Here is a 56,553-nt window from a genome sequence, read left to right as displayed (position 1 = left end):
AAAACCTTGCTCGGCAACCCCAAGAAAGCCATTATTAAACTCTCCATCCCGATGATCGTCGCAATGTCGGTGCAGACCATCTACAGTTTCGTGGACGCTATATGGGTATCTGGCCTCGGGCCGGACGCCCTTTCAGCAGTCGGATTCTTCTTCCCGTTCTTCTTCATGATAATAGCATTGGCGACCGGACTCGGCGTCGGCGGCGCTGCCGCTGTTTCCCGGCGAATAGGAGCTCAGGACAAACCCGGCGCCGACAGTGTGGCGGCGCACTCGATGGTATTACTGCTCGTCACTTCAATATCCGTTACCCTTCCTTTCTACTTACTCACTGGAGATATCTTCATACGCATGGGCGCCGGCAGGGTCGCACCGCTGGCAACCGCCTACGCTCAAGTGATGTTCCTCGGCACGGTCATCATCTTTTTCGCCCATGTTGCCAGTGCTCTACTCCGGGCCGAGGGTGATGTGCGACGAGCGATGTACGCCATGATAGGCGGCGCAGGTCTGAATATCATACTCGACCCGATATTCATCTACACGCTGCGTCTGGGCGTGGCCGGTGCAGCCTGGGCATCGATCATCTCTATGGCAATATCCTCATCGCTACTATTCTACTGGGTATGCATCAAACAGGATACATACATAGCGATCAGATTAAAAGGGTTTCGCTTCAAGAGAAATGTTTTGTATGATATACTGCGTGTGGGATTGCCATCATCGATAATGCAGATCACCATGTCCTTCTCAGTTTTACTTCTTAACCTGATCGCGGTCAGGGTCGCCGGAACCGACGGGGTAGCGGTCTTCACGACCGGTTGGCGCGTAGCAATGTTCGCTTCGCTCCCGCTCCTCGGCATGGCAACCGCCGTAGTATCCGTAACCGGTGCGGCATTCGGCGCCCGCGAGTATGGTAAACTCGACATTGTCCATACATACGCACTCAAAACCGGGATCATCATCGAGATGTTTGTAGCATCGCTCACTTTCATCTTCGCCGTGCCAATTACTTCGCTGTTCACGATGAGCGAAGAAGCGGCGCGCATATCTCACGATCTAATTGTCTTTCTAAGAACGATGTGCATATATTACCCGGCCACCGCCCTGGGCATTCTTTCTTCCGCAGTCTTCCAGGGGATCGGGAAGGGTCTATATTCTCTTGTCGTCACCATGGTGCGAACCATTATCCTGGTCGCACCGCTGGCATACCTGCTGTCGGTACAAATGAATTTTAGACTACCGGGCATCTGGTGGGGGATCGTTACCGGTAATACGATCGGCGGCATCATTGCTTATACCTGGGCCCGTTACACAATAAGAAGAATTAAAGAGAACAACAATCAGTAAGCAATCAGAAAGAGAAGAAGCAGGCGAACCGAATGCGGCGCGCGGATCTAAGCTAAATGCCTCCCAGCATAAGTATTCTGTGCAACTCAAGCGGGATCGATCCATGGCTCAGCAGCTCGTCGTGGAAGTTCTTCAAGTCAAAATCATCACCCCGCAATTCCTTGCACTCTTCGATGAGATCAATAATCAGCAATTTACCAACGAGATAACTCGATGGCTGTATCGGGTTACTGATATATCGCTTCACCTCCCGGGCGTAATAGGCCTCGCTGCCGCCGAAAGTTTCAGCTAGGAAGCGCAAGGCATCTTCATAACTGAAAACACCGGTCTGTAGACTAACATCGACGATGATACGTGCCGCACGGTACCTCACTCCCTCCAGGGCGTTGATGAGTGCACCGATCGTATCTTCATAAAGACCGCTTGTCGCCATAATCTCTTCGCAGTAAAGCGCCCAGCCTTCAACAAAGAAATACGTACGAAATCCCCTGCGCACGATCGAAGGATGATTATTCGCGATTGACAGCTGAAGATGATGACCCGGATATGCCTCATGAACAGCCGCGCCGCGGAACCAGCGATTGTATATGTAGTTGTAGAAGTATTCTGCATCCGCCAGTTCAAATCTTCTTGGAAGGCGTGGGTTGTAGAAATAACTCTTTCGGGATTTGTCAAAGGGACCGGGCGGCATCATTGCAGCGCCCGGAACCAGCCCCGCAAGAAAACCTGGGGTCTCGACGATCTCTATCTCACCAACAAATTCCGGTATCGTCACCATTTCCGACCCGGTCACGAAATCGCGCAGCCGGCTCAATTCCATTATGCGATATTCGACAACAGAGTGTGGACCGAAATCGGAAGGCAAGACGACCTTCTCCTGGCGTGCTGGTTTGAGGATACGATCCAGGCTGTCAATCATTGAGGCGGTCAATTCGAGATAGTACTCACCGATCTTCAGTATGCTGTCCGCGGTCATGTCGACCAGATGTACATTACGCAATTTATAGTTATAGTTGTCCTCACCAAGGATGAACATCCCATGCGGGTTTTGATTCTGCTCAAGCCAGTAGGCAAAGGACATCATCGACGCGACCGCCTGCAGCTTTGCCTGCTGTAATTTGAGTCTCTCTTCCTGTACGAGTGAATCCTTGTAGTATTCAAATATCTCCTCAATGAACTTCTCACCCTCAGTCAACTGATTGATTGCCGCGTCGCACAAGACGTAAGATGGTTTTTTCAGATTTTGCCTGGCGACTTCAAGGAATTTCGGTATCTGATCGAGACGGGCAGTGACGGCAACCATCTTGCCCCTCACAGATTCGGCGTGCCTGATCATGATCGTGTAAACACCATTAATGCATGCCTGCGAATACAACAGAGGGTCGTTGTCATAGATTTTGCTTTTTTCGAGGTCGAATATTTCATCGCAGAGAGAAGCTCTAAGCAGGTGGTAGTCCACCCGTTCATCGATCGAAAGAACCAGAGTATCCAGTTCATCGAGTTTCTCTCGAAGTGTTTTGAACCTATTCAGCCTAAAATTCAACTCCTTTCTGGAATAATCCGGCATACGGCTGTCATATTTGTGGATGCCTAAATTTGTTGAGCCAATTGGATGAAAACTCCATATTTCTTCCATGATCTCTGTTGCCAGCGGCTCAAGATCTGAGGAAACACTCATGGAGATAAGACAGAGAAATAGTGTTATAGCAGCTATTGAAGAAATTTTCATGTATTGATATTAAGCTGGAGACTGTGCTATGTCAAGTGTAAACAGTAGATTGCTATATGAGATCGACCGGGCAGATCTAAAAAGCACACGGTCTTTGGATTTTTGTTGTCAGGTTATATTAGCTCTCGGCAGCGGCGCCGACGCGCACGTCACGAAGTCTGTGTGTAACCACGTAGATACGTTCGTTATTACTGCTCGGGTCAACCGGTATGACGAAAAACCCTTTACGTGCTCTGCTGTACCCAAAGCTCGTCCCACGGATCACTTCACCATCAGGGAACTCCACCCTGACCTTCAACCCTCTGAGCCCGACCGCATCAACATCACTGAAACTTTTCTTCTCGATGTAATCCTTATTACCTTTGAGTGATTTCACGAAGAATACGGCTTTGAGCTCCGAACAATTGACTTCGTAAACATTACCCCTATCTGACTCCTCCTCCGAAATCAGATGGAACTTCTCTCTAAGTGGGGTAAAATCGTGCGTGTAGCCCCTAAGCAACCTGTTGTCCTTAAAATGCAAAACTATACGGTTCCTCACAAACTCAGGAATCTCTTCCATCTGGCCTCCTTTACAGAATAGTGCACCGATGCTGCCTGGATAGCACGATTAAGTAATTATATGAAACCGGCAGTCAGCGTCAAGGTGTGTAATATAGGCTTAATTCTCGTAATCGTCAATTTTTAATTTGCGTATCATCCACGGAATTTTCAGCCACAACCCCGGACTATTGACTTGACAGATATGCATCGTATAATTGCTGCATATGGATAAATTCGTGCTGGTGACCGGCATCGTCGGGTTGATACTGCTCTCCTTGTCTTTGGTTTTGTTGATATATATGTTAGTAAATTTAATAAAGGGCAGAGCAAAGATCAAAAGATCTATTTACGGAATCTTGATCTTTGTGATCACATTTGCCTTTGCATCATCCCTGATATATCTCTCCCTTTTCCTGCAAACATTTGCCCGGTACACACACGAGGAAAAAATCGGCTGGGTATACACCGAATCTATCAGCGACAGCACAAGGATAACCTTTTATGATGAAAAAGAAAACCGCATGCATTTCTTCACGACAGCTGGCGAGCAGTGGATGGTAGAAGGTTATTTCTTGAGATGGGGCACTGTCTTGCGCTGGCTGGGCGCCGGCGCTTACTATCGGATCACGCGTCTTTCCGGCCGGTGGGATAATGCCGAGCCGAGGACTATCTCAATTTATCAAATGCATCCGGAAGAGGGCCTCTGGGAATTTCTCCTCAAAAATGCCGAAAGAATTCCGGGTGTTGATGCCGCTTACGGTATTGCGGCGTTTCAATACCCCAGTTCGGATACCTTTTATCTTTACATCAACGACACCGGCTTTATTCTAAGAAAACACTGATTCTTAACGCCCCGAGTACCAAGACAGAATCTCATCACTCGGCAAGTCTGTGGAACCTTATTTCACCATTCGAAGTGCTTACGTTTATCGATCTGCCTCCCTCGCCGATCTCGCCCACAAGGACAGACGAAGTCTGAGAAGTAGCCGTGAACCTTGATTGTAACTCAACATCCTTTATGTGTACTTTACCTATCGATGTTGCAGCCCTCAGGCCCGCGTTCAACTCATCACTGATATAAACTTGAATCGAACCATTGCTAGAGGAAATGTTTGTACCGTCTTCGGGCATATTGTAGATCTCGACACTAACCTCGCCATTTGAAGTATTTGCTTCGAGTACCGCAGTTGTTCTCTTGATCTCTATTTCACCGTTGGAAGTCTGCACGCTTACGGTTCCATTGACATCGGTCACGTAAATTTCCCCGTTGGAAGTCATCAACCTGGTATCACCGTTTGTGCCCTTGATTTCTATTTCGCCGTTTGAGGTCTTGATTTCCTGAACAACTACATCTTTAGGAACCTTGATGTCATATTTCACCGACACGCGGGCGTCCTTCTCCAGGTATTTTGTGCGGACTTTCATCATATCATCGACAACGACCTCGATGTCGACCTTTGCTAGCTCTTCCTCGCCGTGGCTGGTCTTCTTCTTTGCGTAGACCTCAACATAATCCTCGCCCCACTGGCTTATCTTAATGTCTCCGTTGGCATTATGAACCTGCAACTTCGTTCCCGAGGGAACCTCGTAGGTTTCGCGGAATTCTTCGGTTTTCTCGAAAAACCCGAATAAGGCATTCGGCACCATGATAGATACTGATGGATTCACAACTTGTGCCGTTATCAAAAGCGTGGCAATTACGCTCATCATATGACCTCCTTTCATAAATCCAAACTCAGATTGCCTTTGGAATTCTATATGCTGTTATACGCCTGCGGACGGAAAATGTTTCAGTCTAGGCAAATAAATCAACATTTATCCCTATTTTTCAACAAAATTGCCGGAACCTGATGAAAAAGTGTTCACTGATGAACGAGTATCAGGAGATAGCTGTAAGGACCAACATCGCGCGTCTTTTCCGCAACAAAATCATATCGTTTGAACATATCCTCTACTTCATGCGGAGCCAGTCTGATCGCCACCGGTGGTCCCGCGCTGCTAGCTGTTTTCTTAAAATCGACCACAACGACCCATCCGTGCTTCCTAACGATACGCGATATTTCGTGCATCACTCCGGGAATCTCCCCGTTCGCGGCAAAACCATGGAGGACATTGACCATAAGACATACATCAATGACGCTATCGCCCAGCGGAATGTGTTTTCTTGCATCCGCCACAAAAGCCGAAATATTGCATATTCCTTCGGATGATATTCTACCCCTCAGGATATTGATCGAAGGTTCATGGAGGTCGATTGCATAAACCGTTCCGGAATCGCCGATTATTCTGGATGCGGCAAGTGCAAATTGACCCTCACCGCATCCGACATCAAGAACGCTGTCCCCTTTTTTGAGCTGGGCAGCACAAAGTATTTTCTCCGGCTCAAGAAAATCCTTGCTCGATAATCCGCAATGTACGTGCTTCTGCGCATCATCCATAGCAGAGATACGGATTCAATGGATCGCAAGAGCGGTGCTATTTCTTCTTGGTCGAAACACCGAAGATCACATACAGGGGACAAAAGCCAAACATGCTGGTAACAAAAAAGATGATCGCGACAATACCCAATATGACAGCCAGAGCCCCTTTCAGTGCTCCAGCAACGAGCAGGATCACGATTACCAGGGTGATCAGCAACCTGATGATACGGTCTAACGAACCCATATTGAGTTTCATCTTAACCTCCCGTATTGTACAAAAGCGCGGAAAAATCACCGCCTGGAGCTAATTTAGAAATTTTCTGCAAGTACCTCGTAGTATGATTGCGGATGTTTGCAGGCTGGACACTCCTTAGGCGCTTCAGGGCCCTCGTGGATATACCCGCAGTTCCTGCAGTGCCATTTTACCGGCGTTTTCTTCTTGAACACTTCGCTATCCGCAATGTTGTTGATGAGTTTTCTGTAACGCGATTCATGGAACTTTTCGACTTTGGCGATCTGTTCGAAAGAAACTGCCACATCACTGAATCCTTCTTCCTTCGCGACTTTTGCAGAATCAGCATAGATCGACGACCATTCCATTTTCTCACCGGCAGCGGCTTCCTCGAGATTCGTCCTGGTGTCAGCAATGACACCGGCCGGATAACCGGCAGTGATCTCAACGTCACCACCTTCGAGATACTTGAAAAAAACCTTGGCATGCTCTTTTTCATTTTCGGCTGTTTCCAGGAATATCGCGCTGATCTGCTCGAACCCCTCTTTACGGGCCTTTGAAGCGAAGTAAGTGTACCGGTTCCTGGCTTGCGATTCACCGGCAAAAGCAGCCAGCAAATTCTTCTCGGTCTTTGTACCTTTTATTGATTTACCCATGTTAATACCTCCTTGATTTTTTATCTCGGGATTGTCTCATCAATAATCAAATCGTAGAAAAAAAACTCTATGACGCTCACTCAGAAATACTGAAGTGCCAACGTGTTATAATAATAGCCGATTTTTAGATACTGTCAATAACCTAAAAAGTATTCATATCATTATCCATCATAAACTATTGCTTCTATACTATCCATGTATTATATTCATACCGTTATGCCTGAGAAGAAGATAAAAATCCGCGTAAAGAGAACTATCAAACAGCGCTCACCACATGGACCAACCCGGGTCCACAGAGATAAATCAAAATACACGCGCAAGGGACGCAAGGCGAATGAAAAACGCAAGGAGCTCATCCGGGAGCAGCAGGTCGAGGACGAGTGAAAACAGGCAGGACAGAAGAAGTATTCTCACTTTGGCTCATGCCAGCGGGAGAAATCGCCGATCAGCTGCTTTCCCTGATCGTAAGATTAAGCCACGAACACTCAACCCAAAAATTCGAACCACACATTACATTGATTGGAGAACTTAGCCTCCCCAAAGCCACGGCCATAGCCATGACAAGAGAAATAGCTTTGCAGATAGAGCCTTTCGATGTCAAGCTCAATGAAGTCGAACATGATGACCGCTACTTCAGATGCGTTTTCATCAAAGCCGACAAGACACCGGAACTAATGCGAGCCAATTCAGTGGCGCGTGCGGTCTTTGGACAAGAGGAGAATGAAGAATACATGCCCCATCTGAGTCTGGTATATGGAAATTTCGATTCTCAGATGAGAAAGAGAGTCATCCGAAGCACAGGGAATAAGATGAAGATCGTATTCCCCGCACGGGAAATTTGTCTGTATTACACGGGTGGTAGACCGGCGGGTTGGTATTGCCTCTCAAGAATTCCGTGCGGTCGAAACAATCTGTAGATTATATGAGTTCTCAGTTCAGCTTATTGTCTTGCCGGTCCAGCAATATGTGCACAGGCTCTCGGCAGGCAGACCGGTCGCCGTCAGCATATCTTCAAGAGTCTGATACCTCAACGATGTGACGTTCAGATCCTTTTCCATTGCAGCTATCATCTTTTTGTATTCACGTGAATCAATATCGAGGTAGGGTTCAACATTGTCGATATGTTTCCCGTGGAATTGCTTTATGACCCGGCGCGCGAACAATTCATCGAGGTGGCGTGTTGAATATAGAAATTTGCAGGGAAACATCAAGGCCGGACAAGCAGGTCGAACATGCACCTCTTTTGCTCCGGCATTCCAAAGTTTCACAAGCAAATAATTTTTCAGTTGAGTACCACGCACAATTGAATCTTCGGTTACCACCATTCTCTGACCCTTTATGAGAACGTCAGCCGTGATCTGCTTCATCAGGGCAATAAGATCTCTGGTTTCCTGCGCGGGTGGTACATAGCTTCTCGCCCAGCCAGGAGTGTACTTAAGAAGGGGGATCTTAACCGGTACGCCCGACTCATGCGAATAACCGTGCGCGTATGCCGTTCCTGAATCAGCAATACCGGCAACGAAATCGACCTCGATGCTGTCGTTACTGGCGATTATCCTGCCAGATTTCTCTCTAAAATCTTCGACATTCTTACCTTCATATTCAGACGCGGGGAATCCTGCGTAGACGAACAAAAAAGTGCACAACTGCAGGACCTCATTCGGCTTTCTCAATCGGGTACATCCGTTGGTGTCCAGCAGGACAATCTCGCCGGAGCCCAGATCCCTCTCGGTTATGAAACCAAGGTTCTTATACGAACAAGTCTCGGTAGCAACAGCCCAGGCACCGTCTCTCTTTGCCACGACAAGGGGCGTGCGTCCGTATTTATCGCGAGCGGCATAAATGCCTTCCCTCCCCAACAGCAACAAAGACATGGACCCGTCGATCTGCTCATGCATGTATTCGATCCCCTCAACAAGAGTCTTGCCTTTGTTAATAATTTTTGCAGCGAGCTCTATCTGATTCACATTACCGCCAGGCATTTCGGAAAAGACAACTCCTTCTTCTATCAACGCGGCGGCCAACTCATCCTGGTTGTTTATGTAGCCGGTACCGCATAATGCATATTCTCCAAACTTCAATCTCATAATGAGCGGCTGTGTATCCCGGTCGCTGATCACGCCAACGCCTGCATTCCCTCGCATGTTGATAAAATCAATATCCTCGCTGAATCGAGACTTGAATTGAGCCCTCGCAATACTATGTATCTTTTTTACGAGTGTTGCGCCGTCGGAGATAGCAATACCGCCGAATGATGTACCTAGGTGTGAATGATAATCGGTTGCATAAAAAAGGTCATCCCGACAATCTGTATTTGAAATAATCCCGACAATGCCACTCACTGAGATACCCCCTTTCTAAGATTCCCTGCGTACGCTGAACCGTACGTGAATATCACGGTGTCTGTCCCTCTCATTTGAAACGACGACCGTAGTAATGTACAATATTATACCTGTGATATTCTAAGGGTCAAGTGGAAAGAGTGTGAAAGAAAGACAAAAAATTCGCAGCGGTTATTCATGCTGGAATACGCTCACATCATCATAGTATACTATGCCAGGGGCCCCGTATTCAGTGGCGATCGCGAACGTATCCGTCCACTCACGAGGAACAGCCGGAAGGTCAGAGACGATCTGTTCATCATCGAGCCACACACTCATGCTGAGTCCAACGTAATCCAGCGATACCCTCACCGAATACCAAGTATCACGCAGCCAAAGATGGCCGGTGCTGTCCTCGATCGCGCCGTGGGCATATATCAAACCGTCACTGTGCTCGAAGAGCACCCCGTTGTATATCATCCCGGACGTAGGATTGATAAGCGCGAAAAATCCAAACAGGGCACCAGCCGAGTCCTGGGACGGAACCATTACGTTCAATTCATAAGTGAGTTGCTGGATACCGGAGAGGTCAAGTTCAACTCCGTCGGTCCTCACCCAATCACCGAGCCCGCGCAGGCGAAAACTCTGCACTCCGCTGTACGAAACCTGATCATCGACGTAAGTGTGATTACTACCGGCGCCGGCCCATATTTCAAACCACCCGGCATAAGGATAGCTATTAGGAGAATACGCTTCAAAATCATCGGCGAAAATCATGTTCCCGTTGTAGACGAGAACGAGCACAGAATCAGAACATAGCTCATCACCCTTCCTGTCCTGGCCAATTGCATAAAGATAGTGAGATGAGCTGTCGGCATGAGCGAATGTGTTCCAACAACATACAAAAGGCGCCGCACGGCAGGTATCAATACATACATCATCCGCATAAAATACAACACTGACCGTATTATTACTCGTCTGGGCTTCGATCCTGACAATGCCGCTGACCTCGGCACCATCGACCGGCTGCGTAATAGCTACATCGAGGGTTTCCTCGCCACACTGCAGTATCAACAAGGATGAGAATACTACTGTTATTGCAGCATTTCTCATTAAGATCATTTCATCCCCTCCTGCATCATTATACCATGTAAATTCTACATGTCAGAAGGTCGTTGTCAACTGCAACACTTCAGCGAGAATCAACCTTGACAAATAATTGCCCGTGCATATTCTAATTTGTACATTGTTTGATCGCATGAGTAGCACGTTCATCGACGCACAACGCAGGAGGCAACATGTCAAGATTTGCTGATTTCGTTGAAGAGTATCTGGGGTTCAGCTGGAGAACATCACCGCTCAGCGCGACCTACGCCGGGATTCACAAGTACGACCATGAACTCGACAACGTTAAGTATGATTTCATTCGCGATATCAACGAACACAGAAAACGGTATCTCACCGAAATATCCAAAATCCCAAAACAGGAATTGACCGACGAAGAACAAATCGACTGGCAACTATTGAAAAACGAAATCGAATCCACAATAAAAGATTATGAAGAGATACAATTCTGGAAAACGCGCGCCGCAGTTTACCCGGAACTATGTGCGCATTCGATGTTCATCCTTTTCGTAAGAGAATTCGCACCGCTCGAGGAGCGCGCCTCGGCAATTGTTTCAAGGATGCGCGAGGTCCCACGGGTGCTGGAGGACGGCGCAAGAAATTTAGAGAATTGCCCGCAACTTTTCGTGAACCTGGGCATAGAAATGACAGACGGCTGCACTTCCTTCATTCAAGATCTCATGCCGAAACTCGGCGCGAACGTTCCCAAAATAAAACAGCAACTCGAAGCTGCAGGAAAAAAGGCCTTATCCGCGCTGCAGCAGTACCGCCAGTATTTGGAGAAGGAATTATTGAATAAATCAAAAGGAGATTTTGCCATCGGAAGCAAGCTCTTCGATTTCAAACTGAAAAACAACCACATGCTTTCTTATGACGCGCAGGCTATTCTCGAAATAGGGCAAGAAATAAAAGCAAGAACTGAAGAAACCCTTAGGCAGGCGGCGCTCCGAATAGATTCTGACAAAGAGTGGCACGAGGTCGTCAGCGACATAAAAAAAATGCACCCGCAGCCCTCGGAACTGCTTCAAACCTACAAAAAAGAGATGGAATCAGCCAGGGATTTTGTGCTGCATAATAACCTGATCACCATACCTGGTGATGAGCGCCTCGATGTCATACCAACGCCCTCGTTCAGCCGACCCATCATTCCGTACGCTGCATACATGAACCCGGCACAATTTGAAAAACAACAAACGGGTCATTTCTATGTTACCCTGATCGACGAGAAGCTTTCTCCAGAAGAAAAGGAAGAAATCCTCAGGGGTCATCCGAGTCTCGGGATACCCGTCATAGCCCTGCATGAAGGATATCCCGGACACCACCTGCAGCTCGTGATAGCCAATAAACTCAAGAACAGATTAAGGCGTCTGTTGGAAACCACAGTTTTCATCGAGGGATGGGCACTCTATTGCGAAGAAATGATGTACGAAGCAGGATTCTATTCTGACCCCCGTTCGAGGCTGCTGCAGCTAAAAGACCAATTATGGCGCGCATGTCGCGTCATCATCGACGTGGGGCTGCATACAAAGACGATGAGCTATCAGCAGGCCGTCGATCTGCTCGTCAATGATGCAAAACTGGAGCGCGTGCATGCTCAAAAGGAAGTAACGCGTTACACGTACACTCCGACCCAGCCCATGAGCTACCTGATAGGTAAGAAACAGATTGTTGAGTTAAGGGATGATTATCAGAAAAAACATGGCGATGACTTTAACTTGAAAGAATTCCACGATAAGTTGCTCGGTTTCGGCTCGATACCGGTGTGCCTGATCCGCAAAGCGCTTGGGTTGTAGCGAAGATCAGGAAGATCTCATACCGTTCAGAGGTGGAAAAATTCCTTGATGCTGTTCAGCATCTGGCGGAAAAATTCGATCGCCTCGGGATCTTTGACCGCTTGACTCCATATGTACTTCGCATAACCGGCCTGGGCAAGGGCGTAATAGCCCAGCGCAAATTGGCCGATCGCAATATATCCTGCTGCGAACTGACCGACGCCGAACAGACCAGTGATGGCGAACTGTGCAATTCCAGTTAGCCCAATAATGAACTGACCGAAACCGAAAAGCACTCCAACGCCGAACTGGGCAAATGTAACAAGGCCAATGCCAAACTGGCCGATCGCGATCACGCCTTTTGCTACACGGATCCTGTTATTCTTGTCGCGTCCGAAGGCAATGTGCACCAACGGATAGCCGTAAAACGTCCGTTCGGATTTCCACTCAAAACCTCGTCCACCCCACTTCCTTTTGGCTGGAAACGGCGCGCCACAGTGCGGGCAATTGATTGCCTCGCTACTTATCTCCTTATGACACTCGCGGCATCGCGTGAGCGGCATAGAAATACTCCGGTATTACTCGATCCCGACGAGCGATTTAACGTATTGAAGCCGCTCGTAAAGTTCGGGCATCTCGCTCTCTTTTTGACTTAGCCTTCCTCGAAACTGCGATACGGATTCGAACTGGTGCTTCTTCATCCAGGATTCCAGGTTGCTGAGGATATTTGCGAGATGTCCGATCCCATGTTTGTAAAGGGTGGAGCAAATCTGAACGGTCGTTGCGCCAGCAAGCAGCTGTTTGACAACGCCTGCAGCATCATGCACGCCCGTGGTAGCGGAGAGATCGCAATCAATACGACCGGCAAGCAATGTGATCCAGCGCAGCGACAAGGTTATTTCTTCCGGTGTACTGAAATGGTATCCCGGAACCAACGTGAGCTTGTCAACGTTGATATCGAGTTGATAGAACCTGTTGAAGAGCACAAGCGCTGAAGCTCCCCTGCTGCAGAGTTGTCTGCCGACACTGGCGAGCGAGGTGAAATAGGGACCGATCTTAACGGCGATTGGTATGTTCACGTTCTTCTTAACACCTTCCAGGATGTCATAGTATAGTTTCTCGATCTCATTACTACTGTGCTGCGGGTCGCTCGGCAGGATAGCCGTGTTAAGCTCAATGCCATCGGCGCCCGAAGTCTCAAGCCTCTTGGCATAGTCTGTCCACCATTCCGGCGTAATACAGTTAAGGCTGGCGATCACGGGGATCGAAACGGCTTTTTTCGCCCTCTCCACAAGATTGAGATAGTCTTGTTCACCCATTTGGATTCCTATCTGTCTTACATAATCATATGCCTCGGTGTGTCCTGCGAGCCACACGTGTTTCTGAATCTCCTTCGTGTCCGCCTCGATCTGCTCTTCAAACAGTGACTTGAGCACCACCGCTCCGGCCCCGGCATCAGCACAACGCTGAACGCCTTCCACGGAATTCACCAAACTGCAACTCGCAACGATCAGTGGATTTCGTAATTCAATTCCCATGTAACTTGTTTTCAAATCTGCCATTAAGGACCTCCTTGCCTAAATAGAAAATAACAACGCAACATTATACACGTAAATCTGATGTTATCAATATGCTACGAAAACGCCGGCCGGTCATTTCATCTCCAATTCATTGATCCTTTGTCTTGCATTACCGTTTCCCGGATTCAATTCAAGGGATTTTCGATAGTGTGTTTTTGCCTGTTCGGTTTCGCCTGCTGCCAGGTATGCTTCTGCAAGGCTGTCGTGTGCATTCCAAGAGTCGGGGAAGAGTGCGACGCAAATCCTGAAGATACCAATGGATCGTGCAAAATCACCTGCCTGCAGCAACTGATACCCTTTCTGATTCAGCAGAAATTCATCGAGGTCAACATACTTCGCAAGTTCGTTTTTCATAACGTAATATCGTGCGCATGCAGATTCGAGTCCATGGGCGAAGAGCGTCTGCAGCAATGCCTCCGATATATCAAGGTCGGCCTTCTTCAGATAATCGATCAGTTCAGTTTTCACCCAGTAGATTCCATACCCCTTGCCAAGGAAGAAAAGATATTTTCCGTCTGCTGATAAACTTGCCCAGGAAGCATTTAGCATGTTGATATGATCTCCAATGCTCTTTGGCTCACTCCACGACTGATCACTCGGTTTATAGGAAACGTAAAGACCTGCATTCGCCTCTCTGGATGCGTCATAACGGTGCAGTATCAGAAAATTGAGGTCCGGCGCTGCGCATAGAACACGTTCATCCGCTTCCGTATTAACAATTTCACCAAGGTTGACTGGTTCAGTATAATTACCATTAACACCTCTGGTCAAGTAGATATCAAAGCCTCCCTCACCACCGGGCCGGTTTGAGCTGAAGAGAAGCACTCCATTTTCCGTTACTGCTCCGGACACTTCATCAAAGACTGTATTGACCGGATGACCAATTCTTTGTGGTTCAGATAGACCAGTTTCATTCTTTTTCACGTACCAGATATCAGCGTCTTTGGGAGATCCCTTTCCCAATAGAGGCCGCGTCGAGGAAAAGTAGATAACACCACCATCTTCCGAAAGAAACACTCCCCAATCACTGTAATCGCTCGAGAAAGGTGTGACCTCTGGCTCGGTCCACGCATCATCGACTCGGAGCATGGACCATATCGATCCGCTGCGTCCCTTTACAATAGGGTACGACTGGTCTGCAAAATAGAGATCTTCCCCGCCAGAAGAAAAACTCAAGCTGCTCTGCAGGTGAAAACCGTAGTTGTTCCATGCAGAGAATAGATCCGGCGCAAAAGGTTCAGGTTTGTAACCAGGCAACATCTGACCCAGATACTGCCCGTGATATTCAGATGTTTCATGGGTCGGGTATGCCTCCAGTACCGTTATCAACGTACAACACATCGCGAAAAGAAACAAGCGGCTATTCATTTCAATTATCCTTTATCCCCCCGCTACTGCGTTCGCCATACTATCCGGGAATCTCTTCCTGCAAACATGCATGATGAAATGTAATTAGATTATCCTTGCTGTCAAGATATCGCCGAAAAATATTCCTTTACTTTTCCGGGGCAAGTGTTATAATAGTGGGGTGACCGGTGATACGTAATATTTCTTTTTTATCAATTTTGATAGTACTTTTATCGGTTCAGTCAGGTCGTTCGCAAATTTCAGAACAAGACACGATTCAAACTGTCAGCTATGAGCTCATGGCGGGCAAGAAATTGTTCTATACGTCGCGATCGAAATTCGTTTATTCCCAGGGGCTTCTCGAAGCAAAAGCGATTCTGGAAATCTGGGTCATGAGCAAAAAGGACGATGGAAGCTGGCAACTACTATTGCGCAATACCGAAACTACAGCCAGAACCGACGAGCGCAGCACACGTGTAGAATCAACCAAGGACACCAGCTGGGCGGCCTGTGATTTCTTCCCGAACGGATACTATAAGCGTAACCGAACGATGGATAGAATTTCACAATTGGACCTTTACCTCCCCAACATATTCATACCGCTACCTGATGACTTTTCCAAGGAAACCATAACGTGGGAATCCGGCGATCATCCATATAACGAGCAGGGACGATATTCAGCGGACAAACCCGATACTACAAACCGGTCCTGGATCATCCATGTTACACATGAAACGCCGCTCGACGCCATCTATTTGATCGAACAAAAAGCTGAAGTCTACATTGACCTTGTCAAAATGATCCCTGTATATAAAAAAGGCGAAAGCACACGGGGTTACGGACAATATGCAGGACGGGCAACATATACGGTACTACTGGATTCGATCGTTGACTTCGATACCCTCCAGGCGAAGCATTACAGGGATGAACTCATGGTTCTCTTTACGGCAGACTCGCAATACAATGATATCATCAGTAGGGTCGAGGATAACCCGGGACAACTCTTGCCGCTACGCAAAGAAGCCGAAAATTTGCTCAACCGGGTGAAACCCAGGATAACCGTAGCAGAGGTTAAAGCACTTTTGGCAAGGATTGTTGATGACCTTCCCGAGGATTTCGAATACCTCACCGGCCAAATACGCAAGCGCGCAAAATTCGTCAATAAAGCCTCGCCCCGCTGGGAAGCAAGGGATTTCTCCGGCAAGAAACATTCTCTGGATGATTACCGTGGCAAGGTAGTGCTGCTCGATTTCTGGTATCGCGGCTGTCCGTGGTGTATCCGGGCAATGCCCATGATCAAGAGATTGGCCGAACACTTCAGAAACAAGGATTTCAGCATCCTCGGCGTCAATACCGACAAGGAGCGCTCGGATGCTATCTTTGTGCTCGAAAAAATGAACCTACCCTACATCAACCTCGAGGGCCGTGACCTCATCAAGCATTATGAAGTCACGAGTTACCCTACGTTCATTATCATAGATAAACAAGGCTTGGTCCGGAGAATACTCATTGGCTACGAACCATTCCTTACTGAAAAGCTGATCGAAATCATCGCACCCCTTCTGTAGTAACTGCCAAAGCGGATCATTTCACAAATAGGTAAAACGGTCCACTATGACATTGAGGATTTAGTGCTCATTTCCTCGCCTTCAGCATTTCCATCGAGCGCTTGGGATTCATCAATAGCAAACCTTCGGGATTCGCATCAGCGCCATTCTTTATCAAATTGATGACATCCGGCGGTGACAACGAAGGTTCCACAGCAAGAAGTTTCGCAGCAAGATTTGCCACGTTTGGCGATGAAGCGGACGTACCCGATGCAGCCAGGCGCTCGCCGCCAGGCAAGTAGCTTTCCACTTCATACCCGTTTGCGTAAACATCTACCGTGGGACCGAAGCTCGTAAAAGATGTAACGTCACCGGCTTTATCCACGGCGCCGACAACCAGCAGGTTAGCCAGATCAAAGGACGCGGGATAATAATCTTCGAAGGAAACATTGTCATTATCATTGCCTGCCGCGTTCACGAACAATATGCCGGGGGCACTTTTCATGGCATTGAACAGGGCTTCTTTTTCTATATCGAACATCTCCCGCGCAAGCCGTGCCCGCTCTTCGGCCGTCTCGCCAATTCCATTGGCTTCCAGATCACTCTCGGTACCCCTCACCGTGCCGCCCCAGCTCATGTTCACGACGCGCACGCCATTCGATTTCATGTATTCAATGGTCTCGATGTAATTTTGCGCCATCTTACGTGAAAGTTCAATGGTTGGCATCTTGGGTATTGTGTGGTAATCCGTTGTGAAACGCGCTGTCAGAATCCGGGCATATGGATTGCCGTCCACGGCGATTCCCGCAACGTGCGTACCATGCGCATGCAATGCAAGCTTCATGAGTTCTTCGAAGAAGTCATTGAAATCCTCAGGCTGCATCTTGCTCATTTCCTGTCGTAAGAGCGAAGCCTCATCACTATCAATGGACGACTGCACATCAAAGAAACCTTTGATCAAAATCACCTTTTTCTTCAATTGCGCCTCAGTGAGTCCTGTTGGATACAATATCTCGGGTGTCCTCTCTTCCTCTATGTCATAGGCAATGCCGTGTATATCATCAACAAACCCGTTACCATCATTGTCCAGTCCATCGGCAATTTCCTTCTCATTCACAAACAACATATCCGGGAAAACATCAATATCCAGACCAGTGTCCCAAATACCAATAACAACCGGCGTGAGACCATCAGATCCATCCAGCACCACGTTGCGTTCCTGCCATATGTCGGGTTTTTCGAACCGGTTCGCAGTGATGTGTCTATCAAGAGTCGACACGATTATTTCTTTTACGGGCAGGATCACATCCATCGCATAACGTAGGTTGACGATCCGGTACGCGATTTCGGTACTGACTTTTCCGGTCTGTTCAACGACCGGCCCGAACTGTCCTTCCATAATGCTCATGATCAGATTCTCACTCAATATCTCAGTATTACCCTTTATTTCCTCAATACTCTCTTGCACGACATCCCAGGGTAATTTTTCGAGAACCTCAGTCAAAAGGTTTGAAAGAACTGCTTCTGACCCTTGTCTGTCTGAGGCCTTCACCTGCATATACCATGATATCATCGCTCCCTTTAAAAAGCCCGTGGTATATCGCTGCGCCTCCTTATCCTGTAGTACTCGTATTTTCTCTATGGACTCAAGCGCATGGTCATATTTGCCCTCAAGCATATCGAGGTTCAACAATACGCCGTAGAAACTTCTCAGCGTGGTCCGGTCTTCTATCTCGTAGGTCTCAAGGTCTGACTCGACGTCGGCGCGGACTTTTGCCGCGAACACCGCGAATGCACTATCATCCCTCATCAAATCTGTAACGGCACCAGACACCTCATAACTGCGCCGGGGTAGATCATCGATGCCAGTGATCTTCTTTCTGGATGGTTCAGTTCCCTGAGACGCAGAAACCTTAACCAGCATCAATACACAAAGGATTAAGACTAACAACCCTCTTTTCATCTTATTACTCCCTTCGCTATCAGCATAAGCCTATAATGTATAAATTGACCAAAATCCGCACCAAAGCTTCCCTATATATTTATACGCAGAATAACGGCGTTGGTTACACAAAAAATATCTGATGAATATTGAATGATGGCATTATTAGCCAATGAAGTTTTAATAGCGCATAAATTTCAATACAGCAAGGTCTCCCTTATTTTGCGGGGAATCTCAATTCGGAGCTTTGAACCCTTGTCCTTCCTGCTGCTCGTCGTGAACCGGCTCAATACAATCTGGCTCATTATAGGATGGCGAATTGACTTTCTTCGAAACCGCATGGGCCTCCATTTCTGCTGAACTGTACGGTTCGAGCAAAGGCAATAACACATCAGTGTCCTGCACGCTCATGTCCAGCCAGAGTTTACGCTCATCCGGGGCAATGATGACCGGCATCCGGTTGTGAATCGGCGCCATCAAATCATTTGCGCGTGTGGTGATGATGGTGCAGGTCTGGAGAACTGTGCCGTCCTTCGATTTCCAATTTTCGTACAAGCCGGCAAACCCGAAAGGACGCTCCTCACGCAAGTGTACATACATCGGTATTTTTCTCTTGCCATCGGCAAGCTTTCGCCATTCATAAAAACCGTCAGCGACCACCAAACAGCGATGGTTCTTAAAAGCACGCGCGAAACTCTTTTTCTGGGATACCGTCTCGGCACGCGCGTTGATCATCTTGTATCCGATCGACGGGTCATCAGCCCAGAACGGCACCAAGCCCCACCGGAACTTGACCAGACGGTTCCCTTCGTTTCCGATCACACAGGCAATATCCTGGCTCGGTGCGATATTATAACTCGGTTCAAAAGCCCATTGAACTTCATAAATATCGAACTCGTCTTCAACGACTGTGATCGTACTCTTTCTGACAAATCTTCCGCACATACGGCTCCTTTGATCATTATATTTATTAAGGACCTATGTCAAGTTGACCTAACCTTACTTCACAACGACTATTTTCTCTGAATGTATTTCATTATTGTCTTCGAAAACGATGAAATAAATGCCGGTAGTGAGTCTATATGATCCGCCATACCCAGAAGCGACGACTCTACCGCTGGCGTCGACTATCTTCAGCATTCTTTCGGTGTCGACTGTAATCAATCCAATGCTGGGATTGGGCGATATCCTGCACGGATATGCTGCGACTATGTCACCGTGTTCTGCAACACCAACATTCGTCACCGTCACGAGCATGCTGTCCCGCTGAGTATTCCCGGCCGCATCGCAAGCCGACACAATTACCCAGTAATCGCCGTTCGAGAAATCATTAGTTTCCCAGGCACAAGTTGCATCCGTACTTTCAATGATGCTGTCGCCATCGGTATTTGAGACGATGAAAAAATATTTGCGCCAACTGTAATTCCCCTGGGTATTGCACACAGAGTCATACTTGTAGATGACATCGACATTTTGCGTGTAATCGAGAACGCCGCAGAAGATAAACGATAACGTGTTAGGCAGAGAATCGGCACCGCGTATTTCGTAGGCAATTCTATAGGGGATAAGGCGTTCCCAAACAGGATCGTACAGAGGAAGCCCCACATCATCATAAATCTTGGCGACTATATCTACATCCCCGTGAAGATTATCGGGCTGCAGATAACTACTCGTGTTATTCTCGCAGAATGCGAACTTGTGATCTAAATAAGCGTCTTCAAAAACTGGCTTTGTCGTATCGTCGTACGGCTGAGTGATAAGCAATGGGTTCTGAACGAAAGCCCAGTCTCCGTATTGCCAGACCGCCCCAGCATCTTTTATGCGGGCAAAATGTAAATGGTCAAAACCAGTGATCGGCCACTCAACAAGATACCCGATGAGTTCACGTTCCACGATGTATTCACCGACGTCCTTGTGATACTGATAAGGGTCAATATGCGCGTAGAGCCATGCTTCCACCGAATCGTTGGTCTCGTAATCGGCAATCGCCAGCCGCCAATGATAATCCCCGGAAGTGGTAAGCCAGCCCTTAACAATCCCGGATTGTACAGCATATACCGGACGGTGAATCGTATCGGCCATAACATCGATGCCAGGATGCAGGTAAGGGGACCCACCATAATACTGGTATTCACCCCAGTTATTACCCAAAGGATGCGTCGAGTCTGTCGGCGCAAGCGGCCAGCCCGCAGCAACAATGAAAAGAAGAATCATTTCTGCTTCACCCATGCCCGGGTCCGTGTGTCGTATATTTCGTTTCCGTTCCGGTACTGAACCCAAATCTGTTTTTCATCCGCTGAAAAGAACATGCCATGTGCATAAGGAGAAGAAAGGAATTCAGTATCTCTCAGGGTACCGTTCTCATATACGAAAAGAGTATCGGCCGAAATGACCGCAACACAATCACCATGTCCCGTGCTCGCGAAAAGCCGTCCCGGATGGTAAACATGCACCAGATCACCATCGTGCGAGTAAGCATAAAGTCCGTCTCTATCCGACGCGAAGAAGAGAGAATTATCCGGCGAGAAACTAAACCCGTTCGGATATACAAGTTCCCTGAGCATAATTTCGCTGCCATCACGTTGATATAAATATAGACAATGCTCGTTCAGTGCAAAAACACTCCCCGTGTTGTTTATGAAGAAGGTGTTCACCGGGATATCTCTTTTTGTATACATAACATCACCGTATCGGTCATACAGTGCAAAGGATTCGGTGATGAGCTCTGCGCCACCACCGTATTGGACCGATGCACGGAAAAGTCCATTGTCCGACTCGACACTTGTTGAAAAGAAAACTAACAGCGTAATGATCAAAACATTCATATCATGTTCGGTACAAGAAATGCCGCGACCAGCAACTTGACGAAAGGGCATATCTTCATCGGCAAGATCGACGTTCTCGTGTCAGTGAAGAATGAGAGAATAGACAGCGTGACCAGCATACCGAAACAGAGTCTGTAAACCACCCTGGCACCTGCAGTTCCGGGCCCGGCGATAAGGGTCATGAAAAAGATGAGGAAGCCGATAAAGATCAGGGTCAGCCCTTCGGCGATCCAGTCCATTGTTATTACTAATCTATTGTCACGCGATATCACTCCGAAGCCGCGCACAATCGACACCGTGGGTATGAGATGCGCGATACCCCAGAGTGCTATTATACCTGAACCAAGGTACAATAAAACGATATAAAGCATACGTGCCTCCTCTTCTATCAAGACGTGAGGTCAACTCTCATGATTTCACTGAGTGCTTTCAAAGTTTTTTCTATGTCGTCGGCTTCGATACCGTAATGCGTGACCATCCGAAAGCGTCCCGGACCCGTGGACAGTGTCAGTATGCCTTTTTCAGAAAGTTTTGCTACCAGTTCATCCGCGGTCATTTTGTCTTGCTCAATTTCAAAATACACAATATTCGTATAAACCTTATCCGGTTCTATCGATAGGCCGGGAATGCGGGCAATGCCCTCAGCCAGGCGCCGGGCATTTTTGTGGTCCTCGGCAAGCCGGGCGACCATTCCGTCCAAAGCAACGATCCCGGGCGCTGCGATAATGCCTGCCTGCCGCATCCCGCCGCCCAGGAGTTTGCGATTTCTCCTTGCTTCGGCAATGAAATCACGCGTGCCGCATACCACTGAACCAACCGGCGCTGACAGCCCTTTTGACAAGCAGAAAGACAGCGAATCCACATCGCGCACCAGGTCCTTGATGTCAACATTGAGTGCCGCCACCGCGTTGAATACCCGGGCGCCGTCAAGATGCACCTTAAGTCCTCGGTTGTGCGCCAATTCACAGACCGACACCACATAATCAGGATGAAGCGGCGCACCGTAGCACCTGTTATGTGTGTTCTCCAGACATATCAACCTGGTACGCGGCCAGTGATCGTTATCGCCCCTTATTGCCCCCTCAATATCCTCAAGACGCATGGTACCGTCAGGCTGGTTCGCAATCGTGTGCGGGTGCACACCGCCTACTGCCGACATGCTGCCGCACTCATTGAGAAACATATGGGACTTGTCGCCGATTATCACTTCTTCACCGCGCTCGCAATGGGTTAGGACACAAACCAGATTGCCCATTGTACCACTGCTCACCAGAAGAGAGGCTTCCTTTCCCATCAACTCTGCAGAAATTTCCTGCAGTTTGTTTATCGTCGGGTCTTCTCTAAAGACATCATCACCCAGTTCCGCGTTACGCATCGCATCAAGCATTTCCTCTGTCGGCAGCGTGACCGTATCACTCCGCAGATCAATCATTTTCATCATAAACCTCCAGCATTAGACCAACGCCGTCCATCATCAAATTCCAAACCATCAATTCACCGGTTATTTACAGAACCCGGCAATAAGCATGCTAACCCAACTCTTCTATTCTGAAAATAACCTTGGACAACGGGTCCGGGCATTGCCATTCCTGTAGCACATCGAGCATGCCCTCATCCTTTATGTTTCTTATGATGGCTCCTGACAAAACAGGCAGAATACTGCCCAGGGCGAATATACAGACACTCTTCCCTTCCGGTATTTCGAGTTTAGCATTCCGAACATAGAATTCCACTCCTTCTCTCATCCGGCTGCACGGCCCTTCTGCCTTTACAACGGTGATCTTCAAGTCTTTGAATGCCATTGAAACCTCACTTTTCTGCAGGGCAAAAATTCACCTGAACGTCATATTCACTTCGCGAAATATCGCACCAGCCACTGTTCAATGCCGGTCTTCTTCATTTCCCGTAACGTCTCCACTGCCTTTGCATGATGCTCGTATTCCCGCCCCCAGTCCTCCAGGGAGCGGCATGGAAAATCAGGGCACTGCGCGCAGAATTCCAGGTTCCTTTCGTAAACGCAACACTGCAGGATCTTGCATTTCGGGGCCCAGTGATTCCCGGTGCGGTCCGAGCGGCAACCGTCACATCTTATCTTGTCAGTATCAACATTCTGACTCTTCCAGTATGCCAATTCTTCATCGGTTCGCAGGCGGATCGAACAACCATGACAATCCAGACCACACGGAGTAAGAAACCAGCGTCTATCTTCTTTCATTAACGCGTGCCGTAGACCAACTGGCGGGACGTACTACCGAATATGGAACCATTTCTCGACGGTCGCGCTTTTGTTCGAATATGCATCCTTTACGTGTGTCATAACCTTATACTTACCTGCGCCGAAGCCGGTAAAAGTGTAAGTAAAGGTCAACGATATTTCCGTGTTGTGATTCCAAGAACTGAAATCAAGGTTGGCAAATCCTTTTTGGCCACCAAGAACGTTACCTTTATCATCCTCAAGCGTAAAATCAGCGATGAACCCAAATTCGTAGTAACCACTCGGATTTTTCTTGAAAGTATATCCAACAGGTTCAAGGTAAAGGAATATTGGCTCACCCAGCGCAAAGCTGTCGTTCTCCTTGGGTTCGTAAATGCCATATGTATTATCATCATCCTTGACAAATCTGACATTACGCAACAGCAGGGGCACTTTCGCCCAAAATAGTTCCATCATATGGTGTAGTTCAGAATGAGCCGAATAATAATCACCTTCGGAGAAGTCACCCTTGAATTGTGAGAATGATTCCTCAAAGACAGATATGGCTTCTTTCCCAGGGCTCTGAGCTAATGATACTACTACGCTCAAACAAAGAACTACGATCACTTTCATGCATCCTCCTTATCCGATAAAGTAGAAGTATAAGGCGTTTCTCCATCAAACCTTGCACCGCAAGATGGCTGATGACAACTGGAGATCTACATCATGTCTTTCAGAACCGGCCCGAGCTTACCCTTTACCGCCTCTGAAAGCTCTTCTACCTTCATGAGAGACAGGCAGCAAAATTCTTTATCGCGTGACATATTGATAACTACGAACTTATCGCCGGGTTTAATTTTCGCCGCATCCCTGATTTCTTTAGGCAATACCATCTGCCCCCGTTCGTCGATCGTGACAATGGCCTTGACCTCACAACAACTGGATTCCTTCTCACCTGTACCGGCCTTTGCCTTGTCGCTATTCTTTTTCATCTAACACCTCCAATTGGGTAGCGCTAAATAATCCAAAATATCAGAATATACTGAATATTGTAGCGGCTTCTCAGTGATTGTCAATAACGGGTTATCTCATTAACACTGTCTTTAGCGTATGCTCGGATTCACCGATCCTGAATCTGACAAAATACACGCCAGAAGCAAAGCCTTCAGACCGCGGGTTCCAGATAACCTCATGCGGACCAGCACCAAAATGGCCGTCCACCAATTCCCGCACACGCCGACCCGTGGCATCAAACACCGACACCTCAACAGGGGCCGAGTTGTCGAGTTCGAACTCAACCGATATACTGCGAGACGACACAGATGGTGAGATACGGACATTCAGAGCGTGCTGGATTTCTGAACGAAACCCCTCGTCAACGCCTGTCGCCGGATAGCCAATGAATGTCACATATCTCGTTTCGCCGGCTGACAGCCTCTGGTCACCCTGTTTCCAGCAGTACATCAGAACAAAGTTGTCCGTGATCACCGCACCGTAACAGCTGCTGTCTATCACGACCGCGCTGTCATAACGACCGGGCAAGAAAGCGAAGGGATGGCGCCGTCCAGACGTTCCGCTGAACCCGGGGTCAACACTGTCGTAATTTGCCTCAACCCAGAAAGTGATCGTATCTACTCCAGCGCCCGGGGCCACATCCAATCCCTGATCCCACCAGGGATCGCGCCACGCAAACATTCTTATATCGGCAGCCGGATCGCCGTAGTAACAGCAGGCGTCACGATCATAATCCAGTCCGGTCGGATCCGTTCCCGGAGTATTGTTTATTTCATCGAACAGGAGTTCCTGATTACTAACATAGAACGCTTCTGCATACGTGTATCGGTCCTGAGCCATCTGAAGCAGACTGCCAAGACCCCAGAGCATATAACCGTACACAGTTGTCGGCATGTAACCGGTCATGGCTATCGCGCCGCCCGAACCCAGCCACCCGTAGGGCATGTAATTCGGATTACTTGGATTACCAACGAGACAGTTGCCCATTGCATTGTAGACCTTGGGATTGACCGAGTTGATATAACGATTCACGCCAACATGCGGGTCTCCATATACCTGTCCTGCCTCGGACCTGAAATATCCCTCTAGATCCGGTGTCGGATAGTGCAGCTGCCACACGTCCACATTCCCGTGTCCGCTCGTTATGAAATAATCGACCGGACCCTGTAAATCATACCCCAGTATGGTATCGTTAATACCATCATTTATATAATTGACGAGCAGTGTACACCGGTCATCCGGACAGCGGGGTGGACATACGGTATCAATGATCAAGGATGTATCAGGCATCTTGAATCTTATCCTGTTATACTCGGCCTCGAAAGTGGAAACACCCTGATAGAACCAGCTGTCCCAGGTACAATTCGTGCCGCCGAGCACGGTACGCAGCTGTAATGTCTGATTCTGCACGATCCTCATTGCGTCTGGATAGTCATTCCCGGTCACCAGTCCCCAGAGCGCATCTCCATAAGGGTCGGCGTCGAGTTCGCGCGTCATCTCCCAGATGTCTTCCACGAAAGGCGTCTGGATCTCGTACCAACTGCGTCCAACAAAAGCGACATAGTCGGGTTTATATGACGTCAATGCATCCTTCACCTCCTGGAGTGAATCCTGCCAGACAAACACCTGACCGTTGTGACGGCTAGCCAGCGAATCGACGACTTCACTCCAGCCGGTCATGCTGTTTGTCGCAACACTCACCACGATCGCATATCGCTGCGCAAATGCCGACGCCAAAAGCCCGATACAAAGAAAAATCATAACACTCTTTCTAACCATGATTGGATACCCTCCTTTGCTCATTCCACCAGCATAGTATCTATTCAGGTGAAACCAGCCGCTTCTTCACCTCATCCCAGTCCATAGTCTTTACCACATCCCAGAACCAGGTCTCCGCTTCTTCACGGCATTTCTTCAGTGTCTTTTCATCATTCACGAAATACAGTCGATGAAGCCGATCCACGATCTCGGCAGGCATCTCATAGTAGACATAAGTAGTGAAAAAACGGTAGTGCCACGGCGAGTGCTTCATTCTTAAGACCTCGACCAGAGGGCGAAGAATATAGCTCAAGTAGTAGCTCAGAGCTTCCATTGCATTACCGCGGTTTAGCTCCTTAAGCACAAGCACCTGGAACATCTCAAAAGTCGTCTTGTGTGACTCAACGCGTGTCTTCATATCTTGAAAGTATTTTTCGATATCCACCGGGTCGTCTTTGATCACCCCGGTTTTGTCAAAATGCACAAGCGGTTTGCCGTGTATGCTGTACTGCAAGAACTTTTCCTTGCTCGATTCTTTCATTATGGCGGCATCAACGAACAGAAACGGGCTTGATTCCTTGAGACGCCAGAAGACCTGCGAATTCCCGTGCCAAGTCGGCTCGGGTACGCGGAATTTCAGATCGACCTGTCCCATATTATGGAGCGTCTGCTCGATAAGCGTGATGACATTCTCGATACGGTCTTCATCACAAACTACATACAGATCGATGTCTGACCATTCGTCGACCCGGCCAAAACTTGCCGCCCCAGCCTCCCAGACAGCATGCACGAAGTCAGCCTGTCTGAGCTTCTCAACCATTGCGCTGACCATATCATCACGTTTATATGCATTCTTTTCCATGAACAGTCCTCCCATCGTCTGACAATTGGCTACATGTATGGATTGGTTTTCTTCTCTTTGCCAACGGAGGTATGCCTGCCGTGTCCAGGGTAAACGACCGTCTTCCCGGGCAGGCTGCCTAACCTTTTTAACGAACCGATCATTTCCTCTTCAGAAGATCCGGGCAAATCTGTTCTCCCCCACGAACCTTCAAAAAGAGTATCACCGGTAAAGACCACATCTTTCTTTTCGCAATACAGGGATATGCCTCCCCTGGTGTGGCCTGGTGTGTGTAGAACCGCCAGCGCGAGCCCGCCGAATTCAATGTGATCCGACTCATGAAGCATGCGATCTGCTGGAGGTGATATCTCCGCATTTATCAAAACCGCCCCACAATCTGCTATCATCCGCGCTTTGTTCCCCTTAACCTCGAGCCGCAACAATTCCTCACGGCCGCAAACCGGACACCGATGCGGCTTCTGCAAAGCCTGCAGTTCCCTGGTTCCGAGCCACGGCTCGATCAAAAGCGGCGCATCATATTCGTGTACCAGTATCTGCGCGCGAGTATGCTCCTTGACTGCGTGGTTCCCCGATGTATGGTCTGGATGGCCGTGCGTGTTCAATATGAATTTCAAGGTTACTTTCAATTCATCAATGACGTGAATAATGCGATCCTCTTCGCCAACCAATGTTCCGGGATCAATGATTACCCCTTCCATGGTTTTGCTGCACGCAAGGATGTAGCAGTTCGTCGGCAAGTAACCGACTTGCAGGCATTTCACTATTGTGTCAGTCATATTTTTATGCGTGACTTTTTGCAGTATAATCAAGAATCAGCGGCTTGTCAACGAATGCTGGTGTCTAGCCCTTTTGATATGCGATCAGCATGAATGATAAAGGGGACGGCAAAGCCGTCCCCTTTTGCGTCTTCCAGTTCAGAAATTAGTCTTCAAATAGTTTCTTATACTCGCTGTATCCTTCTTTGTCGAGGTCTTCTCTGGGAATGAAACGCAGAGAAGCTGAATTAATACAGTACCGGAGGCCGGTCGGTGCCGGGCCATCATCGAACAAGTGACCAAGGTGCGAATCGCCCGTCTTACTGCGTACCTCAGTGCGAACCATGCCGTGGCTGGAATCGGTTTTTTCGACAATATTGTCCTTTTCGATCGGCCTGAAGAAACTCGGCCAACCTGTACCAGAATCGTACTTATCATTTGAACTAAAAAGCGGTTCACCCGATACAACATCAACGTAGATGCCTTCGCGTTTATTATTCCAATACTCGTTTTTGAATGGCGGCTCGGTCCCGCATTGCTGCGTCACCTCGTACTGCATGGGAGTCAAATTTTCACGAATTTCCTCCTGGGATGGTTTCTCATGTGTCTTTTCTTTTTCAGCCGGCTCAACTTTCCTATCTTCACCCCAGATCTCTTTCAGGTACTGCTCGCGGCCGGAGCCGAATTTGTAAGTCTTGTAGCGTGCAGGGCTCTTCTTGTAGAAATCTTTATGATAATCCTCTGCTTCGTAGAATACTACATACTTTCGTATCTCGGTGATTATTGGTTTACTGTATCTACCCGATTTCTCCAGCTTGGCTCTCGATTCCTCAGCTGTCCTCTTCTGTTCATCATCGTGATAGAAGATCGCCGTCTTGTACTGAGACCCGCGGTCAACAAACTGACCACCCTGGTCTGTGGGGTCGATCTGCGTCCAGAAGACGTCAACTAATTTTTGATAGCTGATCTTCGACGGGTCATAAGTTATCTGGACTGCTTCGAGATGATCTGTACTGCCTCTTGAAACCTGCTCGTAGGTCGGGTTTTCTGTTTGCCCGCCAGAGTATCCCGGCACAACATCGATCACGCCCTCCAAATTCTCAAATGGCGGTTCCATGCACCAGAAACAACCGCCTGCAAATGTTGCCTTTTCATATTTGTCATTATTTTTCATCACACTACTCCCTTTGTCCTTGTCCGCCCCCTCACTCTTACAAACGCTTACGAAAAACAGCGCAAGCATCGTAGCCAATGATAACCATTTCATCTTATTGTCCTCCTATGCGTAATTTAGACACTTCTGGCCAGCAGATGGTTCACCGCCAGATGGGGTCAGGTCTTGACTATTGACAAATTACACCAAACAACTAGACTGCTCATATGGCCAGACCGCTGAGAATTCAATTCCCCGGAGCTTATTATCACGTAATGTGTCGTGGCAACGGCAAACAGCAGATATTTCATTCTGACTACGATCGAAAGAAATTCGTTTCTCTACTTGCCGAGTCCTTGGAAATGTACTCTGTAAGACTCCACGCATATATTCTTATGAGTAATCACTACCATGTCCTGATCCAGACACTGAAACCCAATTGCGCAGAGTTCATGCACCGCCTTAACGTGTATTACGCGGGGTGGTTCAATCATCGCCATAATAGATGCGGACATCTCTACCAGGGACGATACAAAGCGATTATTATTGAAGCAGACAGTTATCTACTGGAAGTTTCCAGATATTTACACTTGAATAGCATACGCTCTTCTCCACGTTCCGGCAAAGGCTTCCAGAGTAGATGGCTATATGCATCATCATTTCAATGGAGCAGTTTGCCTGGGTACATAAAAAAGACGCGAATGCAAAAATTCATTTATTATGATCAAATACTATCGATGATCGGAAACCGTAGGTACTATGCACAATTTATCGCCGACGGAATCAAAACAGACATCAGAAATCCTTTCAAAGAAGTTAAGTACGGCTTACTTCTAGGTGACGAAAGTTTCGTTAAAATAATGCGGGCAGAGTGTATAGAAGAAGGTTCCAAACAGGAACAACCATCTTACCGCGAACTGGTTGTTGAGAAAATTGAACCGCAACGAGTGATAGAATGCATTGCTGAAGTATGTAGGGTAGAGAAAAAAACGATTTTGGATTATTATGGCAATAGCGAAGTTAGAGGCATTGCCAGTGAATTGCTTTATCGCTTTTCCGATGTGACCCAAGCAGAAATCGGAGAACTGCTAGGAGGAATAAGTTACTCTGGTGTCAGCAGGCTAAGACACCGACTTCAGCATAAATTGAAGACAAACCAACATACTCTTGCGAAATACAACGAAGCAGAAAAACGCCTGCAAAAATTGTCAATAGTCAAGACCTGACCCCATTCACTTCTCCCCCTCCTTCATTTCTCTGACTTCACTAATTTCACCACCACGCTTGTCAGCGGTGTGGCGAGAAAGTATACGCCCACCGGCAGCCTGCTGCCGCTATCATCGGTACCGTCCCATCTAACAGATAACTGATTACCAATAATCGATATCCGATCTGATAGATCCCTTAACAAACGGCCTGCAGAGTCGTATATCTTAATACTGACTCCCGAGTACTGCCTGCTATCTATTCCCGCCGGCAACGTATATCGTATGTGTGTAGTATTCGAGAAAGGATTAGGGTAGACTTCAATACCGTGCGGTTCGATGTCCACTTGACCGGCAGAAACTATCCCCACCTGACTAACATCGTACACGTATATCGAGTCTCGGTCGTAACAGGAAACCCATAGGCGTTCGGTTACCGAATCGTAGGCTAGCCCTGACGGATAGGTCAGGGGGTCTGATGCCCACTGTTCAACCCAGGCACTCGTGTAGAAATTCCAGGAATTGACAAGATTAGAGCCGTAATTACCGTCACAGGTCAATAACTGGGGTACATTCCGGGATAAAAAAGTCAGCCCAAAGGGACGGACATTGGCAGATGAATAGGTTGCGGCAATTGAATCTATTTCCAGTCCGCTGCTCGTGTCGATCACGGAAATGAATGGCTGATTGCCTTTCACCGCATAGAGATAGGTGCCGTCCCACGCCAGATCAAATGGATGTGTGGTCGGCGCCGCAAAACTCTTTACTACACTCAACGAGGCCGTATCAAGCTGGTAGATATAGCCGATAATATATTCTGAATACCACAGATATTCACCATCCCATGCCAGTCCGCACGAAAAGTCGTTTATCGCGTTGAATGTGTCGATCGCCACACCGCTGTCCGGAAGAAGCTTATAGATCCTTGGACCGTACATGCTATTGCCGTCGCCGCTATTAGCCGCCCACAGGAATTGACCGTCATATGCCAGGCCGCGCATGGCGCTGTCCGGTGCCGGAAATGCGCCGATCAACGGTGGCGTCTGGTCACGCACATCGATTATCTGTAAAGTCTTGTTTCCTTCGAAGCAGGGATCCGGCAAAGACATATCACGCTCAGCATAAGCAATTCCCGCAGAGCAGACGACAAAGATGATCATAGAACTAAGGATCTTACAGAAAGCACTCATAAATACCCCTTGAGCGTCCCTTGCATATCTCATCCAGAAACTAGTACCACTCTGAAAATCCCTGGGCCAGGCGCCAGGCCGGCGGTTCAGTGATCTCCCCCCAGTACTCCGTGATCTCGGCTATCAAATCCTCTTTGAATCTAAAGAACGAAGTCGCGTAGAAGCTTTCCTTCTGCTCTTTTGAGTACACGCGCACAACCGATATCACCAATTCGTCCTGTGCAATAACATCTATGACCTCGACGTGCCATCTGCCTGGATAGTACTTGTTCACATCGATGAGCTTTTTACTCCCTCTGAACAATTCGCGCGTGTTGGGCCAGCAAACAGGACAATCAGGATGCAGCAACGGTGCCACATCGTCATAGCGGGCCTCGTCAAAGATCCGCCAGAAATCCCTGACTACCTTTTCATGTTTGTCCATATCAATTCTACCTCACGTAACTTGCAGCATTTATGTCGATGCTACAGCCCGTTGCGTGGTCCATCAGCCCACTTGCGAGAAAGACGACGGTCGGCGCAACATCTTCCGGCCTGGTTAATTCATTCAGCGACAATTCTTTCATTATTATGTCATCTCCGTGTTCCTTAATGTATTCATCGATTATCGGCGTTCTAACGAAACCAGGTGCAACAACAAATGACTTGATATTGTGCTTTCCGTATGCCCGGGCAATCGTCTTGCTCAGAGCAACCATGCCGCCCTTCGATGAGGCATAAGCAAAATAGTCTTCATAATCCCCCCGGAATGCTGCCCTCGAGGCAATGTGTATGATCCTGCCTCCGCCGGACTTCTTAAAATAGTTCACCGCTTCGCGGCAGAGCACACCCACCGAGGTCAGGTTTATGGCGATCGTTGTATTCCATTTTGCAAGCCACTCGTCGATATTCTCTTCATTTGGTGACTTCAGATATACGCCGGCATTGTTGACGAGCACATCGACCCTTCCGTAAGCCTTGAGCACATCGTTGAACAGTTTTACACCATTTACCGGCTCAGACAAATCGGCGCAAAAAGACGTTGCTTCATTCCTGACCTCATCAGCGAGTCTCTTTGCTTTCTTTGCATTCTTGTTGTAGTGAATTGCCACCGTTGCACCGGACTCGGCGAGCTGGCGTACTACAGCATCTCCAATGCCGCCGGGACCGCCAGTCACCAAAATCACTTTTCCACTCAGATCAACTTTCACCCTTGCCTCAGCCCATCAAAATGAAATCGGAATTCAACGCAAAGCATGACATTATGCGAGAATTCTACCCGCCTAACTTTCTTTCGGCGGTGAAACCTTCTTTCCCGTAAACTTGGCGAGTATGAAACCAATGGCGAAACCGATGACGAGCAATAACAGGATCAAAATTATCCGGGACATCAGCAATTGCCAGAAGAGAATTTGTATCGGCACCACCTCAGTGTTCTGTATGATGAGTATCAGGGCAAGGACTGCGAGAATGAGAATGACTATGGTCTTCACTTTCATTATTTCCTCCTTATTGACCTTTCAAGTACACAATCGAGGACCAAGAACAATTTTCTTAGTATTATAAACAACGGCAAGCAGATGTCAATCAAAGGGAAATATGTTCCGAAAAGGTGATTCTCTGGCGCAATTATTGCCAGCGTCTTGTACGTGCTAATGTGTATATTGAACTGGCGATCAGCAGGACATAACCAAAGCCAACTGCCACAAAAATGGGATTGACCTGCGGCAGGCCGTCGAGCAAACCATCCAATCCGGAGGCAAGTTGACTTATCTCAAAAAATGATTTGAGCGGAAATTTCAGCAGGAAAGGCATTAAAACGAAAGTTACAACGGCCGCTGTTAGTCCAAGCACGATTACCCGGTAGATATACAGCCACAAAGATCGTAATCCCTGTTCACGCCGCAAGCGCAAATGAACCATGACTCTGTCTTCGATGAAACCGGGTTTCAACTCAACTGCAAGTTCTCCCTCGATCGCAAGTTCAATCGCCATTTCCTGCCGGCAAACCGCGCATGACTCCAGATGCGCCTCGAATTCTTTCTCTTGCTTACCAGTCAACCTATGTAACCGATAATCGATTACTTTATCCACGTGCTCACACGAGTTCATTTTCATACCCCTCTAACTGCTTTCTCAACCTCTTCCTGGCTCTATGAATGCATACTTTTACATTACTCTCGGTCATCTTCATGACATCAGCAACTTCACGGAGGGTCAATCCTTGGTAATACGTGAGGGTCAACATCATCCGGTCCCTCTCCGCCAATTTAGCCAGGGCATCCTGGATGACCACGCGCTTCCTTATTGAATCATCCCAGTGCCCGTGGAATTCCTTAACCTGATCAAAGGATACTGCAGCACTATTCTTTGCCCGGCGATGGTAGTCACGCGCGACGTTACGTGCAATCGTACAGATCCACGGGCGAAAGTGCTCTCCGCTCTTAACCCTCTTGATATTCATAAAGGCCTTGATAAAAGTATCTTGCGTGAGATCCTCGCTCGTATGGTAATCATTGGTCATTCGCATAATGATCGTAAACACCAATCCTTTGTGAATGGTGATGAGCCTTGTCATCGCTTGCTCATCACCATTCCTTGACCTTTCTATCAAACATCCAACATCATCTGTTTTTGACACCAAAGATTATTCGCTCTTGTCTTTCTTCGTGGTGAATACATACGCAAGAACCAAAGAAAGTCCAAGCACTACCACGAAAACGGCAGACGCAAGTAATCCACCCATGGCACCCTCGGGGAGAAAGATACCCATCATCGCCAGGCCCACACCGATGCCTATGGTAATGATGCCGCTCTTGACCAGACCTTTACCGTTCTTCACTCGCGGGACCTTCTCGCTCCCGAAGAGTTCCTTCACTTCATCGGGATTCTTCCCCAGTTCGAGCGCCTTGACCACCGCCTCGTAGTGCTTTTTCCTCTTCATATATTGAAACCAAATAGCCCCGAAGATAATCGCTCCGACAACGAAGAAATTGAAGACTAATGCAATTGATTCGCCCGCACTCATCATGCCTCCTTTATGATTACACGCAACAAACTACCATTTGGTTACACCCCTTTGGGGACAGGCTCACACATTCATTAATATGTCATCGCTGTGATCAAATTCTTTCATCATTGTAATCTATCTGCGAAGCAGAAAAAGTACCGATATTACAACATCAAATCTATGAATGTTTGTATGCATCGACGACCTTTCTGATCGCCCTAATGTGCTCCGGCGTTGTCCCACAACAGCCGCCAATGATATTTACGCCGGCTCTCAATAGATCCTCCACCTTTTCCGCCATGAAATCCGGAGTCTCCGGATAGACTGCCGTGTCACCTATCAATTCAGGGATACCGGCGTTTGACTGGATGAGAACCGGGAGCTCAGTGAGTTTTCTGAATTCCCGGGCAATCAGCACCATGTTCTCAATGCCATTGCCGCAATTCGAACCTACAATGTCAGCACCTGCGGCTTCGAGCCCTTTCACTGCTTCTTCAATCGTTACGCCCATAATAGTGTAGAAACCTTTGGGTGTATGATCGAAGGTCATCGTCGCCATCACGGGAATTGAGCTGAATTCTTTTGCCGCCTTCACGGCACACGTCGCCTCCCGCAGGTCACTCATGGTCTCGATGCAAATCAAATCGACACCGGCGCTGACAAGTGCACCTATCTGTTCCCTGAACACATCGAGCATCTGGGCCGGTTCAACATCGCCATACGGTTTGAGAAACTGGCCGGTAGGTCCGCAGGAACCCGAGATGTAAGCATGTCTTTCCACAACTCTCCTGACTGCTAGGACCGCAATGTTATTTATCTGATCGACCATGTCGCCCAAAGAATACTGTGCTAGTTTGAGACGCGAGGCGCCGAAGGTGTTTGTCTGTATTATGTCGGCACCAGCATCCAGATATTCTCGCGCAACTTCCTCAAGCGCATCGGGGCGCTCCATGTTGAATGATTCGGGAGGGTTTCCTGCCTTAAGCCCGCGTTCCATCAGCATCGTACCCATGGCACCGTCAGCGACCAACACTTCACCGGCAGCCAGGCGATCGTGAAATTGCCTCATCTCAGGATGCGGAAATGAGTCTCTTTATGCAGTCCACCGCTTGCACGCTGTCGTACCCGTAACCATCAGCGCCGATATGGTCGGCGAATTCCTCTGAAACCGGAGCACCTCCGATGACCGTCTTGATCCTTCCGCTGAGCCCTTTTTCCTTTAGCTCCCCGATCACCTTTTTCATTACGGGCATGGTTGTCGTAAGGAGGGCGGACATGCCGATGACCTTGGCATTTTGCTCAACTGCGGTCTCGATAAACTTCTTCGGTGGCACATCCTTACCCAGATCGATAACCTCAAAACCGGCGCCGGACAACATTATCGCAACAAGATTCTTCCCGATGTCATGGATATCACCCTGCACCGTACCGATAACCACGCGCCCGCGAGACGGCACTTCATCTTTAAGAAAAAGTGGTTTCAATTTGTCCATGCCCACGTGCATCGCCTTGGCCGCAAGCAACACCTCAGGCAAAAAGATCTCATGCTTTTTGTATCTGTCCCCGACAACGTTCATACCTGCAATCAAACCATCATCCAGTATCTCTCTTGGCCCAAGTTTGTTGTCTAAAGCCTGCTGCAGGAGTTCATTGATCCCACTGCTGTCGCCACGCTGAAGCACCAGCGCAATTTGCCTTAAGATATCCATCTCACTCCTTTCGACGTTTATCAATTGATGCAGGTTGCTCGCCGGGTTCTGAAGCATTGATTGAATGTTCGATTCTGTACATCCTCTCACGGCACGAATGGGTCTCGCATTGACTGCAGAAGGAATAAGTATCTGCAAAGAAGTGTATATCAACCCCGCCGGCAATAAATACTCCAGAAGCAGATTTAAGAGGTTCCATGAGATAGCTGGCTCGCAGGGTTATGCCTATTTCTTCGGGCTTCAGATATTCAAACAACTTCCGCTGACCGCTGACATGCCAGCCGCAATATCCCGGACTGTAGCGCATTACCGCAATATTTTTGTCATCTTCGATTCCACGCGTCACGGTACTACCAAAAAACGCCTCAAGCACGTCTGCCGCCTTTTCGACACCGGCCGATGCGACCGAGTCCAGCATGCTGCCCAGTGCAAAGTCCTTGTTGACGAAAAGTTCGTTGATCTTATCATGCAGACCCTGGCCCACGGTTGTGGCAAATAGGGCAAGGCGATCTGCTTTCTGGAAAATTTCGGCAACGGGCGTATCGGTCTCGTTACGTCCTTCTCCTGCATAAATAATTCCAAAATCATTCTTGCTTATCTCCGCAATTATTCCAACCGGTTGTGCATGCTCTGCAAAAATCTTTACCGCCTGGTCAAAGAGCAAGATGATATTAGAAGATACTTTGCTACCCGAGGAAATCCCCTGCAGCGCAAATGCATCTTCCTGGCTTGGGATTATTTCCTGCTTTCTGATTTCGATCACATCCCTCATATGATGATCTCGGGCAAGTTTTCCATACCGTAGCGTCGTGCTTCATTTAACATTATGTCAGTCAATTCTTTCTTCACGTTCTCAGGAAGACGCGAAGGTTCATATTTGTTGAGCAATTCATCGACTTCACGTCGCGCGCGTTCCAGTAAAGTCAAACTACCCTCTTCCTGCCATCGCGTTCGATTAGCCCGATCGATCACTCTACCGGGCAGGCATATCTCCTCCCTGAGATATTTCTGTGTATGTTCCGAGATGAGCAAATGCTTTTCTCTGAGCAATTCCTCGAACCTGGGCAGGGCAGGAAAATCCTCCTTTGGTTGAATGCCTTTGATCAGACGGAGTGTCATTCCACAGATCTCATTATCGAGCACCAGCTTCTCCAGACTCTGGCAGCTCTCGAAATCGAGCATACCCGGACCCGATATGCTGTTAATGCCGGCGAGCGCGGCCAGTGTCGCACCCATCGAGGATTCGAGTCCGGCCTGTGCATCCAGCTGCTTAGCATCGCTCAATGATATGTAAGCCTGGGTCGGAATCCCCAGGTACTTACCGATCTCATTATAGGCACAATCGATCATCTGGGTACTGATGGCACCCATCGGTGTCGTCTCGTAACGGACGTCGAATACTGCGGGCGAACCGCCATAAAGTACTGGTACACCAGGATTCGTGAGTTGACTGATCACAATTCCGCTGAGCGTCTCCGCGGTATGCTGTACCAGCGTCCCGATGAGCGTCACCGGTGCCATGAACCCGGATAAAGGCATTGAAATGAATTCCACCGGTATCGATGACCGGGCGCAATCTACAACATTCTGAGATGTCACATCACTCCATTTCAGGGGCGATGTCGGACAACATGAAAAGACAGTGAGTGGTTTAGCAGCCAGTTCTTCGGCGCTACCTCGTACCGTAATCTGGAGGTCCCTCATCACATTGAACGCATCGATCGTGAATGCACCCGTCACGACCGGCTTCTCGCAATACACTAGACTGAGATAGAGACGGTAGCTATCAGAAATCAATTCATGAACGTCGGCAGGAATGAATGCGGTCGATTGCGATGCAATATTACCCAGCAGGCTCATCAATTTGGCATAATTCACATAGTCTTCAGTCACCGGCTTCCTTATCTTCTGCGTTTTCCCGTCAAGCAAGTTCAATGCTGCCGAACCCGGTGTGAAATACACGTTGTATCCGGACATATCATGCGTCTCATTACCCAGGACATCATAGAGTTTGAACGAACCGGGTGTCGTCTTCAGCGCAGTATCGATGACACCGTCGGTAAGAAACACGTGATTTGCGCTCTTATCGACCTTTGCGCCGTGCTCCTGCAACATGGAAAGGATAACCTGATTATGAATCTCGATACCTAATTTGCATAGAACATCACGAGCTTCAGAGATGATCCTTTCGATCGTAGCGTCGCTAAGGAATCTCAGGACCGGTCTGGGATTGATCAAATCATCATTATTTGACATGACAAATCTTATTCAGATTATGCTGGATTTCAAGACCGGGTGAACTTCAAACCACAGGAAATACTACTCGCCGATTATCTTTACCAGAACTCTCTTCTTACGACGGCCATCAAATTCACCGTAGAAAACCTGTTCCCACGGACCGAAATCCAACTTGCCGTCGGTTACGGCAATAACGACACCGCGACCCATGAATTGCCTTTTGATATGAGCATCGGCGTTTGACTCGCCGGTCAGGTTATGACGGTATCTTTTGGGGTCGTGCGGGATATTTTGCTCCAACCATTTCAAAAAGTCATCGTGCAGCCCCGCTTCATCGTCATTGATGAATACGCTTGCGGTTATGTGCATCGCGTTCACGAGACAAAACCCATCGCTTATTCCACTTTCCCGCAAGGCCAACTCGACCTCTGGCGTAATGTTGAGCAGTTCCACGCGCTTCCTTGTGTTGAACCATAATTCTTTTCTGTAGTTCTTCATATCCACTACTCCCCGGTTTTCTGACACAAATAAAACACGGAACCCTGATACTCGGGATTAGTCTTGAACTCATCGATCTCCTTTTGGATCTTTTTCAGCAATGGAAGAACGTCTGTGTCCTTCTTGCATCCGTGAAGGAGTCCGTCAAGATGCCGCTCCAGAGGGCCATAGTATCCATTCCACCAAGCATCTTTAGGAACGAAAAAGTTTTTCAGCAAACAGTAGCCGTATTTCGGAATCATACGGACCCGTTCTTCGATATCAATCATTCTTGCGTGCACTACGAGAAACCCATCCGCGCGAATGAAATTGCGCCACCGCGCTAAGCCCTGTTCAAAACCGATCACGAATATCGAACCTTCACTCCAAATGATATCAAAACTATTTGCCGCAAACTTCATGTCACACATCGAACATTTAACTACCGATACACGATAGCCGAAATCCACCTGCTCAACACTACTCTTTAAACGGTCCAACGCCGTCTGGTCAATATCGACACCGACAACCCGGCCGTTGCTTAACCGTGCGAGTTCGAGTGTCACGACTCCGGTTCCGCAACCAACATCTATAATATTTGGCCCATCTAATTCTGGCAGCATTCTGAATGCCTTTCGCGTGAAGGGTAGCAAATTAGCCCTTAAATAATCGCGGTCAACTAAGGACGCCTCATCAGTACTCATAAGGAGTCTGCTTGCATTTCACGCTTCTTCACGCGCCTGACTTCGGTAATTCTTATTGGCGTTTTCAGCATCTGTCCATCGGCCTCTCCCACATGTATTTGGCGGACAACATCCATGCCTTCCACGACGCTGCCGAATGCCGCAAAACCCCCTCCGTCCGGATTTCGCTTGCCATTGAAATTCAATTCGGGCTGGTCGCCGATGCAAATGAAGAATTCTGAACTTGCCGTACCAGGAGATGCTCGGGCCATTGAAATAACGCCGTCCTCGTGCAATACGCCGGTTTTTTTCGTGCTTTCATGGTCAATCGTAGGTAACCTTAAATCACTCTCGACAAAACCTATGCCTCCCTGCACAACCTCGATCTTCACTGCATCATGGGGTTGATTATCCAACCTTACTACCCGGTAAAAAAAAGCATCACTAAAGCGGTTTTCATCAACATAACGCATGAAATTCTTTGCCGTCAATGGCGCTTTGTCTGAATATATTTCAACGACGATATCCCCTAATTCGGTCCGCATCAGAACATACGGATTGACCCGAATACGGGCCTGGCAAGCCAGGAACCCCACGGCAACAAGCAAAAAAGCCCTGCACCATCTATTGTTCTTCATTATTCTACCTTCCTTTACTCTCCAAGGTATTGTTCATTAGACGACTCATTCGCCCATTATCAACAAAGTGCAGACACCAGGCCACACGCGCATACTACGCTATCCTGACCAATACCAGCCCAGCGACAACCATTAAAATACCGATCAATTTCCTGGTCGACAGCGATTCATGCAAGTACACTACGCCAAGGAGTGACCCCAGCACTACTGAAAGTTCTCTCACGGCAACCACATAACTAACCTGCGCCGTGCGGAAGACAGAAAGAATCAACAGATAACCTGCCGTGGCGCCCAGCCCAATGATAATCCCGTATCTTTTGTGCTCCTTCCAAGCGGCGGAAAGTTCACGTCTTCTAGCAATCAGCATATAGGGTGTAAGCAGGATCATGCTCAGTAGAAACAGCCAAAAAATGTAGATGACCGGACTGACCAAAGCCATAGCTGATTTATCAACGATCGAGTACCCGATCATTGTGAATCCGACCAGAACAGCGAACCACAAACCCTTTCTGCTCTCAACGCCTCTTCCAACACTGGCTCCGATTACAAATATCCCGAACCCGGTGCTGATGATACCACAGAGTCCCAAGAAAGATACGCTCTCATTAAGCGCGGCGATTGCGACGATCGCTGTGCCAATGACACCAAAACCACGGGCCACAGGATACACCACGGAGATATTGCCGTATTTGTATGCCTGCGATAGCGCAAAGAAATAAAGGGCGTGAATGGCGCCCGTCGCAATGACAAAAGGATATGCAGATGGGCTCAACGGAGCTGACTCCCAGAGGAGAAGCACAAACGGCAGCAAGAGGACGCACATTGCTGAAATGCCGATGTACAGAACGCTCAAGTTTCCTGACACTCTCTTGGTCAGAAAATTCCAGCTGGCATGCAGCACAGCTGACAGTACTACAAGCAAAAAGGCAAAACCAATCATATCTATGTCACAACACGATCGACACGGTACCGCACAATGGAGAAGATAAAGAGCCTATATCTAAAATCAAGACGCAAAAAACAATACGGTATTCGGGACTGCCCCGGTATTATTAGCATGGAATGGCTCAAATCCGCGGTATCCACATGGGCACGGACTTCATGTATTCCTCATATTCTTTACCGAATTTATTGAGCAGCAATCGCTCCTCGTGCTTGGAAATGTAGTGATAGAATATCATGATAACCACACAGACCACCGCCGAGAAGATCGAAAGAGTGAAGACCACCATTCCAAGGTAGAAAAGAATACAACCTAGGTATACCGGATGCCGGACCCGGCCGAACACGCCAGAAGTGATGACCGCAGGCTCTTTACGTTCCTCACCAAAAACGATACGCATACCTTCTTTGGCAAAGTAAGCTGCCGCGCCAATAAAAATCAGACCCAGCGGAATTCTAATGAATAACGAAACGAAACGCGCAGGAAATACTGAAGTACGGAGTATGAAGGAATCCAATACCCACACGATCAGGAAGACGATGAGTAAAATGAGTTGACCCGTATCTCCGAATGGATGTTCACCCGCCAGATCATCTCGGTTCTCATGGCCTCTCTGTTCTTTCATCCATCACCTCCTATTTGAGCAGCTCATGTGCTTCCTTGAGCATTTCAGTGATCGGGATTTTCTGCGGACATTTCTCCTCGCATTCCCCGCACTCGTTACACTGATCACCCTTGTTCTCTGGTTTGATGAATACCTTATAAGCCCAGCTTGACTCCTCTACTGCGTCGTACATGCACGCATCATTGTACAGGTCTAAAATAAAGGATATTGGAATCTTCTGTTTACAGGGCTGACAATAACCACATTGACTGCAGCTCACCTTCGTCCTCGAATGGTAGAATTTTTTCGCCCGGTCATAAAGTTCTAGCTCATCCGCACTGAGACTGTTCACATGGTCCTCGGACGCAAAACGCACGTTCGCTTTCACCTGCTCCAATGTGCTCATACCGCTCAACATACAACTCACTTCGGGTCGGTTCAAAACCCACCGCATGGCAAACTCGGCAGGTGTCTGCGGCCTATTTGAATTTTGAATGATGCTCATGACTTCGAGCGGAATATTGTTCGCCAGTTTACCACCACGCAGAGGCTCCATGATCATAACAGCAAGGCCCTTAGCGTAGGCATACTCCAAACCTTCAAGCCCTGCCTGATATTGGTCATCGACATAGTTGAGCTGGATCAGGCAGAACGTCCACGAATACGCATCAACGATCTCCTTGAAGAGCGGCAAATCACCATGGTATGAGAAACCAGCATACCCTATCTTGCCAGCATCAAGCATTCTATCCAGAAACTCCAAAATACCATATTCATTAACTGTTTTCCAGCCGTTCTTACCGAGGGAATGCAGCAAATACATATCTATATGGTCGACCTGCAGCCGCTGCAATTGTTCATTGAAATATTTCTGTGAGTCGGTTCTCGATTTTACCAACCACACTGGCAGTTTTGTCCCCAAATGTATTTTTTCACGGTACCCATGCTTGAGTGCTTTGCCTAAGAAAATCTCACTCGTCTGACGGTGGTAAGGATACGCGTTATCTATGTAATTGATACCGTTATCGATCGCATAGTGTATCATCCGGGCGGCTCTGACCTCATCGATCTTCGTCGGATCGTACTTATCAGTCAGCGGAAATCTCATGGCACCGAAGCCCAATTGTGATAGCTCGATGCCCGTCTTGCCGAACTTGCGGTATATCATATCTTCTATTCTAGGTGCAAGGGGATAGTTGTCAATGAAGGACAGGGCTCAAGCTTTGTTTCAGCCTCATTTCAGCTTTTTTGAGCCTTCTATTTCAATATACTCCTTCGGCACTTCTTTTGTCAACCAGATACCGCTTTCGGTTTTGAAGAATTCATATCCACTTTCATGCATCGATTTTGCCTTGACAATGATCACTACCGGTTCTCCGTGCCTGCTTCCTACCTGTATAGCCGTCTTCATATCCTCAACAAGATGAACGTACTGCCTCGCTCCCGGACCGATCCCTTCGCTGTCAATTGACCCGACATACTCCTTCGCCGTGCCGTGATAGAGAAATTCCGGTGGCTCGACGGGTTCATGAACCGGCAACACAGGTATTGAGTGTCCGTAATTTGCGCGGATTTTTGAACCATCAGAATTGAAGCTGAATCTCTTTTTCTCCCCGCCGTCTACAACTTGCCGCAGGATCGGCCTGTCGAGCACAACACCGGCATCAAAGGATTTTCTTATCAATTCCCCCACATCACCCCATCCCTCACTATCCAATTCCAGCCCAATTGTCTCGGGCTTGTGTCTGAGCACAAGGCTCAGGAATTTGCTGATTCTTATGTGTTTGTTCTCCACGTTCTTCGCCCTGCTTAGTCTAACTTATAATGATACATATCCTCGCAGTTTTGTCAAATGTCAGATACTCCGATATGCCAAAAGAAGTACTTGACATTATTACTATATCGAACTATACTATATAGAATTAAACAGAAGGAGAAAACATGGATGAAAAAGAGATAAAACGTGCGAGTATCGAACTGCTCGAATCTGCGGATGCCGCGTACGTCACGACAATAGATAAAGAGGGATATCCGCAGACAAGGTGCATGTTCAATCTACGCAACAAGACGAAATTCCCGAAGCTGGTCCATATGTTCAAGGATCACAGAGACGATTTAATGATCCTTTTTTCTACCAACACTTCCTCGGAGAAAATTGCACAGATAAAGGACAACTCCGCGGTCTGTGTATATTACTGCGCGCCAAATGACTTCCATGGTCTCATGCTCGCGGGGAACATCGAGATCCTTGACGATCCCCACCTCAGGGAAGCACTTTGGCAAGAGGGATGGAAGCGCTATTATCCCGAAGGCCCGCACGACCCGGATCACACCGTCCTGCGGTTGTACCCAAAGAAAACTAAGGGTTGGTATAAGGGCCAGGCCTTTGGCTTCAAAATATTGGAGACAACATGAAAAGACAGCGCCATGGCGGTTTTCTCATTGCCAAGATACATCAACTTGCAGGCCGGATATTCAGTCGCAAACTGAGAGACAACGGCATAGAATTAAACCCTGCCCAGGGGAGAATCATGTTCGCGCTCTGGCACACGAGCAGGATCCCGATCAACGAACTGGCAAGAAGAACCTCGCTCGGCAAATCGACCCTGACAAGCATGCTTGACCGGCTCGAATCATCGGGCTACGTGTCCCGCATCCAGTGCCGTGACGACCGCCGCATAATATTGATAGAGCGAACAGAGAAAGATAAGACTTTTGAAAAAAAATATACGGAAGTATCTCAAGACATGACTCGGCTATTCTACGTGGGATTCTCGAAACAAGAGATCGGGCAATTTGAGGACGACCTCCAAAGGATCTTTGACAATCTTCTCGCAAATGAAAAGGATATTTGAACAGCAGAAATTTTCACGGTGAGGGGCATTCCAAATGGATGACGAGTATAATGAAAATAATTCTTTGTCTACACCGTTTCAACCAGAATACTCAGCTCTTCCTTTTAAGCCAGAAGTCGAACGACCGGCCCGGCACAAAGATATCTATGCCGATCGACTCCTCATCGATAGCATTCGCGACCGCGTGCGGTTCGTTAGGCTCAAAATGAGCAGCATCGCCTGGTTCGAGCATGGCTTCCTCGCCATCTCCGCTCCTGACCATCATCCTGCCCTTTATGACAACACATACTTGCTCTTGAGGATGGTCGTGTAGCGGCGATGAGTGTTTGCCTGGCTTAACGAAATATTCTATCGATACATTATTCTGGCAGCATACGCTTGCGCGAAGCCAACCTTTTTCCGGTTCGTACTTTTTTGCTTCCTTCAGATGTATGATATGCATTGATTGACCCCCATTTATCGATTAAAGATCCACCTCATTCTACTTCCCGCTTATATTCACTGCTATTGCCGTCACTATACAAAGCAACAATCCCGCTGACGATATCTTTTTCTTTCTTGAACCTGATCCTAATATTGCTCTGGTCATCAACTAGAAAAAGAGTCTGGCTCATCGGTGTCATTCTGTATCTCATACGATCACCGCGACGGTAGAACAAGGACCCGTTCTCATAAATGATATACAATGAACTATACTTACCCGCATACGATTGCATCACATAAGGCTCAACAACCACTGGATTGAGTCTTGCACTGAATCCATCAAGATGCCACTGATAGAAAGCCTTTTCTCTATTGTCCAGCACCGTATCGCGAAGTTGCCTAATAATATTCGAATACGCAACATTGAACGCTTCATCTGCAGGTACTTCAACATCCGGCTCGACACCCACTCCTTCCCAGTTGCTCTGCGTGACCGGGTGAATAGAAGCGCATTCCGGTATTATCAGTATGAGATCGTCGTCAAGAACCTGTGAGCTGATCGGATGAGCTCCACCACGTGTCCGCTCACCGACGATCGTACTTCTCTTGAGGTATTTGAGATTATAGCAGAACTCTTCGGCCGCCGAGAAGGTCGACCTGGATGTAAGGATATACAAAGGAACATCAGCCAGTATCCTTCCCGGCACGTAGGGCAATGTCCAGCTTTGGTAATACCGGTCATCAGGACGGGAATACACTGAATTAAGGTGCACACACTCTTCATTATCAAGGAAATAGCTGCACAACAAGGAAACCATATCGCCCCAGCCACCGCCATTGCTTCGCAGGTCTATAATCACTGCTCTGCAATTTGACAGGTAATTCATCGCCGCCACCGCCGTTTCCCCGGCGTATTTAGGGTGAAAAAAGATCCTCAGATCAAGATAACCAACGTTCCCGTCCAGGATTTCCATTCGCCTGAAGCCAAAATTACCCATTCTCTCTTCATTAACCATTTCCTCAGTGAGGTATGCATCTTCAGGACCCTCTTCTCTTATTTGCATCACCCATTCAGGATCGTATATTACCCCAAGATGTTTATCGCTGCTCCACTCTGTGAGATCAGCGTCCAACTGGGCGGCGAATTCTTCGGCCGACGATACTTCCCTATATTCCCCTTGGCTGTGACTAGCACTAAGTTGTGCGCTGACTGTTTTCCCCATATCAGGATCTATATAATTACTTTCCAGAAGGGAGCAGACAGTCTCAATGATCTTGACCTTTTCTTTTTCAGATATTTGCTTGCCGGATGTCAACGTGGGCATTACCATATAAAATAAGACCAACATAGCAATGAAGCTCCAATTGGATAAACCTTTCCTTTTACTCAACATGTCCATGACGGCTCCTTTCATGAGATAACATACGATTGATTCGTGTTTAACTACCAGTATAGACAAAACGCCCTCCAAGTCAACGCTGGGTCCAGAAAGAGCACCCGCTAGGTTCATAAAGAAATATTGACATTTCGGACACACGCAATATAGTAGTGAGGGATAAAGTAAATAGCATGAAAACGGGAAGACAAATCGAAAGTTTTAACCTTATACCCGGGCGTATCATCGCCGGCAAGTATGAGGTTCTCGCTTCGCTGGGTAGTGGATGGGAAGGCGAAGTATACCGCGTCAGGGAAAGAAATACGGGGGTCGAAAGGGCGGCAAAGGTATTCTTCCCCCAGAGAAACAGGCATGATCGGGCCACGAAGTTCTACGCAAGAAAACTCCACAGGCTCCGTCACTGCTCCATCCTGATACAATATCACACGCAAGAAAGAATAAATCTTTACAGAGAACCAACGACCGTGATGATATCAGACTACGTCGAAGGCGAATTGCTGAGCGATTTCGTGGCACGCCAACCAGGGAAGCGACTCACCCCATTCGAAGGACTTCACCTGCTGCATGCCCTCGCCGCCGGGGTCGAACAAATACACAGAGCCCGTGAATATCACGGCGACCTTCACGATGATAACATCATCATCAAACGCCAGGGACTTTCGTTCATCGTAAAACTAGTTGATATGTATAATTGGGGTTCACCTGATGCGGAAAATATCCGCGACGACGTCTGCAATCTTATACGTATCTTCTACGACATCCTAGGCGGTGCACAGCACTACCGAAAACATCCACAGGAGATAAAAGGAATATGCTGCGGCTTGAAGAGATCACTGATCATCCATAAATTCCGAACCGCCGGCCACCTCCGCCAATATCTCGAGAACATGTCGTGGCACAAGGATTGATCTAAGCGCCGTCCTGTAGTATTCTTCACAAAGATACCAATTCTTACGGGTTGAATGCTCAGCCACATTTGTTTGTCGTAAAAAATAAAGCCCCCTTCCGGGGGCTTTATTCAGGTTATTGTGTGTTATGCAAGTTCGACTTTTGTTGCTTTGTCCCCTTTGGGGGATTGGGTAATCTCAAACTTAACTCTCTCGCCTTCTCTAAGGGACCGGTAACCTTCACCCGCAATGTCAGCGTAGTGCACAAATACATCACCGGTACCGTCTTCTTTCTCGATGAATCCGTACCCTTTCCTGCTATCGAACCATTTCACCTTTCCATACACCATTTTTTCTCCTTTCAAGTCCACATTTATTGAGGGTTGCGAATATGAGTATTCTGCGGTACCTCCAACAAATCATGCGACTCAAAGCAATTATACTAATATAATAAAACTTGTCAATATGAAATTTATCGATTTTCCACCACAGATTATTGACAAGCAAAACACCATGAATATACTCAAAAAGTGGCCACTGCACTCTCCGTGTGGTATAAATCCGTTCTATCCTATTTTGAGATCAGCTGGTTGAATAAAGGAATAACTGAAAAGGAGCAGAAATGACTCACCCGTCAAATGAATCGGTCACAACGATAAGGGATACGATGGCCAATCCAGCCCCGCTGGGCCTGCTTGGTTTTGGCATGACAACTGTGCTTCTCAACCTGCACAATGCCGGGTTATACGGCCTTGACAGCATGATCCTGGCAATGGGTATCTTTTATGGAGGGCTTGCCCAAATATTCGCCGGTGTAATGGAATGGAAAAAAGGAAACACCTTCGGGACCACAGCATTCACTTCTTATGGTCTCTTCTGGCTCTCACTCGTAGCTCTCGTGTTGTTTCCGAGAATCGGGATGATTAGTGCACCATTGCCAGCCGCGATGGCAGCATACCTGATCATGTGGGGCATTTTCACAGCAGTGATGTTCATAGGAACATTGAAGATAAACCGCGCCCTTCAATTCGTATTTTTCTCCCTGGCAACGCTCTTTTTCCTTCTCGCACTAAGCGAAATATTCAACAGCTCCGCATTACGGATTGTTGCCGGCTTTGAAGGAATTGTCTGCGGACTTTCCGCGATGTACACTGCTCTGGCACAGGTACTGAACGAGATCTACGACAGAGTCATTCTTCCGGTATGCCCTACTAAATAGTATGAAATGCCGCTCACGAACAAAAAAGCACCTACAGCCTGTTCTCGTGGCTTGCGCTTTCATACTGATTGCCACTACTCTTTGCCTGTACGCGGGTAAGGAAATGCCTGACAACACTAAGCTCATCTTCACCACTGTTGCCTACCCGGTAGAATGGTCAGAAGCAAACACGCTGCTACTGATCGAAAGCATACGCAATTTCGGAGGAGATCTCTCGCAATCCCCGATCTGGTGTTTCGTGCCAGACTTCGGCCCACAGCCTTCAGAACCATTCAGAAAAAGAATTACCGAATTGAATGCTGAGTTGATTTCATTCGAGATCGAACGTGAAATTGCGCGATTCTTTTTCGCGGCCGATATTCGCGCAGCAGCACTCGCCGAATCATTGGCCGATGGTAAAACAGATATCCTCGCCTGGGTAAGTTCAAATACAATAATACTGCAAGAGCCCGCGGACCTTCTGCTCGCCGCTGATAAGAATCTTGGTTACCGGCCCGTCCACCATGCAAATGTTGGTTCATTGTATGACAAACCGATCGATCCGTTCTGGTCGCTGGTATACCGTTATTGTAATGTGCCTGAAGAACGCGTGTTCCCGATGAAAACACACGTCGATCAAAACATCTTGAGACCATACTTCAATGCCGGAATATTGGTGATCCGTCCGGAAGACGGCTTGTTCAAAACATGGCAGGACAAATTCTTTGAAATCTACCAGGCACCCGAACTTACTGAACTTTACGAAAGCGACGAGCGCTATCTCATCTTCATCCACCAGGCGCTCTTGTCTGGAGTCATCCTCTCGACTTTCGCGCCGAGCGAAATCCAGGAATTGCCTCGAAGCTACAATTACCCGCTGCACCTTTTCGAAGAGGATGTCACCGCGCACCGGCCATCGAGCCTTGATGAATTGATAACAGTACGCCATGAAGGGCTTCAAAAAATTACGGACTGGATAAACAAAATACCGGGCGGCGAGCAGTTCAAGCAGTGGCTTGCTGAACGGGGCAGATAAGGGTTTCGTAAAAAACTGCCCTAAGAGTCATATATCAAGAGGCGGTTCCCTTACTGTTCAATCCAGCATGAACACCAAGGACAGAGTGTATTCATGAGAAGATATGCCATAATTTCTGATATACACGGAAACAGCTTGGCACTCGCTTCGGTTCTCAAGGACATCAAGAGTCACGGCATCGAGCGGATCATCAACCTCGGGGATTCTCTTTACGGCCCACTCGAGCCTGTAAGCACTGCTGAAATGCTCATGCAAAGAGACATTCTTTCCGTTTTCGGCAATGAAGATAAACTAATATTGACCCCCGGCGATGCTGAACCATCGCCTACCCTGTGTCATGTCCGGAGAAATCTCGAACCAAAGCATATCGAATGGCTGCGTGAAATCCCGGCAACACGAATTGTCGATGACGATCTGTTCGCCTGCCATGCCACGCCTCAATCGGATACATGCTATTTTTTCTGGGATGTCTGTAGCGACGGTGCTGTATCAAGAAGCAGGGAGGACATGTGCCGGATGGCTAAGAACATAGGGTGCCCGGTGATACTATGCGGGCACGATCATGTCCCACAGTCGGTCAACCTGCAAAAAGACATACTCGTTGTCAACCCGGGGAGCGCTGGATTACCTGCCTTCAGGGATGACAACCCATATCTCCACGTGATGCAGGCTGGTTCACCACATGCGCGCTACTCTATAGTCAGTGAAGATAACGGAGAGTGGAGTGCTCAGCAGGTTATGTTGGAATACGATTGGGAAGCGGCTGCTGTCATGGCCGCGGAAAACGGACGGCTTGACTGGGCATCTTGGCTCAGAACGGGCAAAGCATCCGTAGATTGACACTCAAACATGTATAACTATAATGAAGCAGTAATATAAGAATCTATTTCAATAATACATCACGATGAGATAGTACTGAAGGAGATAAATGAATCATAATATTAACAAAACCAAACATCTGCTGTCACAGGCAATCGATCTGCAGAGCATCATTGATTATCAGAAGTACGCCATTGTGAGCAGTGAGGTGATCAACAAAAAAACCGGCACCGTAACCGTTTTCGCCTTCGACCGCGGCCAGGGATTGAGCGAACACACTGCGCCTTTTGATGCGCTTGTCTACATAATCGACGGCCATGGAGTAATAACGATATCTGGCACTGAACATTCACTGAAAGCCGGGGAAATGATAATCATGCCGGCAAACGAACCGCACGCGCTCAAGGCGGTCCAGAAGTTCAAGATGCTACTCGTGATGATAAAGTCGTAACGACAAAATCAAACTGCTCACAGAAACATACTTATCGCCAACACAAGAATGACCGTACCTATGATGTCACCCAGACTCGTCACAAATGGTATGACCGAATTTGACGGGTCAATCCTGATCTTATAAGACAGCGAGGCAGTCACGAAATCGAGAAGAAATACGATCAGAGTTATTGTCAAAATGGCAAAAAGGTTAATGAAGAAGAGTGGAATGATCGGTACAATCGGTATCCTGAAAAGGTCTGCCCCGAACTTAGTTATCACTGTCACCAGGGGAGAGATCACGAGTGCTAAAGCAATCGCTCCGATGAAGTTTTTTATCACATAGTCATTCACCCGGTAGGGCCTTAGGTAGCCGAGATGCAACCCGGACGAAAACCGTGCGCCGAAGATACCGCCGATACTGCCGGCTTTCGCAATGATCTGCGGCACCAGAATGAGAAGTCCGGGGACAAGATAGAATTTCTCGTATTGCCAATGTAGATATATCCCGGCCAGAACACCCAACATTGTACACACGAACAGAATCGGGATACTCTGTTTAAGGATATTCAGGAGTTTGTATCGAGAGGGCATTCGTCTGATGATCATTGGCACGACCGGCAAAAACAACAGGCTCCATGCTTCGTCAATCTTGAGTCGTAAAACTATATCGGCGGCGATGAATACCACGGCCACGGTTATGATATCACCAACCATACCGATGATCGGTGCCACTATATTATCTGGATCCAGGCGCCTGTTGAATGCAAAATAGGTGAGCGTTACCGTAAATGGTATGAGCACGAGTGAAGCCATCGCCGACGCGAGGATTGCGATCAGCAGTAAATTCACCAACGGGATACTCGGAAGTCCGAAGATGTGACAGACGAATCGGGCGAAAAGCCCGATAATAATTGAAACCGTCAGCGAAAGTGAAAACCCGGCGCCGATGTTACTCAAGTTGAATCTGCTAAAGGAAAATCTCCTGCCCACAAGGCCCAGATGTAGAGACGTTGATATTCTCGAGCCAAGGGCCGTGCCGATATTACCTCTGAGTCCCATTACTGCGGGCACGAGAATTATCAGCCCGGGGATAAGATCCAAACGCTCGTGCATCTTACCCAGTATCGAGCCGGCAAAGAGCTCACCAACCGATGTCAGAATGACTACCGGCGTCGCCTGCAGAAGGATATCGGTAACTATTCTTCTATTTATTCGTTTCCTTCTTCGTGCCTTTGACATAATCCTGCATCTTTCGTGCGGCAACGTCTCTTCCTTCAACTATCACAATATCGCCATTCAGCAGCTTCTTACCTCCTGGAGGGTCAAGCGTCCACTCGTTCTCGCGCCGTACTGCGATCACCCTGAATCCAGCATCCGGATCCATTTTGATGTCATCAAGCTTCTTTCCGTCAAGTTTGGATGCCTCACCAACAACGTGTCTTGTTATCCTGATATCCTTCCTCGAATATGCAATCCTGATTATCGGATGAACACCTACGTTTCTGACCGCGATCTCGATCAAGTCATCGATCCCATCTGATATTTCCTTTATCGCAACCCCGATCTGCAGTATGTTGGCGATCTGCGGGATATCTTCCTTTGCCGACCTTGATAAGCGCGCGACCATCAACGCTTCCTTCCTCAATTGATAATCCAGTTCCTTAATCTCTGTCTTCACCCTGAAAGCTTCCTGGGCCAGTTCAAGATTGTCCTCCAGCACCGCTGCATAGCCGAGATCGACGATCAACTGGCTGTATTTCCGCAGCAAAATTAGAATCTCCTTAAGGTTTTTTGTCTTGGCCATATGACCTCCTTTAATTTCAGCGATCCATACCGATCAAAGCTTCCGTACCATCGTGCGTCTAAGCGTACGGTAGCCCTCTTTTTCGTAGAACCTCAGCGGTCCGTTGTCAAATTCCCAGATATTTAATCTTACTTCCGTAGCATCCTTCTCCTTTGACCACTGTTCAACTGCCCGCAGGAGTCGTCTACCGATCTCCTTTCTTCTGCATTTCTCGCTCACCATAATACTCTGCAGATGTGTATATTTGTAGGAAACTCTATAGGGATTCGACTCATCTTCTTTCATATACACCTCGGCAAGACCAATAACCTGACCATCCAATTCCGCAACGAAGATGTTTGAGTCTTCGGCTTCTATTATATCTACCAACTTCGACCGCAAATCGTCAGTATCATATTCGTTAGGACGCTGCAAACGGTCCGGAACGCCTTTAACATGGAATTCATGAAACTCTCTGTAAAGATCGATCAACGCTGCTATATCCTCAAGCGTGGCATGTCTTACCAAATCTGTGGGGCCAACCAGATCTCTCATTTCTGGCACTCGGGACAGAAATAGCACGCACCACCAAGATACTGGATCTTCTGTATCTTTGTGCCGCACTCAGGGCAGGGACGTCCGACGGCGTTTTTATCCATCACACGTACATACTTGCCCAAATTGCCATGAAGATCGTATTCATCATAGCGGCCACCCTTTTTGATTACGTCTCGAACTATAATCATTATTACCTTATGTAGTTTCCGCCTATTGTCTTTTGTCAACTCCTCAACGGGATGCCGCGGGTGCAACCTCGCCGTAAACATGATATCTTGCGCTATCGCATTGCCCAAACCGGGGATCAATTGGTCCTGGGTCAGAAGACCTTTCACACTTTTCTTCCCGGGAAGGGTATCTATAAGTCTACAGAAGTATTCAAATGTGAATTTGTCATCTGTCGGAGTTGTTCTCATGTCCTTAACATATTTGCGGTTGCGTGCTTTGCCTATTTCGTACAGTTCATACGCCCCCCACATCTGAGTTGTTGCCGTGAATGACGATCCGTCTTCGAAAGCAAGCCACAAATGGTATCTCTTGGGTAGACCAATGCCGGGTGGATGATACAACATCTTTCCACCGCACTCACCGAACAATAACTCGTAGCCGGGCTTCAGGTCGATGAATAACCACCTACCTTCAGACCGTGCCTCGCCGACGGTCTTGTCCCTCGTCAATTTCTCAAACTCAGCATGCTTCCGGTTATACCACACAAATTTGTGAGGTGAATTCCCCAACACGCCGCGTTTTATCTTCTTACCTCTTAGAATTTTGTTCATCTGCTTAGAAAGAGTCATATATTCGGGCAATTCAAACATAGATTAAGACCTCACTTACCAAGATATATCCTCTCGAATTCCTCCAAAAGAGTACGCAAGCGCGCGATATTTGTGAAGTCAAGCGATTGTTTTGCCTTCATTGCGAATACAAGCATCTGCTGGAGCAGCACGACCTGCTTAACGTATTTCTGATAGGCATCTTTATCTTTAGCATCTGCTACTTTTACCCGCTGTGTTAGAAAGTACTGCGATACTATTTCCTGTATATGATTTGCATGTTCTTCCTTATTATTGATCCAGCGGACAATCTGGTTATAATTCTTTTCTGCTTCCTTCGATAGTTCTACGATCATTTGCATGGATTTCTCGATCGTCACGATATGCTCTTCGATCATTTCAAAACGCATTTCGTCACCGTAGATGCCGCAAGGTATCTCACAGTGCGCAAACGACACTCTTGCACATACTGCAGTCAGCATCAACAGCGCTACCCCTATGCTAAACCTATTGGAAATGTTACTCATAAGACCCCCTTTAAATTTTATGCAAATTGTAACGAAATTATGCAAGATAAAGATCTCCCTGTTGACATTATCGAATTTTTTTAAATCTCGACCCCCGAACATATTACATCCCGCTGGCCTCATGGCGTTGAAATTACTGCAGGATCGTCAACCGGAAGTCTCCTCCACATCCGGTCATGTATTACCGCGAACATAGCAAAGAGAACGAGTAATACCGTGCCGGCAGTTGTAGTGGGCAATACACCCATCAATGGGTTCATCATATTCATCGACGAGCGATACAATGAAAAATGAGCCGACCTGGTGCCTGTTGATGAACGATCTGATATTTCTCAAACTCTCCTCCTTGCCGGGTACATGGTAACATACTATATTATTCACATATATTATTATTTCAAGTCACTCCTCACATCTCTGTCTATCGTGTTCAGCGAAAACAACGAAAATGGCGCGAATAACGAACTCAACGTTTGTTATTGAGATCGTGTCGAGTTGTTGACATTGTCCCCTTGGCAGTTATTATAATCCTATGGAATGGACAACAATCATGCTACGGCTTGCCACGTCAATAGTGATAGGAGGCCTGGTCGGCCTCGAACGTGAACTCGAGCACAAACCTGCAGGTCTGCGGACGATAATCCTTGTCTGCCTGGGCTCGACGATCTTCATGCTCATCGGTTTCGAACTTGGTCTGGCCAGCTTTGAATTAGGCAGGATCGTCGCCGGCGTAGTAACGGGAATTGGTTTTCTGGGTGCCGGCGCAATCATCCGCGCGCGCGGTGAGGTGTACGGTCTAACAACGGCGGCAACGATCTGGCTCGCCAGCGGACTCGGACTGGCCGTCGGCGCAGGTTACTACATACTGGCAATTATCGCCTGTGTCTCGGTGCTCATCGTACTCAGAATTCTCGGAATCGTTGAAAGACTGATAAGCAAGAAATAAAAAAGAAATGTTAAAGAGGAGTCTGAACAATGCACAACAACAAAAAAACCAAATGCTTCTTAGCCGTTGTGTTTTTTTTTATCGCACTATTAGCCATGGGCGGAACTAAAGAAATGAAGATGGATTCCGATGCCAGGAAGGCTGTTATCGACAGTGTTAACCGCTTGATCATCGAAAAATACGTGTTGCGAGATGTTGCGCAACAATTGGCAGATTATCTGAATGAGAAATTCAAGAACGGTTCGTATGACACACTACATAGTCCCACTGAATTTGCCAATGCAGTCTGGGCTGATCTCCGCGAAAGCAGCAACGATAATCACTTTTTCATCGAATACAATCCAGAGCGGGCAAGATTGGTCACTGCTGAAAAAAGTCAATCTGCCGAAGAGGTCGAAGAAGCAAACATGGCTATGGCCGAGAAGGACCGGCTGACAAATTTTGGCTTCAAGAGAGTGGAGATCCTGAAAGGTAATGTAGGGTATCTGGATCTCGATTTCTTCTCAAACCCCGACTATGCGGGAGCAACCGCGGTTGCTTCCATGAATTTTCTCGCCAATTCAGATGCCGTCATAATTGATCTCAGGGATACGCCGGGCGGCAAACCGACTATGGTACAACTCCTTAGCAGTTACTTTGTTAGAGGTACTGAACAGGGCAGAACGCATCTTAATACTCTGGAACAGGTGTACGATGGAAAAGTCGAGCAATACTGGACTATCCCATACGTTCCGGGCAAGCGTATGTACGACACGGATCTATATATCCTGATAGATGGATACACCGGCTCGGCAGCAGAGGAATTCACACATAACATGAAAGCACTAGATCGTGCCGTGATAATCGGCGAAACAACAGTTGGTTCGGGGCATAATGTCGATATCGAGGTCATACAGAAGAGTTTTGTAATGCACCTGCCCGTGCGCAGACCGATAAATCCCATCACCGGAACGGGCTGGGAGCGCACTGGTATTGAGCCGCATATTTCGGTTCCGGGTAAACAAGCCCTCGACAAAGCGTATCTGATGGCCTTAGAGAAGATCATCGGGAAAACTCCACACGCTGATCAGAAGTTTGCCCTCAATTGGGCGATCGACGGCGCAAGAGCACGACTCGAGCCG

General features: G+C 47.8%; 68 protein-coding genes (1 of these 68 only partly in view). 16 read left to right on the top strand and 52 right to left on the bottom strand.

All coding sequences use genetic code 11. From position 1 onward, the window contains the following. Positions 1-1,344 carry the 3' portion of an MATE family efflux transporter gene (locus OEV79_00340; GenBank protein ID MDH4209887.1) on the top strand. The gene continues 42 nt to the left of window position 1, outside the view, so 1,344 of the gene's 1,386 nt are visible here — the last part of the coding sequence; the start codon falls outside the window, past its left edge; its stop codon occupies positions 1,342-1,344. A 52-nt stretch (positions 1,345-1,396) separates the two neighbouring features. On the opposite strand, the gene OEV79_00335 is transcribed toward OEV79_00340, so the two are convergent. Continuing rightward, the gene (locus OEV79_00335) at positions 1,397-3,073 is read right to left on the bottom strand and encodes a DUF885 domain-containing protein (protein MDH4209886.1); all 1,677 of its coding nucleotides are present in this window, start codon (positions 3,071-3,073) and stop codon (positions 1,397-1,399) included. Between the two features lie 118 nt (positions 3,074-3,191). Further along, a complete protein-coding gene (locus OEV79_00330; GenBank protein ID MDH4209885.1) occupies positions 3,192-3,635 on the bottom strand; it encodes a hypothetical protein in 444 nt (147 codons plus the stop codon). A 205-nt stretch (positions 3,636-3,840) separates the two neighbouring features. On the opposite strand from OEV79_00330, the gene OEV79_00325 reads away from it, so the two are divergent. Then, positions 3,841-4,458 carry a hypothetical protein gene (locus OEV79_00325; protein MDH4209884.1) on the top strand — a complete coding sequence of 206 codons (618 nt, stop codon included), beginning with the start codon at positions 3,841-3,843 and terminating at the stop codon, positions 4,456-4,458. 34 nt (positions 4,459-4,492) lie between these two features. Here the strand turns inward: OEV79_00325 and OEV79_00320 are convergent, their stop codons facing one another. From OEV79_00320 to OEV79_00305, 4 genes are all read right to left on the bottom strand, one after another. Beyond that, positions 4,493-5,326 carry a DUF4097 family beta strand repeat-containing protein gene (locus OEV79_00320; GenBank protein ID MDH4209883.1) on the bottom strand — a complete coding sequence of 278 codons (834 nt, stop codon included), beginning with the start codon at positions 5,324-5,326 and terminating at the stop codon, positions 4,493-4,495. Positions 5,327-5,478: 152 nt separating this feature from the next. Continuing rightward, complete coding sequence (locus OEV79_00315) at positions 5,479-6,054, bottom strand: methyltransferase domain-containing protein (protein MDH4209882.1); 576 nt, start codon at positions 6,052-6,054, stop codon at positions 5,479-5,481. Positions 6,055-6,091: 37 nt separating this feature from the next. Continuing rightward, positions 6,092-6,292 carry a DUF2892 domain-containing protein gene (locus tag OEV79_00310; GenBank protein MDH4209881.1) on the bottom strand — a complete coding sequence of 67 codons (201 nt, stop codon included), beginning with the start codon at positions 6,290-6,292 and terminating at the stop codon, positions 6,092-6,094. A gap of 53 nt (positions 6,293-6,345) precedes the next feature. After that, on the bottom strand, positions 6,346-6,924 hold the full coding sequence (locus tag OEV79_00305) for a rubrerythrin family protein (protein MDH4209880.1): 579 nt from the start codon (positions 6,922-6,924) through the stop codon (positions 6,346-6,348). 216 nt (positions 6,925-7,140) lie between these two features. Here OEV79_00305 and OEV79_00300 point away from each other — a divergent pair, with 216 nt between their 5' ends. Then, positions 7,141-7,308, top strand: coding sequence for a hypothetical protein (locus OEV79_00300; protein ID MDH4209879.1), 168 nt, complete (start codon positions 7,141-7,143; stop codon positions 7,306-7,308). Beyond that, positions 7,305-7,841 carry a 2'-5' RNA ligase family protein gene (locus OEV79_00295; protein ID MDH4209878.1) on the top strand — a complete coding sequence of 179 codons (537 nt, stop codon included), beginning with the start codon at positions 7,305-7,307 and terminating at the stop codon, positions 7,839-7,841. Before OEV79_00300 ends, OEV79_00295 begins: the two co-directional genes overlap by 4 nt. Positions 7,842-7,859: 18 nt before the next feature. Here the strand turns inward: OEV79_00295 and OEV79_00290 are convergent, their stop codons facing one another. Together OEV79_00290 and OEV79_00285 are read right to left on the bottom strand one after the other, a co-directional pair. Further along, entirely contained in the window at positions 7,860-9,266 is a 1,407-nt protein-coding gene (locus OEV79_00290; GenBank protein ID MDH4209877.1) for an amidophosphoribosyltransferase, read from the bottom strand. A gap of 171 nt (positions 9,267-9,437) precedes the next feature. Further along, complete coding sequence (locus OEV79_00285) at positions 9,438-10,367, bottom strand: Ig-like domain-containing protein (GenBank protein MDH4209876.1); 930 nt, start codon at positions 10,365-10,367, stop codon at positions 9,438-9,440. A 176-nt stretch (positions 10,368-10,543) separates the two neighbouring features. Between OEV79_00285 and OEV79_00280 the strand changes: the two genes are divergently transcribed. Further along, positions 10,544-12,163 carry a DUF885 domain-containing protein gene (locus tag OEV79_00280; GenBank protein ID MDH4209875.1) on the top strand — a complete coding sequence of 540 codons (1,620 nt, stop codon included), beginning with the start codon at positions 10,544-10,546 and terminating at the stop codon, positions 12,161-12,163. 26 nt (positions 12,164-12,189) lie between these two features. On the opposite strand, the gene OEV79_00275 is transcribed toward OEV79_00280, so the two are convergent. From OEV79_00275 to OEV79_00265, 3 genes are all read right to left on the bottom strand, one after another. Then, the gene (locus OEV79_00275; protein MDH4209874.1) at positions 12,190-12,705 is read right to left on the bottom strand and encodes a zinc ribbon domain-containing protein; all 516 of its coding nucleotides are present in this window, start codon (positions 12,703-12,705) and stop codon (positions 12,190-12,192) included. Between the two features lie 15 nt (positions 12,706-12,720). Next, positions 12,721-13,704 (bottom strand): dihydroorotate dehydrogenase-like protein, encoded by a 984-nt coding sequence (locus tag OEV79_00270; protein ID MDH4209873.1) that lies wholly within the window; start codon positions 13,702-13,704, stop codon positions 12,721-12,723. Between the two features lie 90 nt (positions 13,705-13,794). Then, positions 13,795-15,090, bottom strand: coding sequence for a tetratricopeptide repeat protein (locus OEV79_00265; GenBank protein MDH4209872.1), 1,296 nt, complete (start codon positions 15,088-15,090; stop codon positions 13,795-13,797). Between the two features lie 278 nt (positions 15,091-15,368). Between OEV79_00265 and OEV79_00260 the strand changes: the two genes are divergently transcribed. Continuing rightward, positions 15,369-16,637 (top strand): TlpA family protein disulfide reductase, encoded by a 1,269-nt coding sequence (locus OEV79_00260; protein ID MDH4209871.1) that lies wholly within the window; start codon positions 15,369-15,371, stop codon positions 16,635-16,637. A gap of 67 nt (positions 16,638-16,704) precedes the next feature. Here OEV79_00260 and OEV79_00255 read toward each other — a convergent pair whose 3' ends face one another. The 14 genes from OEV79_00255 to msrB all read right to left on the bottom strand — a co-directional run bounded on the left by OEV79_00255 (position 16,705) and on the right by msrB (position 29,140). Further along, positions 16,705-18,579: a S8 family serine peptidase gene (locus OEV79_00255; protein ID MDH4209870.1), complete on the bottom strand. Its 1,875-nt coding sequence runs from the start codon at positions 18,577-18,579 to the stop codon at positions 16,705-16,707. Positions 18,580-18,792: 213 nt separating this feature from the next. Further along, positions 18,793-19,503: an SOS response-associated peptidase gene (locus OEV79_00250; protein MDH4209869.1), complete on the bottom strand. Its 711-nt coding sequence runs from the start codon at positions 19,501-19,503 to the stop codon at positions 18,793-18,795. 54 nt (positions 19,504-19,557) lie between these two features. After that, the gene (locus OEV79_00245) at positions 19,558-20,787 is read right to left on the bottom strand and encodes a T9SS type A sorting domain-containing protein (GenBank protein MDH4209868.1); all 1,230 of its coding nucleotides are present in this window, start codon (positions 20,785-20,787) and stop codon (positions 19,558-19,560) included. Then, positions 20,769-21,383, bottom strand: a complete 615-nt coding sequence (locus OEV79_00240; GenBank protein ID MDH4209867.1) for a hypothetical protein — start codon at positions 21,381-21,383, stop codon at positions 20,769-20,771. Before OEV79_00240 ends, OEV79_00245 begins: the two co-directional genes overlap by 19 nt. Then, positions 21,380-21,754, bottom strand: coding sequence for a hypothetical protein (locus OEV79_00235; protein MDH4209866.1), 375 nt, complete (start codon positions 21,752-21,754; stop codon positions 21,380-21,382). The genes OEV79_00240 and OEV79_00235 overlap by 4 nt, the downstream gene beginning before the upstream one ends. 17 nt (positions 21,755-21,771) lie before the next feature. Beyond that, a complete protein-coding gene (ltaE, locus tag OEV79_00230) occupies positions 21,772-22,821 on the bottom strand; it encodes a low-specificity L-threonine aldolase (protein MDH4209865.1) in 1,050 nt (349 codons plus the stop codon). 91 nt (positions 22,822-22,912) lie between these two features. Beyond that, positions 22,913-23,185 carry a TIGR04076 family protein gene (locus OEV79_00225; GenBank protein MDH4209864.1) on the bottom strand — a complete coding sequence of 91 codons (273 nt, stop codon included), beginning with the start codon at positions 23,183-23,185 and terminating at the stop codon, positions 22,913-22,915. A gap of 47 nt (positions 23,186-23,232) precedes the next feature. Then, positions 23,233-23,598 (bottom strand): DUF3795 domain-containing protein, encoded by a 366-nt coding sequence (locus OEV79_00220; protein ID MDH4209863.1) that lies wholly within the window; start codon positions 23,596-23,598, stop codon positions 23,233-23,235. Between the two features lie 33 nt (positions 23,599-23,631). Then, the gene (locus OEV79_00215; GenBank protein MDH4209862.1) at positions 23,632-24,210 is read right to left on the bottom strand and encodes a hypothetical protein; all 579 of its coding nucleotides are present in this window, start codon (positions 24,208-24,210) and stop codon (positions 23,632-23,634) included. Between the two features lie 86 nt (positions 24,211-24,296). Then, the gene (locus OEV79_00210) at positions 24,297-24,569 is read right to left on the bottom strand and encodes an HgcAB-associated protein (GenBank protein ID MDH4209861.1); all 273 of its coding nucleotides are present in this window, start codon (positions 24,567-24,569) and stop codon (positions 24,297-24,299) included. Positions 24,570-24,660: 91 nt separating this feature from the next. Further along, a complete protein-coding gene (locus OEV79_00205) occupies positions 24,661-26,370 on the bottom strand; it encodes a hypothetical protein (GenBank protein MDH4209860.1) in 1,710 nt (569 codons plus the stop codon). A gap of 40 nt (positions 26,371-26,410) precedes the next feature. Beyond that, positions 26,411-27,211, bottom strand: a complete 801-nt coding sequence (locus OEV79_00200) for a hypothetical protein (GenBank protein ID MDH4209859.1) — start codon at positions 27,209-27,211, stop codon at positions 26,411-26,413. Between the two features lie 29 nt (positions 27,212-27,240). Continuing rightward, positions 27,241-27,987: an MBL fold metallo-hydrolase gene (locus OEV79_00195; protein ID MDH4209858.1), complete on the bottom strand. Its 747-nt coding sequence runs from the start codon at positions 27,985-27,987 to the stop codon at positions 27,241-27,243. A gap of 145 nt (positions 27,988-28,132) precedes the next feature. Further along, a complete protein-coding gene (msrB, locus tag OEV79_00190; GenBank protein ID MDH4209857.1) occupies positions 28,133-29,140 on the bottom strand; it encodes a peptide-methionine (R)-S-oxide reductase MsrB in 1,008 nt (335 codons plus the stop codon). A 206-nt stretch (positions 29,141-29,346) separates the two neighbouring features. On the opposite strand from msrB, the gene OEV79_00185 reads away from it, so the two are divergent. Next, complete coding sequence (locus tag OEV79_00185) at positions 29,347-30,345, top strand: transposase (GenBank protein ID MDH4209856.1); 999 nt, start codon at positions 29,347-29,349, stop codon at positions 30,343-30,345. A gap of 23 nt (positions 30,346-30,368) precedes the next feature. On the opposite strand, the gene OEV79_00180 is transcribed toward OEV79_00185, so the two are convergent. The 18 genes from OEV79_00180 to OEV79_00095 form a co-directional block, all read right to left on the bottom strand. After that, positions 30,369-31,514: a hypothetical protein gene (locus tag OEV79_00180; GenBank protein MDH4209855.1), complete on the bottom strand. Its 1,146-nt coding sequence runs from the start codon at positions 31,512-31,514 to the stop codon at positions 30,369-30,371. Between the two features lie 40 nt (positions 31,515-31,554). Continuing rightward, on the bottom strand, positions 31,555-31,938 hold the full coding sequence (locus OEV79_00175) for a nuclear transport factor 2 family protein (GenBank protein MDH4209854.1): 384 nt from the start codon (positions 31,936-31,938) through the stop codon (positions 31,555-31,557). A gap of 7 nt (positions 31,939-31,945) precedes the next feature. Beyond that, the gene (locus OEV79_00170) at positions 31,946-32,704 is read right to left on the bottom strand and encodes an SDR family oxidoreductase (GenBank protein MDH4209853.1); all 759 of its coding nucleotides are present in this window, start codon (positions 32,702-32,704) and stop codon (positions 31,946-31,948) included. Between the two features lie 72 nt (positions 32,705-32,776). Continuing rightward, positions 32,777-32,992: a lipopolysaccharide assembly protein LapA domain-containing protein gene (locus OEV79_00165; protein MDH4209852.1), complete on the bottom strand. Its 216-nt coding sequence runs from the start codon at positions 32,990-32,992 to the stop codon at positions 32,777-32,779. A 130-nt stretch (positions 32,993-33,122) separates the two neighbouring features. Continuing rightward, a complete protein-coding gene (locus OEV79_00160) occupies positions 33,123-33,605 on the bottom strand; it encodes a zf-HC2 domain-containing protein (protein ID MDH4209851.1) in 483 nt (160 codons plus the stop codon). Further along, on the bottom strand, positions 33,592-34,134 hold the full coding sequence (locus tag OEV79_00155; GenBank protein MDH4209850.1) for a sigma-70 family RNA polymerase sigma factor: 543 nt from the start codon (positions 34,132-34,134) through the stop codon (positions 33,592-33,594). Before OEV79_00155 ends, OEV79_00160 begins: the two co-directional genes overlap by 14 nt. Positions 34,135-34,140: 6 nt before the next feature. Continuing rightward, positions 34,141-34,521: a DUF6249 domain-containing protein gene (locus OEV79_00150; GenBank protein ID MDH4209849.1), complete on the bottom strand. Its 381-nt coding sequence runs from the start codon at positions 34,519-34,521 to the stop codon at positions 34,141-34,143. Between the two features lie 160 nt (positions 34,522-34,681). After that, positions 34,682-35,572: a homocysteine S-methyltransferase family protein gene (locus tag OEV79_00145; protein ID MDH4209848.1), complete on the bottom strand. Its 891-nt coding sequence runs from the start codon at positions 35,570-35,572 to the stop codon at positions 34,682-34,684. Between the two features lies 1 nt (position 35,573). Beyond that, on the bottom strand, positions 35,574-36,212 hold the full coding sequence (locus tag OEV79_00140; protein MDH4209847.1) for a corrinoid protein: 639 nt from the start codon (positions 36,210-36,212) through the stop codon (positions 35,574-35,576). Position 36,213: 1 nt separating this feature from the next. Then, positions 36,214-36,975, bottom strand: coding sequence for a hypothetical protein (locus tag OEV79_00135; GenBank protein ID MDH4209846.1), 762 nt, complete (start codon positions 36,973-36,975; stop codon positions 36,214-36,216). A gap of 5 nt (positions 36,976-36,980) precedes the next feature. Then, a complete protein-coding gene (locus tag OEV79_00130; GenBank protein ID MDH4209845.1) occupies positions 36,981-38,468 on the bottom strand; it encodes a trimethylamine methyltransferase family protein in 1,488 nt (495 codons plus the stop codon). 63 nt (positions 38,469-38,531) lie between these two features. Next, entirely contained in the window at positions 38,532-38,948 is a 417-nt protein-coding gene (locus tag OEV79_00125) for a secondary thiamine-phosphate synthase enzyme YjbQ (GenBank protein MDH4209844.1), read from the bottom strand. 5 nt (positions 38,949-38,953) lie between these two features. Further along, positions 38,954-39,631, bottom strand: coding sequence for a class I SAM-dependent methyltransferase (locus OEV79_00120; protein MDH4209843.1), 678 nt, complete (start codon positions 39,629-39,631; stop codon positions 38,954-38,956). Further along, on the bottom strand, positions 39,628-40,248 hold the full coding sequence (locus OEV79_00115; GenBank protein MDH4209842.1) for a peptidylprolyl isomerase: 621 nt from the start codon (positions 40,246-40,248) through the stop codon (positions 39,628-39,630). The genes OEV79_00120 and OEV79_00115 overlap by 4 nt, the downstream gene beginning before the upstream one ends. 94 nt (positions 40,249-40,342) lie before the next feature. Then, positions 40,343-41,149, bottom strand: coding sequence for an SMR family transporter (locus OEV79_00110; GenBank protein ID MDH4209841.1), 807 nt, complete (start codon positions 41,147-41,149; stop codon positions 40,343-40,345). Positions 41,150-41,315: 166 nt separating this feature from the next. Next, the gene (locus OEV79_00105) at positions 41,316-41,816 is read right to left on the bottom strand and encodes an isoprenylcysteine carboxylmethyltransferase family protein (protein MDH4209840.1); all 501 of its coding nucleotides are present in this window, start codon (positions 41,814-41,816) and stop codon (positions 41,316-41,318) included. Positions 41,817-41,826: 10 nt separating this feature from the next. After that, positions 41,827-42,963, bottom strand: a complete 1,137-nt coding sequence (locus OEV79_00100) for an aldo/keto reductase (GenBank protein ID MDH4209839.1) — start codon at positions 42,961-42,963, stop codon at positions 41,827-41,829. 66 nt (positions 42,964-43,029) lie between these two features. After that, positions 43,030-43,590, bottom strand: a complete 561-nt coding sequence (locus OEV79_00095) for an RNA 2'-phosphotransferase (protein MDH4209838.1) — start codon at positions 43,588-43,590, stop codon at positions 43,030-43,032. A 146-nt stretch (positions 43,591-43,736) separates the two neighbouring features. On the opposite strand from OEV79_00095, the gene OEV79_00090 reads away from it, so the two are divergent. Both OEV79_00090 and OEV79_00085 read left to right on the top strand, forming a co-directional pair. Beyond that, a complete protein-coding gene (locus OEV79_00090) occupies positions 43,737-44,210 on the top strand; it encodes a pyridoxamine 5'-phosphate oxidase family protein (protein ID MDH4209837.1) in 474 nt (157 codons plus the stop codon). Continuing rightward, positions 44,207-44,650 carry a MarR family transcriptional regulator gene (locus OEV79_00085; protein ID MDH4209836.1) on the top strand — a complete coding sequence of 148 codons (444 nt, stop codon included), beginning with the start codon at positions 44,207-44,209 and terminating at the stop codon, positions 44,648-44,650. The genes OEV79_00090 and OEV79_00085 overlap by 4 nt, the downstream gene beginning before the upstream one ends. Positions 44,651-44,741: 91 nt before the next feature. Here the strand turns inward: OEV79_00085 and OEV79_00080 are convergent, their stop codons facing one another. Together OEV79_00080 and OEV79_00075 are read right to left on the bottom strand one after the other, a co-directional pair. Then, positions 44,742-45,092, bottom strand: a complete 351-nt coding sequence (locus tag OEV79_00080; protein MDH4209835.1) for a cupin domain-containing protein — start codon at positions 45,090-45,092, stop codon at positions 44,742-44,744. A 34-nt stretch (positions 45,093-45,126) separates the two neighbouring features. Next, entirely contained in the window at positions 45,127-46,422 is a 1,296-nt protein-coding gene (locus OEV79_00075; protein ID MDH4209834.1) for a S41 family peptidase, read from the bottom strand. 200 nt (positions 46,423-46,622) lie between these two features. Between OEV79_00075 and OEV79_00070 the strand changes: the two genes are divergently transcribed. Further along, entirely contained in the window at positions 46,623-47,378 is a 756-nt protein-coding gene (locus OEV79_00070; GenBank protein ID MDH4209833.1) for a protein kinase, read from the top strand. Positions 47,379-47,503: 125 nt separating this feature from the next. Here OEV79_00070 and OEV79_00065 read toward each other — a convergent pair whose 3' ends face one another. Next, a complete protein-coding gene (locus OEV79_00065; GenBank protein ID MDH4209832.1) occupies positions 47,504-47,707 on the bottom strand; it encodes a cold shock domain-containing protein in 204 nt (67 codons plus the stop codon). A gap of 272 nt (positions 47,708-47,979) precedes the next feature. Here OEV79_00065 and OEV79_00060 point away from each other — a divergent pair, with 272 nt between their 5' ends. From OEV79_00060 to OEV79_00045, 4 genes are all read left to right on the top strand, one after another. Further along, positions 47,980-48,576, top strand: coding sequence for an acetate uptake transporter (locus OEV79_00060; GenBank protein ID MDH4209831.1), 597 nt, complete (start codon positions 47,980-47,982; stop codon positions 48,574-48,576). Positions 48,577-48,679: 103 nt separating this feature from the next. Continuing rightward, entirely contained in the window at positions 48,680-49,591 is a 912-nt protein-coding gene (locus OEV79_00055) for a hypothetical protein (GenBank protein ID MDH4209830.1), read from the top strand. Between the two features lie 93 nt (positions 49,592-49,684). Continuing rightward, positions 49,685-50,431 carry a metallophosphatase family protein gene (locus tag OEV79_00050; GenBank protein MDH4209829.1) on the top strand — a complete coding sequence of 249 codons (747 nt, stop codon included), beginning with the start codon at positions 49,685-49,687 and terminating at the stop codon, positions 50,429-50,431. An 88-nt stretch (positions 50,432-50,519) separates the two neighbouring features. Then, positions 50,520-50,861, top strand: coding sequence for a cupin domain-containing protein (locus OEV79_00045; GenBank protein MDH4209828.1), 342 nt, complete (start codon positions 50,520-50,522; stop codon positions 50,859-50,861). Positions 50,862-50,878: 17 nt separating this feature from the next. On the opposite strand, the gene OEV79_00040 is transcribed toward OEV79_00045, so the two are convergent. From OEV79_00040 to OEV79_00015, 6 genes are all read right to left on the bottom strand, one after another. Continuing rightward, complete coding sequence (locus tag OEV79_00040) at positions 50,879-52,084, bottom strand: magnesium transporter (GenBank protein MDH4209827.1); 1,206 nt, start codon at positions 52,082-52,084, stop codon at positions 50,879-50,881. After that, positions 52,050-52,649: a hypothetical protein gene (locus OEV79_00035; GenBank protein MDH4209826.1), complete on the bottom strand. Its 600-nt coding sequence runs from the start codon at positions 52,647-52,649 to the stop codon at positions 52,050-52,052. The genes OEV79_00040 and OEV79_00035 overlap by 35 nt, the downstream gene beginning before the upstream one ends. Positions 52,650-52,682: 33 nt before the next feature. Continuing rightward, the gene (locus tag OEV79_00030) at positions 52,683-53,183 is read right to left on the bottom strand and encodes a GNAT family N-acetyltransferase (GenBank protein MDH4209825.1); all 501 of its coding nucleotides are present in this window, start codon (positions 53,181-53,183) and stop codon (positions 52,683-52,685) included. Continuing rightward, on the bottom strand, positions 53,180-54,004 hold the full coding sequence (locus OEV79_00025) for a hypothetical protein (protein MDH4209824.1): 825 nt from the start codon (positions 54,002-54,004) through the stop codon (positions 53,180-53,182). Before OEV79_00025 ends, OEV79_00030 begins: the two co-directional genes overlap by 4 nt. Positions 54,005-54,015: 11 nt before the next feature. Beyond that, positions 54,016-54,489 carry a superoxide dismutase, Ni gene (locus OEV79_00020; protein MDH4209823.1) on the bottom strand — a complete coding sequence of 158 codons (474 nt, stop codon included), beginning with the start codon at positions 54,487-54,489 and terminating at the stop codon, positions 54,016-54,018. Between the two features lie 174 nt (positions 54,490-54,663). Further along, complete coding sequence (locus OEV79_00015; GenBank protein ID MDH4209822.1) at positions 54,664-54,825, bottom strand: hypothetical protein; 162 nt, start codon at positions 54,823-54,825, stop codon at positions 54,664-54,666. Positions 54,826-55,018: 193 nt separating this feature from the next. Here OEV79_00015 and OEV79_00010 point away from each other — a divergent pair, with 193 nt between their 5' ends. Further along, entirely contained in the window at positions 55,019-55,432 is a 414-nt protein-coding gene (locus OEV79_00010; GenBank protein ID MDH4209821.1) for an MgtC/SapB family protein, read from the top strand. Positions 55,433-55,461: 29 nt separating this feature from the next. Beyond that, the coding region (locus OEV79_00005; GenBank protein ID MDH4209820.1) for a S41 family peptidase at positions 55,462-56,553 on the top strand (1,092 nt) is incomplete at its 3' end.

The organism is candidate division WOR-3 bacterium (genome assembly GCA_029858255.1).
GTDB lineage: Bacteria > Hydrothermota > Tepidihabitantia > SM23-42 > SM23-42 > SM23-42.
This window is presented reverse-complemented; position numbering and strand designations above follow the sequence as displayed.

Bases quoted from the DNA above. Each gene is read 5' to 3' on its own strand.
- OEV79_00180 (MDH4209855.1), bottom strand. From the start codon at position 31,514: ATGAGTGCTTTCTGTAAGATCCTTAGTTCTATGATCATCTTTGTCGTC.
- OEV79_00020 (MDH4209823.1), bottom strand. From the start codon at position 54,489: ATGAGTAACATTTCCAATAGGTTTAGCATAGGGGTAGCGCTGTTGATG.
- OEV79_00335 (MDH4209886.1), bottom strand. From the start codon at position 3,073: ATGAAAATTTCTTCAATAGCTGCTATAACACTATTTCTCTGTCTTATC.
- OEV79_00305 (MDH4209880.1), bottom strand. From the start codon at position 6,924: ATGGGTAAATCAATAAAAGGTACAAAGACCGAGAAGAATTTGCTGGCT.
- msrB (MDH4209857.1), bottom strand. From the start codon at position 29,140: ATGAAAAATAATGACAAATATGAAAAGGCAACATTTGCAGGCGGTTGT.
- OEV79_00325 (MDH4209884.1), top strand. From the start codon at position 3,841: ATGGATAAATTCGTGCTGGTGACCGGCATCGTCGGGTTGATACTGCTC.
- OEV79_00195 (MDH4209858.1), bottom strand. From the start codon at position 27,987: ATGACTGACACAATAGTGAAATGCCTGCAAGTCGGTTACTTGCCGACG.
- OEV79_00065 (MDH4209832.1), bottom strand. From the start codon at position 47,707: ATGGTGTATGGAAAGGTGAAATGGTTCGATAGCAGGAAAGGGTACGGA.
- OEV79_00185 (MDH4209856.1), top strand. From the start codon at position 29,347: ATGGCCAGACCGCTGAGAATTCAATTCCCCGGAGCTTATTATCACGTA.
- OEV79_00240 (MDH4209867.1), bottom strand. From the start codon at position 21,383: ATGAATGTTTTGATCATTACGCTGTTAGTTTTCTTTTCAACAAGTGTC.
- ltaE (MDH4209865.1), bottom strand. From the start codon at position 22,821: ATGAAAATGATTGATCTGCGGAGTGATACGGTCACGCTGCCGACAGAG.
- OEV79_00200 (MDH4209859.1), bottom strand. From the start codon at position 27,211: ATGGAAAAGAATGCATATAAACGTGATGATATGGTCAGCGCAATGGTT.
- OEV79_00010 (MDH4209821.1), top strand. From the start codon at position 55,019: ATGGAATGGACAACAATCATGCTACGGCTTGCCACGTCAATAGTGATA.
- OEV79_00040 (MDH4209827.1), bottom strand. From the start codon at position 52,084: ATGTCAAAGGCACGAAGAAGGAAACGAATAAATAGAAGAATAGTTACC.
- OEV79_00225 (MDH4209864.1), bottom strand. From the start codon at position 23,185: ATGGCATTCAAAGACTTGAAGATCACCGTTGTAAAGGCAGAAGGGCCG.
- OEV79_00285 (MDH4209876.1), bottom strand. From the start codon at position 10,367: ATGATCTTAATGAGAAATGCTGCAATAACAGTAGTATTCTCATCCTTG.
- OEV79_00315 (MDH4209882.1), bottom strand. From the start codon at position 6,054: ATGGATGATGCGCAGAAGCACGTACATTGCGGATTATCGAGCAAGGAT.
- OEV79_00140 (MDH4209847.1), bottom strand. From the start codon at position 36,212: ATGGATATCTTAAGGCAAATTGCGCTGGTGCTTCAGCGTGGCGACAGC.
- OEV79_00115 (MDH4209842.1), bottom strand. From the start codon at position 40,248: ATGAAGAACAATAGATGGTGCAGGGCTTTTTTGCTTGTTGCCGTGGGG.
- OEV79_00215 (MDH4209862.1), bottom strand. From the start codon at position 24,210: ATGAAAGTGATCGTAGTTCTTTGTTTGAGCGTAGTAGTATCATTAGCT.
- OEV79_00045 (MDH4209828.1), top strand. From the start codon at position 50,520: ATGAATCATAATATTAACAAAACCAAACATCTGCTGTCACAGGCAATC.
- OEV79_00060 (MDH4209831.1), top strand. From the start codon at position 47,980: ATGACTCACCCGTCAAATGAATCGGTCACAACGATAAGGGATACGATG.
- OEV79_00320 (MDH4209883.1), bottom strand. From the start codon at position 5,326: ATGATGAGCGTAATTGCCACGCTTTTGATAACGGCACAAGTTGTGAAT.
- OEV79_00270 (MDH4209873.1), bottom strand. From the start codon at position 13,704: ATGGCAGATTTGAAAACAAGTTACATGGGAATTGAATTACGAAATCCA.
- OEV79_00265 (MDH4209872.1), bottom strand. From the start codon at position 15,090: ATGAATAGCCGCTTGTTTCTTTTCGCGATGTGTTGTACGTTGATAACG.
- OEV79_00260 (MDH4209871.1), top strand. From the start codon at position 15,369: ATGGCGGGCAAGAAATTGTTCTATACGTCGCGATCGAAATTCGTTTAT.
- OEV79_00055 (MDH4209830.1), top strand. From the start codon at position 48,680: ATGCCTGACAACACTAAGCTCATCTTCACCACTGTTGCCTACCCGGTA.
- OEV79_00105 (MDH4209840.1), bottom strand. From the start codon at position 41,816: ATGAAAGAACAGAGAGGCCATGAGAACCGAGATGATCTGGCGGGTGAA.
- OEV79_00205 (MDH4209860.1), bottom strand. From the start codon at position 26,370: ATGGTTAGAAAGAGTGTTATGATTTTTCTTTGTATCGGGCTTTTGGCG.
- OEV79_00220 (MDH4209863.1), bottom strand. From the start codon at position 23,598: ATGAAAGAAGATAGACGCTGGTTTCTTACTCCGTGTGGTCTGGATTGT.
- OEV79_00235 (MDH4209866.1), bottom strand. From the start codon at position 21,754: ATGCTTTATATCGTTTTATTGTACCTTGGTTCAGGTATAATAGCACTC.
- OEV79_00085 (MDH4209836.1), top strand. From the start codon at position 44,207: ATGAAAAGACAGCGCCATGGCGGTTTTCTCATTGCCAAGATACATCAA.
- OEV79_00210 (MDH4209861.1), bottom strand. From the start codon at position 24,569: ATGAAAAAGAATAGCGACAAGGCAAAGGCCGGTACAGGTGAGAAGGAA.
- OEV79_00245 (MDH4209868.1), bottom strand. From the start codon at position 20,787: ATGGGTGAAGCAGAAATGATTCTTCTTTTCATTGTTGCTGCGGGCTGG.
- OEV79_00145 (MDH4209848.1), bottom strand. From the start codon at position 35,572: ATGAGGCAATTTCACGATCGCCTGGCTGCCGGTGAAGTGTTGGTCGCT.
- OEV79_00025 (MDH4209824.1), bottom strand. From the start codon at position 54,004: ATGTTTGAATTGCCCGAATATATGACTCTTTCTAAGCAGATGAACAAA.
- OEV79_00165 (MDH4209852.1), bottom strand. From the start codon at position 32,992: ATGAAAGTGAAGACCATAGTCATTCTCATTCTCGCAGTCCTTGCCCTG.
- OEV79_00125 (MDH4209844.1), bottom strand. From the start codon at position 38,948: ATGAAGAACTACAGAAAAGAATTATGGTTCAACACAAGGAAGCGCGTG.
- OEV79_00275 (MDH4209874.1), bottom strand. From the start codon at position 12,705: ATGCCGCTCACGCGATGCCGCGAGTGTCATAAGGAGATAAGTAGCGAG.
- OEV79_00120 (MDH4209843.1), bottom strand. From the start codon at position 39,631: ATGAGTACTGATGAGGCGTCCTTAGTTGACCGCGATTATTTAAGGGCT.
- OEV79_00255 (MDH4209870.1), bottom strand. From the start codon at position 18,579: ATGAAAAGAGGGTTGTTAGTCTTAATCCTTTGTGTATTGATGCTGGTT.
- OEV79_00130 (MDH4209845.1), bottom strand. From the start codon at position 38,468: ATGTCAAATAATGATGATTTGATCAATCCCAGACCGGTCCTGAGATTC.
- OEV79_00310 (MDH4209881.1), bottom strand. From the start codon at position 6,292: ATGAAACTCAATATGGGTTCGTTAGACCGTATCATCAGGTTGCTGATC.
- OEV79_00050 (MDH4209829.1), top strand. From the start codon at position 49,685: ATGAGAAGATATGCCATAATTTCTGATATACACGGAAACAGCTTGGCA.
- OEV79_00100 (MDH4209839.1), bottom strand. From the start codon at position 42,963: ATGATATACCGCAAGTTCGGCAAGACGGGCATCGAGCTATCACAATTG.
- OEV79_00075 (MDH4209834.1), bottom strand. From the start codon at position 46,422: ATGTTGGTCTTATTTTATATGGTAATGCCCACGTTGACATCCGGCAAG.
- OEV79_00330 (MDH4209885.1), bottom strand. From the start codon at position 3,635: ATGGAAGAGATTCCTGAGTTTGTGAGGAACCGTATAGTTTTGCATTTT.
- OEV79_00300 (MDH4209879.1), top strand. From the start codon at position 7,141: ATGCCTGAGAAGAAGATAAAAATCCGCGTAAAGAGAACTATCAAACAG.
- OEV79_00150 (MDH4209849.1), bottom strand. From the start codon at position 34,521: ATGAGTGCGGGCGAATCAATTGCATTAGTCTTCAATTTCTTCGTTGTC.
- OEV79_00250 (MDH4209869.1), bottom strand. From the start codon at position 19,503: ATGTGCGGAAGATTTGTCAGAAAGAGTACGATCACAGTCGTTGAAGAC.
- OEV79_00280 (MDH4209875.1), top strand. From the start codon at position 10,544: ATGTCAAGATTTGCTGATTTCGTTGAAGAGTATCTGGGGTTCAGCTGG.
- OEV79_00030 (MDH4209825.1), bottom strand. From the start codon at position 53,183: ATGAGAGATCTGGTTGGCCCCACAGATTTGGTAAGACATGCCACGCTT.
- OEV79_00090 (MDH4209837.1), top strand. From the start codon at position 43,737: ATGGATGAAAAAGAGATAAAACGTGCGAGTATCGAACTGCTCGAATCT.
- OEV79_00035 (MDH4209826.1), bottom strand. From the start codon at position 52,649: ATGGCCAAGACAAAAAACCTTAAGGAGATTCTAATTTTGCTGCGGAAA.
- OEV79_00175 (MDH4209854.1), bottom strand. From the start codon at position 31,938: ATGGACAAACATGAAAAGGTAGTCAGGGATTTCTGGCGGATCTTTGAC.
- OEV79_00160 (MDH4209851.1), bottom strand. From the start codon at position 33,605: ATGAACTCGTGTGAGCACGTGGATAAAGTAATCGATTATCGGTTACAT.
- OEV79_00080 (MDH4209835.1), bottom strand. From the start codon at position 45,092: ATGCATATCATACATCTGAAGGAAGCAAAAAAGTACGAACCGGAAAAA.